Origin of the sequence: Glaciecola sp. MF2-115, from assembly GCF_047250385.1 — a bacterium.
In the GTDB taxonomy this organism is placed as follows: Bacteria; Pseudomonadota; Gammaproteobacteria; order Enterobacterales; family Alteromonadaceae; genus Glaciecola.
Genome location: NZ_JBLBVM010000055.1, coordinates 1 through 57,671, shown reverse-complemented (window position 1 = coordinate 57,671; position 57,671 = coordinate 1). Strand labels below are relative to the sequence as shown.

51 protein-coding genes, 1 tRNA gene and 1 CRISPR repeat array are annotated in these 57,671 nt (G+C 41.6%); of the genes, 10 read left to right on the top strand and 42 right to left on the bottom strand.

The window, feature by feature from the left end; all coding sequences use genetic code 11:
- Nucleotides 1-126 precede the first annotated feature (126 nt).
- From ACKLNX_RS13440 to ACKLNX_RS13320, 25 genes are all read right to left on the bottom strand, one after another.
- Complete coding sequence (locus ACKLNX_RS13440; RefSeq protein ID WP_411694191.1) at nt 127-927, bottom strand: flagellin; 801 nt, start codon at nt 925-927, stop codon at nt 127-129.
- Between the two features lie 283 nt (nt 928-1,210).
- On the bottom strand, nt 1,211-1,687 hold the full coding sequence (locus ACKLNX_RS13435) for a DUF5329 family protein (RefSeq protein WP_412972747.1): 477 nt from the start codon (nt 1,685-1,687) through the stop codon (nt 1,211-1,213).
- Between the two features lie 67 nt (nt 1,688-1,754).
- Nucleotides 1,755-2,915: a tetratricopeptide repeat protein gene (locus tag ACKLNX_RS13430; RefSeq protein WP_412972746.1), complete on the bottom strand. Its 1,161-nt coding sequence runs from the start codon at nt 2,913-2,915 to the stop codon at nt 1,755-1,757.
- Between the two features lie 515 nt (nt 2,916-3,430).
- A complete protein-coding gene (locus ACKLNX_RS13425) occupies nt 3,431-5,401 on the bottom strand; it encodes an alpha/beta hydrolase family protein (protein ID WP_412972745.1) in 1,971 nt (656 codons plus the stop codon).
- A gap of 410 nt (nt 5,402-5,811) precedes the next feature.
- On the bottom strand, nt 5,812-6,702 hold the full coding sequence (locus tag ACKLNX_RS13420; protein ID WP_412972744.1) for a LicD family protein: 891 nt from the start codon (nt 6,700-6,702) through the stop codon (nt 5,812-5,814).
- 95 nt (nt 6,703-6,797) lie between these two features.
- Nucleotides 6,798-8,102, bottom strand: coding sequence for an acyl-CoA reductase (locus tag ACKLNX_RS13415; protein ID WP_412972743.1), 1,305 nt, complete (start codon nt 8,100-8,102; stop codon nt 6,798-6,800).
- Entirely contained in the window at nt 8,089-10,701 is a 2,613-nt protein-coding gene (locus ACKLNX_RS13410; RefSeq protein ID WP_412972742.1) for an AMP-binding protein, read from the bottom strand. Before ACKLNX_RS13410 ends, ACKLNX_RS13415 begins: the two co-directional genes overlap by 14 nt.
- A 5-nt stretch (nt 10,702-10,706) precedes the next feature.
- On the bottom strand, nt 10,707-11,480 hold the full coding sequence (locus tag ACKLNX_RS13405; protein ID WP_412972741.1) for an SDR family NAD(P)-dependent oxidoreductase: 774 nt from the start codon (nt 11,478-11,480) through the stop codon (nt 10,707-10,709).
- Nucleotides 11,464-11,730 carry an acyl carrier protein gene (locus ACKLNX_RS13400; RefSeq protein ID WP_412972740.1) on the bottom strand — a complete coding sequence of 89 codons (267 nt, stop codon included), beginning with the start codon at nt 11,728-11,730 and terminating at the stop codon, nt 11,464-11,466. The genes ACKLNX_RS13405 and ACKLNX_RS13400 overlap by 17 nt, the downstream gene beginning before the upstream one ends.
- Before the next feature lie 39 nt (nt 11,731-11,769).
- Complete coding sequence (locus ACKLNX_RS13395) at nt 11,770-12,507, bottom strand: GNAT family N-acetyltransferase (protein ID WP_412972739.1); 738 nt, start codon at nt 12,505-12,507, stop codon at nt 11,770-11,772.
- Nucleotides 12,508-12,548: 41 nt separating this feature from the next.
- A complete protein-coding gene (gene pseG / locus ACKLNX_RS13390; protein ID WP_412972738.1) occupies nt 12,549-13,664 on the bottom strand; it encodes a UDP-2,4-diacetamido-2,4,6-trideoxy-beta-L-altropyranose hydrolase in 1,116 nt (371 codons plus the stop codon).
- An 8-nt stretch (nt 13,665-13,672) separates the two neighbouring features.
- A complete protein-coding gene (gene pseI / locus ACKLNX_RS13385; RefSeq protein WP_412972737.1) occupies nt 13,673-14,752 on the bottom strand; it encodes a pseudaminic acid synthase in 1,080 nt (359 codons plus the stop codon).
- Between the two features lie 116 nt (nt 14,753-14,868).
- On the bottom strand, nt 14,869-15,912 hold the full coding sequence (locus tag ACKLNX_RS13380) for a glycosyltransferase family 9 protein (protein WP_411694203.1): 1,044 nt from the start codon (nt 15,910-15,912) through the stop codon (nt 14,869-14,871).
- Nucleotides 15,899-16,624, bottom strand: a complete 726-nt coding sequence (gene pseF, locus ACKLNX_RS13375; protein ID WP_412972736.1) for a pseudaminic acid cytidylyltransferase — start codon at nt 16,622-16,624, stop codon at nt 15,899-15,901. The genes ACKLNX_RS13380 and pseF overlap by 14 nt, the downstream gene beginning before the upstream one ends.
- On the bottom strand, nt 16,621-17,781 hold the full coding sequence (gene pseC, locus ACKLNX_RS13370; RefSeq protein ID WP_412972970.1) for a UDP-4-amino-4,6-dideoxy-N-acetyl-beta-L-altrosamine transaminase: 1,161 nt from the start codon (nt 17,779-17,781) through the stop codon (nt 16,621-16,623). The genes pseF and pseC overlap by 4 nt, the downstream gene beginning before the upstream one ends.
- A gap of 15 nt (nt 17,782-17,796) precedes the next feature.
- A complete protein-coding gene (gene pseB, locus ACKLNX_RS13365) occupies nt 17,797-18,795 on the bottom strand; it encodes a UDP-N-acetylglucosamine 4,6-dehydratase (inverting) (RefSeq protein ID WP_411694205.1) in 999 nt (332 codons plus the stop codon).
- Nucleotides 18,788-22,639 carry a 6-hydroxymethylpterin diphosphokinase MptE-like protein gene (locus ACKLNX_RS13360; protein WP_412972735.1) on the bottom strand — a complete coding sequence of 1,284 codons (3,852 nt, stop codon included), beginning with the start codon at nt 22,637-22,639 and terminating at the stop codon, nt 18,788-18,790. Before ACKLNX_RS13360 ends, pseB begins: the two co-directional genes overlap by 8 nt.
- A 12-nt stretch (nt 22,640-22,651) precedes the next feature.
- Nucleotides 22,652-22,963, bottom strand: a complete 312-nt coding sequence (locus ACKLNX_RS13355; RefSeq protein WP_411694207.1) for a hypothetical protein — start codon at nt 22,961-22,963, stop codon at nt 22,652-22,654.
- Nucleotides 22,960-23,388 carry a flagellar export chaperone FliS gene (fliS, locus tag ACKLNX_RS13350; protein ID WP_412972734.1) on the bottom strand — a complete coding sequence of 143 codons (429 nt, stop codon included), beginning with the start codon at nt 23,386-23,388 and terminating at the stop codon, nt 22,960-22,962. Before fliS ends, ACKLNX_RS13355 begins: the two co-directional genes overlap by 4 nt.
- A gap of 134 nt (nt 23,389-23,522) precedes the next feature.
- Nucleotides 23,523-24,965 (bottom strand): flagellar filament capping protein FliD, encoded by a 1,443-nt coding sequence (fliD, locus tag ACKLNX_RS13345; protein WP_412972733.1) that lies wholly within the window; start codon nt 24,963-24,965, stop codon nt 23,523-23,525.
- Nucleotides 24,966-24,981: 16 nt separating this feature from the next.
- Nucleotides 24,982-25,443, bottom strand: coding sequence for a flagellar protein FlaG (locus ACKLNX_RS13340; RefSeq protein WP_412972732.1), 462 nt, complete (start codon nt 25,441-25,443; stop codon nt 24,982-24,984).
- Nucleotides 25,444-25,541: 98 nt separating this feature from the next.
- Entirely contained in the window at nt 25,542-26,381 is an 840-nt protein-coding gene (locus ACKLNX_RS13335) for a flagellin (RefSeq protein WP_411694211.1), read from the bottom strand.
- 1,522 nt (nt 26,382-27,903) lie between these two features.
- Nucleotides 27,904-28,731 (bottom strand): flagellin, encoded by an 828-nt coding sequence (locus ACKLNX_RS13330; RefSeq protein ID WP_412972731.1) that lies wholly within the window; start codon nt 28,729-28,731, stop codon nt 27,904-27,906.
- 374 nt (nt 28,732-29,105) lie between these two features.
- Entirely contained in the window at nt 29,106-29,933 is an 828-nt protein-coding gene (locus ACKLNX_RS13325) for a flagellin (RefSeq protein ID WP_411694214.1), read from the bottom strand.
- A 502-nt stretch (nt 29,934-30,435) separates the two neighbouring features.
- A complete protein-coding gene (locus ACKLNX_RS13320; RefSeq protein WP_412972730.1) occupies nt 30,436-31,275 on the bottom strand; it encodes a flagellin in 840 nt (279 codons plus the stop codon).
- Nucleotides 31,276-31,546: 271 nt separating this feature from the next.
- Between ACKLNX_RS13320 and ACKLNX_RS13315 the strand changes: the two genes are divergently transcribed.
- Together ACKLNX_RS13315 and ACKLNX_RS13310 are read left to right on the top strand one after the other, a co-directional pair.
- Nucleotides 31,547-32,575 (top strand): hypothetical protein, encoded by a 1,029-nt coding sequence (locus tag ACKLNX_RS13315; RefSeq protein WP_412972729.1) that lies wholly within the window; start codon nt 31,547-31,549, stop codon nt 32,573-32,575.
- A 28-nt stretch (nt 32,576-32,603) separates the two neighbouring features.
- Nucleotides 32,604-33,356 carry a class II aldolase/adducin family protein gene (locus tag ACKLNX_RS13310; RefSeq protein ID WP_412972728.1) on the top strand — a complete coding sequence of 251 codons (753 nt, stop codon included), beginning with the start codon at nt 32,604-32,606 and terminating at the stop codon, nt 33,354-33,356.
- Between the two features lie 87 nt (nt 33,357-33,443).
- Here the strand turns inward: ACKLNX_RS13310 and flgL are convergent, their stop codons facing one another.
- The 13 genes from flgL to ACKLNX_RS13245 form a co-directional block, all read right to left on the bottom strand.
- Nucleotides 33,444-34,673 (bottom strand): flagellar hook-associated protein FlgL, encoded by a 1,230-nt coding sequence (flgL, locus tag ACKLNX_RS13305; protein WP_412972727.1) that lies wholly within the window; start codon nt 34,671-34,673, stop codon nt 33,444-33,446.
- 6 nt (nt 34,674-34,679) lie between these two features.
- Nucleotides 34,680-36,830 carry a flagellar hook-associated protein FlgK gene (flgK, locus tag ACKLNX_RS13300; protein WP_412972726.1) on the bottom strand — a complete coding sequence of 717 codons (2,151 nt, stop codon included), beginning with the start codon at nt 36,828-36,830 and terminating at the stop codon, nt 34,680-34,682.
- A complete protein-coding gene (gene flgJ, locus ACKLNX_RS13295; RefSeq protein ID WP_412972725.1) occupies nt 36,827-37,780 on the bottom strand; it encodes a flagellar assembly peptidoglycan hydrolase FlgJ in 954 nt (317 codons plus the stop codon). Before flgJ ends, flgK begins: the two co-directional genes overlap by 4 nt.
- Nucleotides 37,780-38,892 carry a flagellar basal body P-ring protein FlgI gene (locus ACKLNX_RS13290; protein ID WP_412972969.1) on the bottom strand — a complete coding sequence of 371 codons (1,113 nt, stop codon included), beginning with the start codon at nt 38,890-38,892 and terminating at the stop codon, nt 37,780-37,782. Before ACKLNX_RS13290 ends, flgJ begins: the two co-directional genes overlap by 1 nt.
- A gap of 9 nt (nt 38,893-38,901) precedes the next feature.
- Nucleotides 38,902-39,606 (bottom strand): flagellar basal body L-ring protein FlgH, encoded by a 705-nt coding sequence (gene flgH, locus ACKLNX_RS13285; protein WP_412972724.1) that lies wholly within the window; start codon nt 39,604-39,606, stop codon nt 38,902-38,904.
- 10 nt (nt 39,607-39,616) lie between these two features.
- Nucleotides 39,617-40,405: a flagellar basal-body rod protein FlgG gene (flgG, locus tag ACKLNX_RS13280; RefSeq protein ID WP_411694222.1), complete on the bottom strand. Its 789-nt coding sequence runs from the start codon at nt 40,403-40,405 to the stop codon at nt 39,617-39,619.
- A 37-nt stretch (nt 40,406-40,442) separates the two neighbouring features.
- A complete protein-coding gene (gene flgF, locus ACKLNX_RS13275; RefSeq protein ID WP_411694223.1) occupies nt 40,443-41,186 on the bottom strand; it encodes a flagellar basal-body rod protein FlgF in 744 nt (247 codons plus the stop codon).
- A gap of 778 nt (nt 41,187-41,964) precedes the next feature.
- Nucleotides 41,965-43,350 carry a flagellar hook protein FlgE gene (gene flgE / locus ACKLNX_RS13270; RefSeq protein WP_412972723.1) on the bottom strand — a complete coding sequence of 462 codons (1,386 nt, stop codon included), beginning with the start codon at nt 43,348-43,350 and terminating at the stop codon, nt 41,965-41,967.
- A gap of 15 nt (nt 43,351-43,365) precedes the next feature.
- Nucleotides 43,366-44,058, bottom strand: coding sequence for a flagellar hook assembly protein FlgD (flgD, locus tag ACKLNX_RS13265; RefSeq protein ID WP_412972722.1), 693 nt, complete (start codon nt 44,056-44,058; stop codon nt 43,366-43,368).
- Nucleotides 44,059-44,097: 39 nt separating this feature from the next.
- A complete protein-coding gene (gene flgC, locus ACKLNX_RS13260) occupies nt 44,098-44,520 on the bottom strand; it encodes a flagellar basal body rod protein FlgC (protein WP_411694226.1) in 423 nt (140 codons plus the stop codon).
- A complete protein-coding gene (flgB, locus tag ACKLNX_RS13255) occupies nt 44,520-44,930 on the bottom strand; it encodes a flagellar basal body rod protein FlgB (RefSeq protein ID WP_412972721.1) in 411 nt (136 codons plus the stop codon). The genes flgC and flgB overlap by 1 nt, the downstream gene beginning before the upstream one ends.
- 97 nt (nt 44,931-45,027) lie before the next feature.
- Nucleotides 45,028-45,861 (bottom strand): CheR family methyltransferase, encoded by an 834-nt coding sequence (locus ACKLNX_RS13250; protein WP_412972720.1) that lies wholly within the window; start codon nt 45,859-45,861, stop codon nt 45,028-45,030.
- Between the two features lie 3 nt (nt 45,862-45,864).
- Nucleotides 45,865-46,800, bottom strand: a complete 936-nt coding sequence (locus ACKLNX_RS13245) for a chemotaxis protein CheV (protein ID WP_412972719.1) — start codon at nt 46,798-46,800, stop codon at nt 45,865-45,867.
- Between the two features lie 157 nt (nt 46,801-46,957).
- Here ACKLNX_RS13245 and flgA point away from each other — a divergent pair, with 157 nt between their 5' ends.
- The 3 genes from flgA (at nt 46,958) to ACKLNX_RS13230 (ending at nt 48,613) form a co-directional block, all read left to right on the top strand.
- Nucleotides 46,958-47,665 (top strand): flagellar basal body P-ring formation chaperone FlgA, encoded by a 708-nt coding sequence (gene flgA / locus ACKLNX_RS13240; RefSeq protein ID WP_412972718.1) that lies wholly within the window; start codon nt 46,958-46,960, stop codon nt 47,663-47,665.
- Nucleotides 47,666-47,841: 176 nt separating this feature from the next.
- On the top strand, nt 47,842-48,174 hold the full coding sequence (gene flgM, locus ACKLNX_RS13235) for a flagellar biosynthesis anti-sigma factor FlgM (RefSeq protein WP_412972717.1): 333 nt from the start codon (nt 47,842-47,844) through the stop codon (nt 48,172-48,174).
- A 7-nt stretch (nt 48,175-48,181) separates the two neighbouring features.
- Nucleotides 48,182-48,613: a flagella synthesis protein FlgN gene (locus ACKLNX_RS13230; RefSeq protein ID WP_412972716.1), complete on the top strand. Its 432-nt coding sequence runs from the start codon at nt 48,182-48,184 to the stop codon at nt 48,611-48,613.
- A gap of 77 nt (nt 48,614-48,690) precedes the next feature.
- Here ACKLNX_RS13230 and ACKLNX_RS13225 read toward each other — a convergent pair whose 3' ends face one another.
- Nucleotides 48,691-49,179: an LPP20 family lipoprotein gene (locus ACKLNX_RS13225; RefSeq protein ID WP_411694261.1), complete on the bottom strand. Its 489-nt coding sequence runs from the start codon at nt 49,177-49,179 to the stop codon at nt 48,691-48,693.
- 350 nt (nt 49,180-49,529) lie between these two features.
- Between ACKLNX_RS13225 and ACKLNX_RS13220 the strand changes: the two genes are divergently transcribed.
- Both ACKLNX_RS13220 and ACKLNX_RS13215 read left to right on the top strand, forming a co-directional pair.
- Nucleotides 49,530-50,723 carry a flagellar assembly protein FlgT gene (locus ACKLNX_RS13220; RefSeq protein ID WP_412972715.1) on the top strand — a complete coding sequence of 398 codons (1,194 nt, stop codon included), beginning with the start codon at nt 49,530-49,532 and terminating at the stop codon, nt 50,721-50,723.
- A 172-nt stretch (nt 50,724-50,895) separates the two neighbouring features.
- Nucleotides 50,896-50,971 (top strand) — tRNA-Arg (locus ACKLNX_RS13215).
- Nucleotides 50,972-51,282: 311 nt separating this feature from the next.
- A CRISPR array of direct repeats spans nt 51,283-51,608; the repeat unit is 28 nt; unit sequence GGTTCAGCCCCGTGGATACGGGGAACAC.
- Nucleotides 51,609-52,188: 580 nt separating this feature from the next.
- Here the strand turns inward: ACKLNX_RS13215 and ACKLNX_RS13210 are convergent.
- From ACKLNX_RS13210 to ACKLNX_RS13200, 3 genes are all read right to left on the bottom strand, one after another.
- Complete coding sequence (locus ACKLNX_RS13210; RefSeq protein ID WP_412972714.1) at nt 52,189-52,668, bottom strand: hypothetical protein; 480 nt, start codon at nt 52,666-52,668, stop codon at nt 52,189-52,191.
- 17 nt (nt 52,669-52,685) lie between these two features.
- Nucleotides 52,686-53,030 carry a hypothetical protein gene (locus ACKLNX_RS13205; RefSeq protein WP_412972713.1) on the bottom strand — a complete coding sequence of 115 codons (345 nt, stop codon included), beginning with the start codon at nt 53,028-53,030 and terminating at the stop codon, nt 52,686-52,688.
- A 392-nt stretch (nt 53,031-53,422) separates the two neighbouring features.
- Nucleotides 53,423-54,931: a transposase gene (locus ACKLNX_RS13200; RefSeq protein ID WP_412972712.1), complete on the bottom strand. Its 1,509-nt coding sequence runs from the start codon at nt 54,929-54,931 to the stop codon at nt 53,423-53,425.
- 146 nt (nt 54,932-55,077) lie between these two features.
- Here ACKLNX_RS13200 and ACKLNX_RS13195 point away from each other — a divergent pair, with 146 nt between their 5' ends.
- The 3 genes from ACKLNX_RS13195 to ACKLNX_RS13185 all read left to right on the top strand — a co-directional run bounded on the left by ACKLNX_RS13195 (nt 55,078) and on the right by ACKLNX_RS13185 (nt 57,158).
- The gene (locus tag ACKLNX_RS13195) at nt 55,078-56,061 is read left to right on the top strand and encodes an RHS repeat domain-containing protein (protein ID WP_412972711.1); all 984 of its coding nucleotides are present in this window, start codon (nt 55,078-55,080) and stop codon (nt 56,059-56,061) included.
- 67 nt (nt 56,062-56,128) lie between these two features.
- Nucleotides 56,129-56,365, top strand: coding sequence for a hypothetical protein (locus ACKLNX_RS13190; RefSeq protein ID WP_412972710.1), 237 nt, complete (start codon nt 56,129-56,131; stop codon nt 56,363-56,365).
- An 88-nt stretch (nt 56,366-56,453) separates the two neighbouring features.
- The gene (locus tag ACKLNX_RS13185; RefSeq protein WP_412972709.1) at nt 56,454-57,158 is read left to right on the top strand and encodes an AAA family ATPase; all 705 of its coding nucleotides are present in this window, start codon (nt 56,454-56,456) and stop codon (nt 57,156-57,158) included.
- The last annotated feature ends 513 nt before the right edge of the window (nt 57,159-57,671 follow it).

Below are 57,671 nucleotides of genomic sequence, written 5' to 3'. Positions count from 1 at the left end.
TGTAGAATGATAATAAATTTCTACTATTTTTTATACATGGTATCTGATAACTAAAGGAAAGCCATTAAAAAAAGCGGCTTAGCCGCTTTTTTGTGACAGAACAATAGTCAAATGACTAAAACCGACTTATCCGAGCAATGCTAGAACTTGTCCTTGTTGCTGATTCGCTTGGGCTTGCAATGTTAATGATGCTTGACCTTGCACTTGAGATGCTGCCAACTCGCTAGTCGCCTGAGCAAAATCAAGATCCTGAATTCGGCTTCTGGCCGATTGTGTATTGATATCAGATTCAGACAATACGCGTGCCGCTGAAGCAAATTGATTTTGAACCGCCCCTAAATCGCCGCGGTATCCACCAATCGTTTCAAGCGACGTATCCGCTATTTCTAGCGCTGCTTCTCTTGATTCTTCATTCGTAATATCAATGCTTAATAAATCGCTAATCGAGTCCGTGACATTATTATTTTCAACATCAATATTACTGCCCGATGAACTACCTACCAGAAAGCTGATATCCTGCCCGCCAGAAAGTAATGGCTTGCCCGCAAAGTTAGTTTGTTCAACCGTAAGACTAATATTCTCTTGTAAGGCACTAATCTCGCTTTGTAATGCCTGACGGTCTGCGTCATTAAGTGAACCATTACCGGCTTGCACCGTGAGTTCTCTAATACGATTGGCGTCATCAGTAATATTAGCCAAACCGGATTCTGCGACTTGAGCTAAAGAAATGCCATCGTAAGCATTTGAGATTGCTTGTCGACTACCTTCAGTTTGCGATGTTAATCGATCAATAATTAACTGAGCCGCAGGGCCATCGGCAGCACTATTGACTTCTTTACCTGAAGCTAACTTTTCCAACAAACTCGATTGTTTTTGTTGAATTTGTTGCAGTAAATTGCCCGTATTACCGCTTTCAAATTTAATCATCACTACCTCCTCTGGTGCTCATTAAGTGTACTTGGTTTTGTGAGAATTGCCTTTAAAAACAGGCTACAAAACTAAAATACAGCACTCCACATCAGGTTATCGGCCACTCATTAGCAATCTTTAGCTTTTTTTTAATTTATTTTTGGATAAAACAGAAAGCAAGTCTAAGCCATTGTTTAAATTAACTTTAAAATTTAATTAATTTAAGTTGTTTTGCTGTTTTTGACTTGGAATATTACATCTATGTTTGATTTAGTCAGCATTACGACTTATCAATGCGCGTTTAACCGTGTTTTTCACGAAAGTTTGCCAATTCACTTATTAACCATTCTTGACTATTAAGCACCGGTTTATCTGGGCAGTAAATTTTGTAAGCTTTGCCCGACATCGAACTTTTACTTGCCGATAATTCAATAAACTTCTCTGTTGAGTCTATATCATCTTGGTAATAATCGTATTTTTTCTTGATGTGTTTAGCCGCGTCCTTGCCATTATGCTTTTTGCCGTTCCGCTCATATTCACACTTTGTATTCTTCACAAAATTCAACAAATGAGCAATTTCGCTTTGCATGCTAACTTTGTTATGAAGAGCTTGATCATTGCCTTCTAACGGACGATCGAGATTCTGAGCATGTACTGAGAATAATATTTGCGTTGCAATGAAGCAAAATAGCACTAGCAGTCTTGGGAACTTAGCTCTTGATGGATGAGCAAAACCCTTAGTAAAATTGAATCTTTTAAAAACTGTAAAACCTGACACTTCGTTTCCTTCCCTCAAATCTATCACGTTGGTTCACACTAATTGCATCAGCATCATGCTCAAAAACCTATTGATTAAGACTGAATAATTTGGCTTGATAGCGTTTTTCATCATCCGGCATGTGCGCTAACTCTTTCGCTTTTATCAGAGCTGTTCGCGCTTTTTTGAAGCGATTTTGTTTTACATATAATCTCGCTAGATTATATAAAGGCTCATGCAAGTATGGACCATATGTGCTACTGCGAAGCAGAAAGCGTTCTGCCATATTGTATTCGCCATTTTCAAAGTGCTGTATGCCACGTGCTAACCAAGTGTAGGGATTGTCATCAATGATATGCTGAATTTTACTGCGCAATTCAGCTGCACGTTTAAAATCACCGGTTTCAAAAAGAAGCTTGGCAAAATTATCCATTGCAGAAAACGACACTATGCTATTTTTATCCATGAAGTCATAAACTTGGTAGGCTAAATCCACACGCTCTTTTCGTTTGTATAAAATAGCGAGTAAATTGAGTGTCTCTGGGTATAGAGGGTTTATATTATTTGCTTCTATCGTATACACAAAGGCCAAATCTAGGTCGTCAGCGATTATCGCTTCACTAGCAAGATTATTCCAATACATCACCTGTAACTCGTCTGGAGTTACTTCGTCTGAAATATAAGAATCTTTTGTTCGAAAATAATCGATGGTTATCGCCCCGCCGAGCACGTAATCACCCACCGTTTCGGTTTGCGCAAAAATAGTTAGATTGACGTGGGTCGAAACTAATTGAACATTACCGTACTCTTGATAGATAGGGGCGCTGTGCACTTTGTTGTACTGATATCCTAAGCCTGCTTCTTTCGCGAATGCCGTGGATAGAATAGCTAAAGAAAGACAGTTTCCGTTCTTATCTGAAAATGCAGTAACTGCATTAACCGTATCTCCTAGATAACTAAAACCATGGCTAAATTCTTCAATAAAATTTGCAACGCGCTTGTGAGGTCTAACATCGCTGTTTTCAATATTATTGTAATACGCTAAAAATTGCTCTCGCTGCTCAGGCTCTAAAGAAAAGATATCACTTTTCGGTAAACCTATCGGTTTGAATATGTCTTTTTCAATGAGAGGTGGTGTTGGTATTTTCGTAATCTCACCTTGAATTTCTCGTTCAATCGCGTGATGAAAATCATTGCTTACACAAGCGCTAGTTAAAAATGACACTGCAAGTATGATGCTTATTCTCATAGCTAAGCCTCTGTGGTTTTCATGATTTCTTATGACTCAAGAGTATGGAAGATGATGACCCGTGTAAAGAAGTTTAACATGGTAATAAACCAATCAGCGTCTTACTATCACGCCTTGAATCAAGTAGGTAGTAAGAAGAATCAAGTGGGGTTAATCACTTGGCATGAATCAAGCGAATGCGTATTAAGCCAGGTGTATGAATAATCAGTTGGCGTGAATCAAGCGGATGCATATCAAGCATATTGTAAGAGTAATGACTTGGAGTGAATCAAGCGGTTTTGTATCACGCAAATGGCACAAAGTAGAGGGCAATCTTTAAATGCAATTGCGCCTCTACGATGCCAATATCTGCTAAGTTACAAGCATTCGCCGAAAGCTTTTTTATCGAAAGCTTTTTTATCGATAGCTATTTGTCGACGCTATTTTTTGAAAGCTTGTATCGAAAGCACTCTGCTTTTAGCTTTTAGCTTTTAGCTTTTAGCTTTTTGCTAAAACTACTTGTTTTAAATTAGTAATTACTCGCCTATATTCTCTTCTAAATGCTTCAATAATGCAGCATAAAGCTCTAGGCGCCCCTCAGGATCTCTAACACCATGGCCACTCTTACTAAAGTTCAAATAAGGCACCTTGTGTCCGGCTTCTTCGAGTTTTTCGAGCATTTTTTCAGCGTTGATTACTGGTACTCTAGCGTCCTTTTCACCATGGATAAGCATTACTTTCGCTTTAATTTTATCTGCATGATTGACCGGTGAAAACTCATTCAAGATATCAGTATCTGTTCCCAGCACTCTCTCAAGGTAAGCTTGACCACCAAGTAATCGAGTTGTGTAACTTTCAGTATATGCGTAATTAAGGTCATAAATACCGACATAACCAATGGTGCATTTGTATAAATCAGGAGCACGAACAGTAGCCATCAGAGCAGCATATCCACCATAACTAGCGCCATAGGTACACATTCTCTCGCTATCGACATTGAAGTTAGCTGTGACGTGATGAGTTGCATCAATGATATCTTTTATCATTTTACCACCCCACTCTAAATAGCCGGCACGCCTGAATGCGGCGCCATAACCATCACTGCCTCGAAAGTTTACTTGCATAACAGCATAGCCACGATTTGCGAGTAACTGAACCTCACCATTGAATTGCAGAAAATCTCGTGCTTGAGGGCCACCGTGTATCATGACAACTAAAGGCGCTTTTTGGTCTTTTGCTAAGCCGACTGGCATTGTTACATAACCATTCAACTCAATATTATCTTCAGTTTCAAATTTAAACGGGGTGGCACTTGCCATTTGTCTTGGATCTAACCATGAGCGATTCGCCCACAAAAATTTGGCCTGCTTAGTATTTGCATCAAATAAGTAGTATTCACCAGGATTGATTTCACTATAGATACGCACTAAAATTTTCGAACCATCTTCACTGATGCTAGCAAAGTCAGTCACTTGACCACCAAATGAGCTAAGCAATGCTTTATGCAGATTCGCGGTTTTACTCGGTGTTTTTGTGTAGTGATAATCGGCTTGAGCCGGATGCGAGATACCAACAACAGGAGCGCCAGTTGCAGGGTCAAGAATAATGTCTTCGATATCCGTAGACATGCCCTCAAATAATTGCGTGTATGCTCCGGTTTTCAAGTCTAATTCAAACAAAGTATAAATTTCTTTATCGCCAACGGTGCCCCATGCGAAAGCTTTGTCACCTGCTTTATTGATATTAGTTATCACTAAATTTTGTCTACTTTGTTCAGAAAGTGGCAGTTCCTTCCATTCACTCTCTTCGTTTTCTCGGGAAGCTGAATGATAGAAATCATTATCATCTTTCCAAGTCATAAATTTAATTTCACCTTTTGGTGTTGCGAAGGCAGTGGCGCCAGCATGCGGCAAAGTCTCCACCTTAATCTTTTTACCTGAATAAACATTCAGTTTAGTGACTTGTGAGTCTTTCATTCGGTCATCAAAGTACGTGAAACCGTCTGTAGACCAGGGGTATTCCAATATAAGTATGTGTCTATCATCATCTTCTAGCACACTAATAATTTCAGGCGTAGCGTAAGTTCGTTTTCTTTTTAATAAACGAGTATTTAAGGTACTTTCCTCCGCTCTATAGCCATATAGAAACTTATTGCTGCTGCCATCGACATTGATCGCAAACAACTCGCCCGTTGCTCGTGGAGAATCGAAGTAAATGGTACTTTCTTGGAATTGATAAACGACACGCTCATTACTAATCCAAACAGCAGAATGAATTTCATCATTTTCATTTGGAGTCACACCACCGACAGGTTTCATGGTGCTGGTTTCTAAAAATATGAGATTGACTTTGCCATCAATCCTGACTCGAGCAGAAATATGCTTGCCATCAGGTGACAAAGTCATATCTAAATAGTCGCCCTCTTTGACGAAGTTGGCAATGGGGAGCTGCTGAGCAAAAGCTAGCGATGGCAGAATGAATAAAATAATACACAGAATTTTACGCACAAAACTTCCTTTAATTTAACTGCAATATATAAATTGCGTAATGCATTGTTCAATGAAAAGTTAGGAGGAATACCAAGTAAGATGAATGAGTGAATACTCGTTCAAAAAGTGGTTTAGCAACCGAAATTCCATTTTCGACGTCTTTATTGCTTTAATAAATTAAACAGGTCTTGGCTAACTGGCTAAGGTAAACAGATTAGTGTAAACATTCATTTGAAAACATTTTCTGTAAACACTCTTTTGCAATAGTTCTTTGGAATAGTTCTTTTCCAACCAAGGACTTAATTTAAACAACAGACAACTTATTTAGAATCATTTGGGTGGTGACTCTAAAAATCAAACGGCAGTTTACCACAATTGAAAAAAACATAAACTAAAGTCGCAAGAAAACGCGCTATAACCAAGCTTAGCTAAAACAATGTCGAATTATCGAGTTCGCTCAATGACCAGTCAGGTTTTGGCGTTTGCCAGTCACCATAGTGAGTCTGCAAATATGCTTTGTGGTCATAAGGCAGCTTTATAATTTGTTGCCTAAAAAGTAATTCGTCGTGTGAACTGAAATGGATTGCTGGCATGCGAATGCCCCGAGATGCTAAACAGTAATCCATGTTGTCGCCATCGATGTATTTAACAAAAACATCGATCATCGGCATGCCTGATGAAAGGTCGACAGGTAGCAACTTTAGACTTCTGACAGCACCTTCCGCTACTGCACCGAAAGCAGTGTTATTCATATGGGTGTTAACTGAGTATTGAACGCCTATTGCTTCTTGCATTGCCTCTAAAACATCAGGTAATTGGACTGCTAATTCAGCAAGATCATCAGCATGCAAAGCAATGTCGAGGTCATCATCCCAGGGAATAAGATCACCGTCTCTCACGATCCCCAAGAGTGTTCCTGCGTCGACATAATAACGGATATTGGTTTTGTTTAAGATGGCACACAGGGCGAGTAGTGCTTGTATTGCTTTTTCGCGCACTTCCGGTGCACTAAAATCAATCGCTTTTAAATAGCGTGAAGATAGGACTTCAATATCTTGTTCCAGCCCCATACTCTTTAATTGTGCTTCTATTTGTTCAGAATACTCGCTAGCAATGAGAATTTTATCTACCCCAATTGAACGGATATCTTCAGGGCCAATAATCTGTATACCTTGCAGTTCGCTTCCATGTTTCGCTGCATCATTATCAACGAATGCCCGAATATGAAATTGACCTTGGAGTAATTCATAGGCCGCGCAACCGGCCTCGCCTGCACCGAAAATGACAGCATTGAGTTTTGCTTCATTTTGCTCTCTCATTTATGCAGTCTCCTTTTGATGAAAGGTAGCTCATGATAAATGGCCCCTGTTTAAAAATAAATAATGTATGCGTTTGTTGTTCACAAGCAAGGTTACTAATGCGCATTTTTTTCTTCAACAATTGCAGTAGCGCGAGATAGCTCGTGCAACAAATCATAACCGTCCCAATGAAAGCTGAAATCCAAGGCCTGACCCAAAGGCACTATCCGGTCAATTCCTAGTATCGACTTGCCTTGTTTTTGCTTTAGCAGTTCATCAGGTGCTAGCTTGTAATAGCTTAATGTTTGTAACTTTGAATTGTTAAGTTTGGCAATATCGTCAAACACCATCTCTGCGCTGTCACATATCTTACAAATAAAGAAGCCATTGCCCGTGTGTAATTCAAGCATATCATCATGAACGTCGGCTACTAGGAGACCTGCAACGCTGGCATGGACTAACAATTCTGCTGAAGTTTGGCTATCGCATAGCTCTCTTGCTTCTCTCTCATCTCTTGCCATTATGTGTTGCGCTGTCACCAAATGTTCATTCGCTTGACTAACGCTATACCAGCCTGATTGGGTATTATTTTTAGCGTACTGGTTTAGCTTTAGGAGTAAGTTTTGTAATTGAGTTTTGTCTGCCTTACCCTCGAGTACGCAGTAAATTAAACGCGGAGAAGAGCAGGCTTGTTGCAAATAGGGTTGCGTATCTCGCCACATTAGTTGCGCAACTTCATCTATGTTGTCCTCCATATTAGCTAATATGGTGGCCGAAAATTTATCGGCAAAACAGAGATCGACACATGTTTCAGGTGCGCTATGTGACAAAATCGCAGCGACACTTGTATCGCCGCCCCAAATTAACCTTGCGTCAGCGTTCGCACAAAGGATTGATGTGCCTTCACCGTCTTTCGAGTAAGTAATAAAATAGTTTCTATTCGCGATATCTTGATGCTCTGCCTCACTAAACAGTTGAGTGATAATTTCCATAAGTAAACTTTGTTGTTCACTGTCTTTACTCGCCACTCGGACAATATTGCAATTTCCCAAAACCAGAGCTGTTACCCAGCTGTAGATAAACATGGTGTCTACATTCGCAGGCGTAAAGTGAACAGCTAAGCCCAATGGCTTGCGGGAACGTGCTTCTATATCATTGCTTGCAGAATCAAAGGCAGTGCCAAAGCCTTGTTGCAGCGTGAGTTTTTTCAAATTGCCTTTTCGCAGCCAAAAACCCAAAGCGATGAGTTCAGGATATTGTTTGCATCTGGCGTCTTTTAACAAGCTCTTAGATAAGTGCTCGATAAATGAGCGTGCTTGGGCTGAAAATACGGGTAGCAAACTGATGCCTTGCAAAGTCTCGATAAGCGATTCTAAGGGCAATTCATCGTTAGAGTGAGATAGATACTTAACTTGGTTCATGAGTATCACTGCATCCTCTTAATTCAACCTTAGGTAAGCGCCCGAGAACTTCGAAGTATTTCCCTTTGCGTCCACATGAACAATCATCTTCGCCCAAAATTCTGCCACGATCTTCTGTTAAAATTGAAAATCCAGGGTAACTTGTAGGGATCACCGAAATGACTTGAATCAATCCCTCATCACCCTGCTTTTGCACTGATAAATCGTATGGATTACGAATAACAATATCTGCCATGTTTGGTGCATGCAGATAACCACTCTCACATTCCACAAACACACTTCCCACTTGCTCCGCCATGCCATAAAAATTGTGGATCTTTATATTGCCTAGGTGTTCTCTGCAAACACGCTTAAAACTTGGGTTATCTACCTTCTGCGACTCTAGCTTTTTCCAGCCACCGCTATGCACCAATATTGCATTGTCAGCATTGTATGTTCGCCCGCTTTGGTTTAGCGCTTGAACAAAGTGTTGCCATACCATGAAGGTGAAGCCAAAAATCAGTATCGGTGTGTTCTGGTTTTGTTCAAAGAATGCATCTATTACTGGCCAATTCGGCTGCATATCTTCATGCAAAGCATAGGCTGGTTTGCGCCCAAAAAACGCCATACCTTGAATGCCCGCGGTACGAGCACTAAAACCTGAAGTTCCTTTGGCGACGCCTTCAGAATCTATCACCAACATCGCTAAGCGTTGTTTGCCGATAAAACTCTGCATTACATTCACCAGCGTCTTTGATTGTCTTGCGCTAGTCGCTTTATCTAAAAATATTCGAGCGGGACTTTGCCCTGTGGTTCCGGATGAATTTAATACACGAAATACTTCGTCATCTCTAATACTACTCAGCTTTAAGTGCTTGAAGAGTCTGACGGCAATAAATGGAAAAGAATCTATATTTGCAAACATATCAGCAGAGTGAGCGAATATTCGATGGTATTCGTTACATTTAGTCAAATGTATTTGATGTAAGGTATTCAGAATAGGGACAAGTTGCTTTTCTTTTTGTGCTTTATCTAGCCCGAATGGTTTAGCGTGCATTAATAAGTCGAATTGCTGCTGGTAGTCTTCAAAATTCGCTCCCATCAGCATTGCTTGTAGATTTCGGTAGTGAGTTTTACCATTTGGTAGCAAGGGCAAAGCCTCAATTTTGACAATCTTAAGCGCGCTTGGATGAATGCCTGTTTCACTTTGAATAGCCCTCTTCAAGATTTGTTGAAGTTCTGTAAAATCAACACTTTTAGCGGCACCACCGCTCATTTTAAGTGCAATATTGATGATTTTATCATCACCTACCGCTGCAACTTGCGCTTCGACTGACGGCATAAGGCCATTTCTAAGGCCAAGCAAATGTTGCTGAACTAGGTCTTCCAATTGATCAAGACTGACACGCTCACCAAATATTTTAACGATGCGCTTCAGCCTACCAGTAATGAAAAAGTCACCTTCTTCATCCATATAACCAAGATCACCCGTGTTCAATGCCAATACACGATTAAATGAATCGAGTTCAGAACGTTGCTTTGCGTAACCTAGCATCACGTTCTTGCCTTTGAAAACTAGCTGACCTTGCTGATGAGCTTGGTTTATCTCATTGCCCATTTCATCAACTAACATTAACTGAGTGTTTGGGATTGCCTTGCCAATAGTATTCGCTTTTCGTATGAGCGTGCTAGGGCTGACATAACTCATTCTAGCGGTTGCTTCGGTTTGCCCATACATCACATAAAAGGCTTTATCTTGTTTTGTCGCATACTCTGATAGAAGCGTTACTTTGTTTGCAGCTAACTTGCCACCGGCTTGTGTGAAATAACGAAGGTGAGGCAAATCTTTTTGCGTAAATTTGAGCCTGAGTAACATGTCGTAGCTATGCGGCACGCCGCCAAAGCTTGTCACTTTATACTCTTGAAAATAGTCCCAGAATTCACGCTGCATGAAACTAAGTTCAGTCAATATTATCGTAGCCCCAGTAGCAAGGTGAGTGTTGATAATAGACAAGCCGTAAGAGTATTGAAAAGGCAATGTCGTAATCGTCACATCCCTCGGCAACATTGGTAAGTAGGCGCAAATAGACTGACAGTTTGCCTGCAAATTTTCATAAGAAAGAACAACTTGCTTGCTTTCGCCCGTAGAGCCAGAAGTGCTTAACAGCAAAGCGACGTCTGGATGAATGCTGGTACTTTCTTCAGTATTAGCGTCAGTATTAGCGTCATCATTTACGGCATGATTGGGCGTGCTCAATTCATCATTGAACATTATAATATCGGGTTGGAAGGAGTGAATCACATTGGCTGAAGTTTCAGCTCTCGCTGTTTCAAGTTCAGCCTGTGTTAAAAATATAATCGCTTGTTTCAGTTGCAATACTGCTAAGTAATTGACCAGTGTGGCGATGGAATTGTTAGCAACAATAACAATGAGGTATTTATCACCTACTGCGCCTTGAGCATTTTGTTGATTCTCTGTGTTCTGCAGAAGGTGGCGATTCACTTCCTGCTTTTTATCATCTACTTTTGCTTGGAGCTGAGCATAAGTTAGTGTTGTATCGCCTTCAATGCAGGCAATATTGTGTCCAAAACGCGCTAGCTCTTCAAAAAATAAAGTCATTGCCGTCAGTTAAGCTTCATCATCCCGTCAATTTTAATAGTCTGCCCTGTGATATAGGCAGCTTCGCGACTTAACAAGTGCAAAACCAATGCCGAAACGTCTGCTGGCGTACCTTCTCTGCCAACGGCGATATTGGCCACGACATCCTTACGCTTTTGATCTTGGTAATCTGCCGTTAGTTTCGTATCAATAAAGCCAGGTGCAATCGCGTTTACCGATATACCCAAGGGCGCTAGCTCTTTGGCTGCCGACTTAGTCATACCCAACAGAGCTGCTTTGCTTGCACTATATGCGACCTGCCCTGCAGAACCTTCCATTGCTACAATCGAACTCACGTTAACGATGCTGCCACTCTTTTGGCGCGTCATCAGTCGTGAAGCTAGTTGAAGATGTTGAAAAGCAGCACTCACGTTTATTGTCATCTGCTGCGTAAAGTCATTCAAGCTGGTCATACCGATGGCTGCATCCATCATCACACCTGCATTGTTCACCAAGCCTAGAAGTTGCATGCCAGACTTTCTAATTTCGTTGAAGGCCGCTTTGACCTCTTCAGGCTCTGCGACATCATATATCAGTGCCTGACAATGTTTAGCGGCATCAGGCTGATGCGCTTCGAGTTCCGACAAAAGGTCTTTCCAACTCGCTTCGTTACGCACATTCGCGAAAACCTGCCAGCCGTGTTTGATACATTCAGATACCAATACACGTCCTATTCCACCAGCAGCCCCCGTAATCAAGACCGCCTTTGTTAGGCTTTCTGAACTAGAAGTTGAGGTCATATTTGCTCAAAATTTTCTTTGCTTGTGCAACGGAACTCATGTCAATAATGTCATCCGTATCTAGCATCACGTCAAACTGATCTTCTAACTCGGCGATAAGTATCATATGTGCAGTTGAATCCCATTCAGGGATTTCGTTATAGCTCAGGTCATCGGTGACCTGCTGACTATCAATATTGAGTGCATTAACGAAAGACTGTACGAGCTTTTCAGAATTATTCAATGTTCCTACCAACCTTATTTTTGACAAACTAAACCGTATTCCTTTGTATCGGCAAACAGTCTCGTTTTATTCGTTATTTCTATAATTTGTGTCTGTACTATTACTATCTCTGCTATCAGTGTCTCTACTATTATTTCTACTACTTTTTCTTCGAGACAGAAAGTCTTTGATTTGTTTCGTTGCTTCAACGTAGTCCTTTCGGTGCAAAGTCATAGCCACCCATTCTTGCTTATTTTGGGTGTTATCTTTGTTATTGCTAATAGCTGTGTCTGTTGAGCTTGTGCCTGTAAAAAGTTCAGCCTCACCTTCCTCGCTGCTTGCAGTGAAAAATCGAGACTCTTCGGTATAACCTAATTTTTGATTATATGACAAGGCTTGTTTGTTACTCGCATTCACTGTGGCTCTTAGCTTTTTAACCTGCAGTTCGTCGAAACAGTAATCACAAATGACTAAGCTTGGTGCAAAAGCTAAGATATTATTCCGGTAGTTTTCGTGACCAATATATAATCCGGGTTCAATCTCTTCTGCGTTTTCTAAATCATCTGTGAAACCAGAAACGAAACTCAGCCCTGTAAGTGTTGAACTGCCTATATCTTCGCCTTTGTAACTAATAACAAAATGACGAACATGAGTTGCATCTTCTAAGCTTTCAAACCAAGCTTGCTGCTGCTCTTCAGTAATGTAAGTTGTCGATTTCATCATGCTGCGTATATCTTCTCGATTACGCCATTCTCTTAATGTTTCAATATCGCTTTGGGCAACAGAACGTAGTTCAACTCCATATCCGGATAGTCTATGTTGCATCTAATAATCCAATTAAGCTTAACTTGTTGGTAAGCTTAAACTTATTCTGTCGAATGTGCCAATTCTGTAAGCACATTTAGCATATTTTCTGCGCCTTTAAAACTTAGTTTATCTAGTTCTTGCACGGCCCTTTGATATTTTGACTGAATAAGCGACTCATCTTGCCATAAAGCAAGGATCTGCTTTACCAAGGCATCAATGTCAACTTGGTCTTGCCACTCACAAATATCGCACCAGCCCTGACTTGCGGCATGCTGCGTTGCGGGCAATTGATTTTCTGCAACCACCACTAAAATACTTGGGGTTGCACATGCGAGCAATTCAAACTGCGTGCCGCCCGCAGCGCATACTGCTAAGCGACTATGCTGCATCAGCGAAGCCATTTCCTGCGCGTCATGGATATGCTGAACCGGCATAGTCGAAGCCTTTAAGTCATTCTGTAAACAATGCTCTAATGAATCGAGGTGCTTAAATGCCGCACCACTGACTACTCGCACAGGCGATGCAAAGCCAGCCTTATCAAGAGCCAGCAGTAATTGTGTTGAATAGTTATTTACATCCGCTCCGCCAAAATTAATTAACAAGGTATGTCTTTGCGACAATGGCGTTGGGCTTAGGTAGTGGAATTCTCGTCGTAATAATAAATAGTCATTGCCTATGCACAAGCTAGATTGTTGTGCATTTTTTTCGTAATGCAAAGAGTGAGCGGATTCTGCACCATTGATAATAATGTCGGCTTGATGTTGTAAAACATTGTTTTGATCATGCTGATAAAAAGCGTTTATATCGTCGAAGTAGGCGAATTTCACACCTAAGTTCTTTAGTGTGCTTTGATAAACGTAATCGAATTGATATCCATCTAAAAGTAAAACGGAATCTGTTTTGGCTAGTTCGGGAACTGAGTCAAGCAATGTGTTTGCATCGTGTTCAGATTGCTTATCATCGTTTGATGCATGAGAGTCACAATGGCTGGAATCAAGATTAATAACAGCACTGGTGAATCCATGGCGAGACTTTAAGAATTCGCTACTTTCTAGCGAACATAAAAAAGTGACTGGAATATCAAATGCCTGGCACGTTTCAGCGAATGCATAGCAGCGCATGATGTGCCCTAGTCCTATACTTGGATTACCCTCTGCTCGAATGAACAATTGCATATTGATGTTTAATCTTTAAGAACAAGTTTAGACCAATCTAAGGCAGTTCCTTTGGGCATGTCAATCTTCGCGCTCGAACCAATGACAGTTTCAAGGTGCTTTGGCGCTAAACCAAAGGCTGGCCTAACAACTTTAACGTGCTTTGCAGAAATAGTTTCACCCGCTTTGATATCTTTGCAAATATAGATTGAACGGCGATATTGTTTTGATTTTTCTTCCGCTGCACTACCGCCATATGTGACGTTTCCCATCGCCTGCCAAGCCCGTTTAGTTTCAGTAACTAAACTCGCTAGCTCATGTGGCTCTAATGAAAACGCGGCATCAACGCCACCGGCATCACGCGATAACACAAAATGCTTTTCAATGACGCTTGCTTTAAAAGCAACGCTGGCCACTGAAACCCCAACACCCGCAGTGTGATCTGACAAACCGACCTGGCACTGAAAAGCCTCACGCATATTGTTAATCGTGACGAGATTTGTATTTGATGGTTCAGCTGGATAAGTACTCGTGCACTTAAGCAAGATAATGTCGGAGCAGCCTGCATTTTTGGCAGTGTTAACAGCCTCTTCTATTTCAGAAATGGTCGCCATGCCTGTTGACATGATCATAGGTTTGTTTTGCTGGGCCACTTTTTTAATCAGCGGTAAATCGGTTAATTCAAAGGAGGCAATTTTGTAACAAGGCACATTAAGGCCAGCTAAAAAATCAACCGCATCTTCATCAAATGGCGAGCTAAAAGCTAACATGCCCAAACTATTAGCTAAAGAGAACAACTTACTATGCCATTCATAAGGTGTCGCGGCTTTTTGGTATAACTTAAATAGTTGTTCGCCGGCCCACAAACTATCGGCTTCATTGATAACAAAGTCGCCCGAATCAACATCTAAAGTCATACTGTCAGCAGTATAGGTTTGCAACTTAATAGCATGCGCGCCCGCTTGAGCGGCTTCACGTACCATTTTTTCTGCAAGTGCGTAATCTTGACTGTGGTTGCCACTTAATTCAGCAATGATAAAAGGGGGCGAGGATTCACCAATATCATAAAAGAGTTCCTCATTTCCAATCCTAATAGTGTTGTTATTCATATTGTTCCCGAATTAGGTGCGACCTTGCTTAAGAGTGCTACTGTGCTTGTTATTGCTTCTGTGATAGAGCGTGCTACATTGCTTAAAAGGATGCATTGTTTAATGCAGCGACCTTGCTAATAAGTGTTGCTTTCAGCTTCATCAGCAGATTCATCAGTACTTTTATCAGTACTGTCATCAGTACTGTCATCAAAAATTCCCACGACGCCCTCTACTAGGGATTCGACGCTCGCTGGAAGATTCGACATGTCTGTTGCGTAATCAGGCATGAGTGTACGTGGATCGACCATGCCACTAATAATCAAGCTTGGACAACCGACAGCTGTTGCCATCCACTGTGGCGCTGAGGGCACGCTGATAAGTAAATCACTGGCTTTCAACATACCCAGTGTCTCACGAATGGATTGGCTACCATCAAATTTGGACCACACTTCAAATCCTGCCGCTTGCAAAGCCGTTTTAAGTTCCTCGGCATAAGGGTAAGTTCGTTCTGCCGTTCTCGCATCAGTTGCTAGCGCGATCACTTTCTTGTTCTTTCTAATTTTTGCTAGTTTCGAGCTCTGTTTTACCTCTATGTGCATATCAAGCTCGGCGCTTTGCCAACCACAACATGTCCGAAGATAAAACTCAGGGTAACCACGCTCAGGCAGGTACTCAGATTCCCACCACGTTGTATGCCAACGCACCATCGAAAACCAAGTGCTTTGCATATAATGACTTGGGTCATTAACAAATGAAGGCTGCAAAGTTTGTTTTTGAAATTGATCGACTAAATCAGCGATCGACATACCTATGTAGTTACCTTCCACTTTCTCACCCGCATCTTTTAAAAAGCGTGTTAAGAAACAAGGCATAAACCACGTATCGAGATTAATTACTTTTGTGTAAGCTTCGCCAATAATGATTTCAGCTAAACCAAGAAAAGATTCCATCGCCGCAATAATATCTTCAGGCCACTCGCCTGACTTCAAACCGAAAGTTTTAATTTGAGGCTCGGCCAATGCCATGACTTCAAAACCTGCGGCATAAGTGAGAACGTGAATTTCCGCATTGGGATATTGCTTTTTCAAATGTCGAACGGCAGGCACACCTATACAGGTAACATCACCTAAGCCCAACATTCGAATGACGAGAATTTTTTCTTGTTCAGGCGACGTCATGCATCGCCACCGTCTTTGCTGTTTGGTCTAGTACATAAGCTTTATACATAAGCTCTGCCCTATCCCAATCTTCTTGGGTATCAATGTCTTGAACTAAATGACGTGGTAATACAATGGGAATACCGTGTTCTGAAAAGATCCGTTTAGAAGATAAGTAGTCATCGGTTCTTCCCCAATAAAACTGCCCGGCATCATGATAAGCCTCTTCCAAATCCTGCGAACGCTTCGTGATATCTTCAGGAAAAGACGGCGTCGCATAATTATCTTTCAAAAACAATGCACGTTGAATTGGAAATGGAAAACTCGTGACGGAATAGGCAAAGCCTTTATCCGAATTCAACCTTAGCTTCTGCAGACCTTGTTTTAAATACTCTGCTTGCAGGAAAGGTGCGGTTGCATATATACAGCAGCAAAACTCTGGTTTCTCAAAATGCTCGCTAACATAGCGAATCGCATGATTTGTGACAGGACGAGTGCCAATGACATCGTTAGACAATTCAGGAGGGCGAATAAAAGGCACTTCAGCACCGTACTCCAGTGCAATGTCCGCCACTTCTTGGTTGTCAGTGGTTACAACGATTTTATCAAACAGGCCTGAGGCCTTTGCAACTTCTATTGAATAAGCGACTAAGGGCTTACCTACAAAGTCTCTTATGTTCTTGTTTGGAATGCGTTTACTGCCACCGCGCGCAGGAATGATTGCTAACTTCATGCTAATACCTCTTTTAAAACCTCAACAACTCTGTATTGTTCATCGGCTGAAAGAGAAGGAAATAAAGGAATTGTGATAGCTTTTTCATAATATTTTTCAGAAACGGGGAAATCACCATATTTAAAGCCCATTTTCTGATAAAAAGGATGTACGTGGATCGGGATGTAATGAACGTTGACGCCGATGCCTTTTTCTTGCAGTTGCTGAAACACGCTTTGTCTATCGTGATGCAATAATTCAATCATGAACAAGTGCCAGCCACTCTGGTTTTCAGCGTCATTGATAGGCAATTTAAGCGCTAAGTCTTGTAGTTCATTAAAGTAAATATCGGCGCGCGCTTGTCGAGCGGCGATAAAGTCATCTAACTTACGCAGTTGTGAAATACCGAGAGCAGCTTGCATATCGCTTAAACGATAGTTAAAGCCTAAGCTCACTTGTTGGTAAAACCATCCGCCTTGCTGTTCAAGGTCAATGCCTTCACCTTGCATCAGTGCTCTATCGCGCGTGATGCCATGCTTGCCAAACAGTACTAATTGTTGAGCATAATCGGCAGAGTTAGTCATGACGGCACCACCTTCGGCGGTCGTTAATGACTTAACAGGATGAAAGCTAAGTACCGCCATATCTGAATATGCGCAGCTGCCAATTTTAGTGCCTGCGTACGTGCCGCCCAAACCATGAGCGGCATCTTCAATAAGGCAAATATCAGTGCCTTCCAATAAGCTGGCGATTGCTTTCATGTCGCAACTAAAACCGGCAAAATGCACGACCACAATAGCCTTCGGTAAACGATTTGCTTTTTTGGCCTCGCTCAATTTTTGCGCAAGCAATGCAATATCGATATTACGAGTTTGCGCATCGATATCGACAAAATCAATTTCAGCGCCACAGTAAATAGCACAATTTGCTGAGGCAACAAATGAATTGGGTGTTGTCCAAACCACATCACCTTCTCCAACGCCGGCTGCCAAACACGCAATATGAAGCCCAGAAGTTGCACTGTTGACCGCTGTGCAATGCTTTGCGCCTGTGTAGTCACATAAAGCTTGCTCAAATTCTGGCACCTTACTGCCTTGCGTTAGAAAATGATTTTCCAACACATCGACGACAGCGTCGATATCGGCTTGGTCTATGTGGTGTTTGCCATAAGGGATGATCATTTTGCGAATACCCTAAAGAGTGCTTTTATCTAAATCGCGTAACTCATCTATGCTGAGAAAGTGTGTATTAGTCCCAGAATGATATTCGAATTTATCGGCCACTTTAACGCCCTTTTCATCCAACTTATTAATCGCATAATTAATTGTTTTATCGAAGAATTTGATAGCCGGTTTAATTACGAAGTGATCATGGAATTCTAATGTGTGATGAGCTAATTCTTCTGGCACCATTACTTCATGTAATTTTTCGCCAGGACGAATGCCAATGAGTTCGTATTCTCTACCACCAGTCATGGCCTCAACTAAATCGACAATACCGATTGATGGAATTTTAGGGACAAATATCTCGCCGCCTTGCATGCGCTGAAAATTAGTCAGTACGAATTGTACGCCTTCATCTAAGGTAATCCAGAAACGTGTCATTTCATCATGAGTAACAGGCAGAACTTTACGGCCTTCACTCAGTAACTGACGATAAAACGGCACTACCGATCCTCGAGACCCTACAACATTACCATAGCGAACGACCGCGAATCGTGGCCCTGTTGCGCCTGCAATATTGTTTGCCGCGACGAATAATTTGTCGGACACCAATTTTGTAGCACCGTATAGGTTTACTGGGTTTGCAGCTTTATCTGTAGACAAAGCAATAACACGATGAACGTTAGCTTCGATAGCTGCATCGATTACGTTCTGAGCACCATTGATGTTAGTTTTGATGCATTCATTTGGGTTATATTCGGCAGCAGGAACTTGCTTCAAGGCTGCAGCATGAATGACATAATCAACGCCACGCATCGCTGACGACAAACGGTGAGCATCACGCACATCACCAATGAAATAACGCATACTTGGATGATCGTACTTTTGTTGCATTTCGAACTGTTTGAGTTCGTCTCGGCTGTATATGATTACTTTTTTAGGTTTATAATTGCTGAGTATGTGGGATACAAATCGTTTACCAAATGATCCCGTTCCACCCGTAATCAAAATACTCTTATTATCAAACATGCTTATCTGCCTTCATGTAAGCGTCGATACATTTTTGTACCGCCCGCATTTTTGCCCAGACTCGAAACACTTCTGATGCTTCAAATTGACGTTTTACAACAAGTCCTCGTGACCCAATTTGATCCAACACAGTGGCGCTGTCAAATTTTTGCTTGTCGTCGAGCTCTTGTTCGTGTGTCTGCTGTTTTTCTGACGCAGCGTGTTGCACTCTTGGCAACGCAAGATAGGTTTTAAAATTAACGAACAGGTCCTCATCAAAGCCACTAATAACCTGAGCTTCAATAAATTCTCCTGCTTTCGTATCAGAAATATCTAATATCGCATTTACCTTCTTGGCTTGAGCTTCATCACTTGAATGTTCAGCTAAACAATCCTTAGATGCATTTTTTGCGCCAAGCTCGGAGAAATAATGTTTTTCTATAAAAATTCGATACTTAGGCATGTCCCAGAAGTGACGTAAAGCGCAATCTATATGGAAGTGTAAAGGCCCATAAGGTATTTCACCTTTCTCAAATTCTTCTACCGAGTCGTGTTGCGATAAACACGGTAACAGCATGGCACTTAAACAGAGCTTGGTCTGGTCGAGCAGCTTGGTCTCGACTAACATCTCAGCAAATATTTTGTGATTAAATTTGGTGGTAACACACAGCATGATACGTACAGCCGATTCGTCAGTATTCGCGGTGTTTTGCCTAGAGTTTTGCGCAGATTTTTGCGTTGAGTCTGCATATAACGATGAGAGTTTATTGAGAGTCTCTTTAGCTTGCTCCCACTCACTTTCCTCGTTAATAAAAATTAATGCTAAACGCGATTGATCATTTGTAGCAGTTGGCACGCTTACATCTGTTGACACACTCGCATTTGTTGACACACTCGCATCTGTTGGCTTAACTAAATCTGATGTCCCATTCACAAACAATAGCTGCCCTTGTTCCGAATCTAAGCAGTATCCAGCTCTCTTCTCACTGCTGATATGTTGCAGAGCAGTTTCGCGTAGTTCATCGTTTTGAATGCTAACAAAGAGTGACGCCTGCTCATGCTTGCTAACAAAAAGCTTCTCTCTATCGACGATAAACGAGGCCGAACAATCGTAAAGTTCGACCTCATTTTCAAGTAAGGAATAAATATCCGCTAAAGTTGCTCCCCACAATTGAGCGGCTTGCTCAGCAATACTAATCGCCACCTCATCATTTTGATGCATGGCTGCTTTGCTCAGAACCGCGTTGATATAATTCATAGAACCATAGAGGTAATAGAAAAAGAGTGACTCTCCCTCACTATAAGAGCGAAATAGAAACTGTTTCTGAGCTTCAACTAAAGTAAAAATACTGTCTTTATTTGCTAAAGGCTTCTCTACAAATGTCATCAGTTGTTGAAGTTCAGTTAACAGTTTCTCTTTGTTGTACTGCTGTTCGTATTGAGTAACAAAATCATCACTAGCCACTTTTTCGAAGCTATCCTCGAGTGACAATAAACAATCTGCCTTTTGCTGAGGACTTGAAACCAGCAAAATGTTGTCAATATTTAATGCTTGAGTGCCTTCGATGCGCGCGCCGTCACTCGTGTTGTAGCAGTCGACTCGATGTTCAGCGAGTGATTGCTCCATGATCATTTTAGCTATTTTGAACTCATGCTTGGTATTAACAACGCTTCTAAAATTACCTGGTATAAGTAAACCTGTATTATTCTCTTGTGCGTAGTTATACAGCTCTTTTCCTTTCGCATCATAATAGCCTGACTGTGTGGAATGATGTTGTGTGGCATCAACAAAGCCAAGATCAACTCCCATTAAATAAAGCTGATTAAAGCCCAATTTCAAAAAGAAATTCAGAGCAAAATTTGTCACCGTAGGAAAGGCAAATGCCAAGGCCTCTGCTTTTTCTTCTCCTATTATTTTCAAGGTAGAAACTGTCGAGGATTCGCCCTCTTTAAAGGCAATTTTTACGTCTTTATACAAAGCGCACGTGTCTGGGTGGATCCCGTTACAACTGATTAGGGTTATTCGCTTCAGATAGTCGGTGTCATTGATTCGCACAGCCCAATCGTGTGTCGCCCTATTTTGCTCTATCTCAGCGTGGAAGTCAGGAACGATGCCGTTACGATGTAATACCTGCAATGAGGTACCACAAGAAACTAATATGGCTTGGTCAGCAATTTCTTTAATACTTTCCAAGCTGTAGTCAAGTGATGGCCCATTCCCGATAAAAATAACGGGGAGCTCCTTTTCAAATAAACTCAGTTTGTGTTTTGATGCTGCGCGCATGTATGGCACACCTTGACGAAGCATTTCCTTTGTATGAGAAATACCATAGCAAGCATGATCGAAGTACTCTCCCATCGAGATAACAATTTGTAATTGCTCACGTAATTGACCAATAGCAGCATTTAAAGGCGCGTTGTAGTAGCCCTGATAAAAGTAGGTCTGACTCAACACGTATGGGCCAATGTTGTAGAACTGCCCGAGAAGATCCCTAAACAAATGCGTGCCGTCATCGCCAATATTGATATATAAACGACCGTCTTGCTCATCTATAGTCGTTAAAATAGTGTGCCAATCGATGGCATACAAAGAAGCATAAAAGAAATCGCGATTAGGTTCACAAATGAAAAGCTTTTCAACTGTCTTATTCTCAAATAGTGATTGCAGTTGATAACCCGAGCCCAGACCGAACAAAATAAGAGACTTGATGGTATCCGGTAAAATCCCAACCTCATCTTCTGCAGCTTGCAACAAACGCTCAGTCTTTTTTACCAAACGATAATGTAAGTAATGCTTTAATTTTTCGCCATTGTAGCCCAGTATTAATCCATCTCTATTTGGATGCTTTGCGAAGTTCTCGAAATTATCTTGGCCATCTTGAATAGGCATGTCGCCATGCCAATAACCGCCATTATTGACATTCAGTAAGTTGATGTCGCCCTGAGTATTTTGCATTGGACGCCATAACTGTGGCTCATAATCCTTAAACTCGGCATGAATGTTCGGGTAATATTTTTCTAAGGCAGCGAGATTCTTTACAAATTTTTCATTTTGTTTAGAAACATCTTTTATGGAGCTATGTGCTACTGCGTCCATCCATGCAGGACAAAATTCATTGTCCAACTTACCCAGTTGAAAAGGCCTACATTTTGCTTGGACTTCGTTAAATGGCTCGTTGCGCATGTGCTTCATAACGCAATCGAACATAGGGTGATAATAATGTTGGAAAATCAGCACCTTATTAACTGGGAAATGCTGCTTCAATTCAGCTAAGTCTGTTATTAAGTCTCGGGCATCTTTATGCAGTTGAAAGTACAAACTAATATTTTTGCGAGCCGCAAGGTCGAATACAGATTTCCAGTCCATCACCATATTGCTGCATTTAAAGTACTGCCCTTCAGGCTCATAAATAATGATGTGTTTAGCGTTCGTACTTTCAAGCAAAGACGCGATATGGCCACCTAAGCCAATTCCCAAAATAACCAATACATCTTCGTTAAGGCTTTGCTTTACCCCATCCTCTAAAAGATGTATGGCTCCCGATGTATTTTGTGTAAAGTCGATAAAAGCAGAGTATTGCTCTTTTAAGGCGAGTTGTTGCAAAACTTCTTGCGCAGGTTGCTCACCATAGAAGGTGCGTCCAACACCAAAATCAACTAGATTATATTCTTCGTGTTGATTGCAAAAGATAGAGATATTTTGATTATTGATCGTGTCGAGTTCTTGCGCCAAATTAGGTACATTTCTCGTAAACGTGTTGCGATTATCTACAAACTGGTTTGAAATATGAACTGCAGAACGCTGTTCAATTGCTTCCTGCAATTGTTCATCTTGATGAATATGAACACGGATATCATTCAACATAATTAGGCGTTATCACTTATATTTTTTTACCGCTTTTAGACCACGCACAAGTCCACTCAATTCGGATAACGAATCAGTAAAAAGTGCTTTTACGGCAGCATGAAGTTTAGTATTGATGGGTAATTCGGATTTCGAAAATTGTTTTTTTTCAGCGTCAGATAGCGTGGCAAGATACGCCTGAATAAATTCATCACGTTGGGTCACGAGTCTGCGCAGCGCTTGGTCGTCAACTGAGTTGGCTTCAAGCACTTCGCATATTGATTGGTTAATGACGCTAAGATCCTTGGGAGTTAGCGCATGGGATAAATAGTCGTTTTTACTCACACTGATTGGCGTTTTTGACGCTGTGCTTCGTATGCCTCTTGTTTCGCATCTTCTGGAATACCTGCCCATGCCGTCTTTATTGGTAATAGCAGGTTAATCACTTCGTCCATTATCTGCAAGTTGTTTTGAACGTTAGCATCTAATAAGCGTTGCACCATAAATTCATAAAGGCCATAGAGATTTTCTGCAATCTCTCCGCCTACATCTAAATCGAGTGTGTCGCGTAAGTTAATTAAAATCGCATTGACTCTGGATAAATGTTCCGATTTACCGGCAAAATCTTTACGCTCCATGCAGCCTTTAGCATAAGCCATACGATCAAGTGCACCTTGCATTAACATCAAAGTTAAGCGATGCGGATCGGCGGTTGCTATATCTTGTTTCAGACTGCCTTTTTTGTATGCGTTTATACCTTTAAGCGCCATGCAGTTATTTCTCCGAATAATATAATTAAGCTGATTGTCTCTAAAAGACTAATGTTAAAATGACTGATTAAATATAGTCTCAATTATCAACGATAAACAATTTTAAGCGCTAAATGTTGCTTTTCATTTAGCGATTATAAAGTAGCGAGTAAAGCTGAGCTTGTTTGCTGTAATCTAGCGACTGTTTGGTCGAGATTCAGATAACGTCCGCGCAATGTCTGTTCAAAGCTCACTAATCGCAATTCAAAAGCGGCACGATCGTCCAGCAATTGGTCGCGTTGATCTTTCGCTGCAGTCTCTCTATCGGCTAAAACGCCACTAGATTTAGTGTATTGATCAATAAAATCGTAAAGCTTCGTTGCAATACCATCGTCGGCTGTAAATAGTTTAGACACTTCATCAAAGTTATCTTCTAAAGCATCACTTAACCTCGAGGCCCCGGTGCCTAGACCAAAATCAGTGCTACCAATTTCCAGTTTTCCATCGCTGGTTAATTCAATACCGACTTGAAACAGACCACCCAGTTCGGAACCGGTTACAGTGCTACTAAGAATATTGCCTAAACCCGCTTGAATACCTCGAATAGTAAAGTCGCCAGCCAGCGCGCCGTCGTCTTCGAGTTCGGACTCACCATATTTAGTAAGTGAACGGATTTCTGTGTTTAATGAATTATAGCTTTCAACAAATTCTCTAATTTTTTCGTCCAGCGCTTCTTTGTCAAAACCGATAACTAAGGTCGAAGATTGAAACTCATCGAGCGAGTTCTTTTCTGATACGGCTTTGGCAGTAAATGTCACATTTTGAATCGTATTTTCAAATTCATTGGTGTCACTTTGAACCGTGATACCGTCAATAACCGCTTGGGCATTTTGTGCCGTTTTAGTGGGCGTTAGATAGCTTGCAGTTTCACTTGAGTCTGTTGTTGAAATACGATTAAGGCCAGCGCGATCGTCATCATTAATAATGGACAGATCGTTGCCTTCACCGGTAATTTTGGAACTAATCACTAATTTAGCACCGCCGTCTGCCGTGCCTGTATTAATAATATTCGCGGTAATACCGAAGTTATCTTCAGAGTTATTAATTTGCTCTCTGAGTTCAGCAAGTGTTGCGCCTGCCGCTACATTGATAGAAAAGGTATCGCCAGTGCCGCCAATTTTGAAGGTTAGTGAACCGGCGGTATCGGTAACTTCATCACTCGAAGATGCGAATCCACCGTTTACTGCAGTATCTGATTCGATGCGACTTCCGCTAGCCAAACGCTCTACAGTTACGGCATATTCGCCGGTTAAAGCACTGTTTGAAGCTTCAGCAGTAAATGGTTCTGTTTCTTCAGATGGGTTGCGGATTGTTGGTTCACGACCGGTTAATGACTGATCTTTACGAAGCTCATCAACCGAGTCTTTGAACTCTGATAGTTTTGATTTGATTTGGCCGAGACTTGAAATCTCAGCTTCAATTCTTTCGTCTTGAGCATCTAAACGAGCTGCTTTCGGCGCGCGCTCCGCTTCTAGTAATTGTGATACTAGCCCTTCGAGGTCTAAACCTGAACCAACCCCTAATGATGAAATGCCCATACTGTTACCTCATTTGTTAAGCCTGCCCTCTCAGTAGAAGTCCTGCACTACTGCCAAATTCAGACTGCAATTCGTTAATTCGCTCTGCAATTTTTAGCACCTCCTCGGAAGGAATTTGCCGTATTACATCCCCTGAGTCTGCATCCGTGACAGTCACTACTTGTCTATCGGTTGCTTCATCTATTGAGAATGCAAGCTGTGTGCTTGTATTTTGCAGAAACTCGCTAATGTCACCAAGCGCCTGTTCAAGTTCAACAGTGCTTTCCTCTCGTTGTTCTGTATCGGCATCGCGAAAAAATGCTTGAGCATTTTGTGCTGCTTTTGCCGCTAAATTTTGTTCTGCTTTTGCACTGGAATTTTCTGACTTAGCATCGTCAGATACATCCACTTTTTCAATGCGCTCAAAAACCGGCAATTCATTCGGCTTTAAGTACTGGCTTGCAACATTACTGCCAGTTTGCGGGATTGTTGTGTCCATTTTCAATTCCTCCTAACAAATGAGAGAAGCGGTTGCACCAAAACCTTGGTGAACCGCTTGTTCAAAGCAACTTATAAGAAGCTAAAATAACCTTCCAACTAAGCCAATAAAGACAACGCAGCTTGCGGTCTTTGATTCGCCTGGCTCAATACTGATATTGAAGCCTGTTGAATAATTTGATTTCGAGTAAGCTCAGCAGTTTCTGATGCAAAATCAGTATCACGGATTTGACTTCTAGCACCTGCTAAGTTTTCTGAAATATTAGTTAAATTACGTATCGTTGATTGAAAGCGGTTTTGCAAGGCACCTAAATCAGCACGCACATTACCAACAGCAGAAATGGCGGTATCAATGCTAGCTAAAGCTGCCGAGGCATCGCCAAATGTAGCTACCGTTAAGTCGCCAATTCCTAGGCCAGTTGCACTGAAACCTGAGCCGCCAACGACTTTAGATGCCGATAAATTAACGCTGATAGTTTGACCGCTATTAGCGCCTACTAAGAAAGCCGCAGAATAAGAAGCATCAAGAATGTTAACTTTGTTAAACTGTGTATCAGTAGCAATTCTTGAAATCTCTGTTTTCAATGCTGATACTTCCTTCTGCAATGCCAAACGGTCAGCAGATGAATTAATACCATTTTGAGATTGTACAGCTAACTGACGAATACGCTGCAAAGACTGAGTTGTTTCTGCTAAGGCACCTTCCGCAGTTTGCGTTAATGAAATAGCATCGTTAGAGTTTCTGACGGCCTGATTCAAGCCCTCTAATTGTGTAGTAATTCGATCTGAAATTTGTAGGCCAGCTGCATCATCGGATGCACTGTTGATACGAAAGCCAGACGACAATCTTTCAAATGATTTATTAAGAGATTGACCCGATTCAGATAGTTGTCTTTGTGCATTTAGTGCTGACAAATTGGTGTTTACAAATAATGACATATATTATTACCTCCAATCAAAAAAGAGAGAGTGTAGGAATCTCTTTTTCGAACCTATTTTGATGCTAACTTGGTTCACTAGGCCAAATTAGCAACCTCATCGTTTAAGCGGTTCGACACGAAACCAAAAAAACGTTAAATTACCCCTCGACTAACTGTATCGGCAAAAACTATAGATCCTTTAGCCCATATTTAGAAAAAAATTAAATTAATTACTTAGATATTGAAAAATAAGTATTTTTTACTTAAAAAAATATTAATATTGATGTCATTTAGAGATTAAATAGGAAGATAAATTCGTTGGAATATTTTATTTCGGTCAGCGTAATAAGCTTTTTGGCTCTTTGTTTTTATTCATATAAAGTGTTGAATAGAGACTCAGTGGAAAGTCCAAGTGTGAATAAACAAAAGTACTTTCACATGGCGGTAACCTGGGGAGTTATATTGACAGCATTTGCTATTTTTAGTGGTATTTTTATATTAGTTGCACTCTTTAGCATTGTGACAAAAGAGTGGGAAAATGCTTTCCTACTAACAAAAACCCCCGTGTTTGTAGGAACGATTATCTCTTACATTATTTTTTCGAAATACAAAGCACGTTATAAGAGAAATAGTCAGTAGCTCTCCGCTAATTAACTTTAGAAAACGTTTTAAAAGGATAAATTCATTTATAAAATAGTTGGCACAGTACCTGCTTTATAATTTGTGTCGAGGTGAACACCAATATGTTTTTGCAAATACGTGTTGGGAAGGAAAAAAGGTCGAGCCATAAGGCGGCCCGACCAACTTGCTCACGTTAGGAGTTGGAGCAAAGCAGTTTCGTCGGCTTGCAGGATTGTAGAATAAGTTACTGGCCTCTCAACCTAAACTTCTATACTCTCAGTCTTGTAAGTCGGCATTTTATTTGGTTCATGTCGCGATAATAGATAGCTTCTACGGTCTATTATAGTCATTTTTCAATTATAAGTGCGTTTTTATTTCCTCTCTAGCTTGCCTTTCGGCTGCCATCCTTGGCAATAATAAGCCTCTCAACGCTTTCCAATTTACTTAATAATCTTGTGTTTCGTATACCAAACTTTTGAGTTACTACACGTCAATTATTTGCCGTTTTGGCGAATCTTTGCCGCATTTGTTTAATTGAACGTGTTACGTATACTACTTTTTATAAAGCTACTCTTTGTAAAGCTAGCTGTTGTAAGACTATTCACTTTGCAACTATTCACTTTGCAACTAGGCACTGTAAAACTCTTCACTCTAAACATAGCCACTCTAAATCTAGTCATTTTAATGTAAGTGCTTCAACTAGCATTAGGTCTATAGTGAGTCGTTCTATTATCTGGGCATCTAAAAGCAGTACAATTAATAACCCTACGTTAATTCAACAGTCAATTGTCTACAGCACTTTGAATTTCGGTGAAGCGCATTGCTAGCTTAGCTAACAAGCGACTCACCATTAGTAAACAGAGTAGTTCAAACACGATTATTATCTGCTCTTTGTTCATCCACTCTGTTTAAGTCAACGATTACTGAAGTAAGCTCAATGCCGCTTGAGGTCGTTGATTTGCCTGACCTAGAATAGTCGTGCTTGCCTGCTGTATGATCTGAGCACGCGTTAGTTCTGCCGTTTCCTTGGCAAAATCAGTGTCACGAATTTGCGAGCGGGCTGCCGACACGTTCTCAGAAATATTCGATAAGTTACGAATCGTAGACTGGAATCTGTTCTGAATAGCACCTAAGTCTGCACGTTTGTCATCAACTATTTCAATTGCACGGTCAATTTGTGCAAGAGCACGTGAAGCATCTGCAACTGTTGCCACGCTCAGTGTTGCGCTTCCAAATAAACCTAAAGCACCAAAGCCATTCGGACGCGAAACGTTCACGTTGATAGTCTGACCTGCATTTGCCCCCACTAAGAAAGCTGAAGAAAAACTGCCAGCTAAAACGTTGACACCTGCAAACTGGGTTGTTGCCGCCACACGGCTCATTTCTGATTTTAATGCAGATACTTCTTTTTGCAGTGCTAACCTGTCCGAAGCATCATTAATCCCGTTTTGAGATTGTATTGCCAAGACGCGAATACGTTGCAAGCCACTTGTTGTTTCTTGTAGCGCACCCTCAATGGTTTGCGCTAATGAAATGCCATCGTTAGCATTTCTTACGGCTTGATCTAAGCCTTGAATTTGTGACGTCATTCGGTCAACAATTTGTAGACCTGCTGCATCGTCTTTTGCACTGTTAATGCGGAAGCCTGAAGATAGTCTCTCAAACGAGGTGTTCAAACTTGATGATGTATTTAAAAGTTGTCTTTGTGCGTTTAGTGCAGACACATTAGTATTTACGAATAAGCTCATGATAATCTCCTAACGATTTTCAATTTATTTAATATTTAATATATTTGCGTTATTTATTATTTTTTTACGCATTTTTCATTTTTGGCACACTTGGTGCATTACTAAAGTCGAGTCATGGACTGACTTATTTCATCAAGCAGTCACTCGCTTGATGATGCAATTGCTGTAACAGAGCGAAAGCTCTTGCTGACGGACAGGTATGGTGGTCCAGACCTCTATACCTCTCACTACCTCCTGGCATCGTTCCTGTCAGTCAGCAGTTCCCAATTCTTGGGGGCATTCGGCGGTTTTCACCCACACTTATTCCTCACAAATGTGCCTATCAGTCTTTTATAAATTCTTTTCTTACTACTTCGCCTTAGTTATTGATACATTTATTGCAATAACTGTAAGGCTTGCTGTGGCCTTTGATTCGCTTGGCCTAGCACAGTCACACTGGCTTGCTGCGAAATTTGCCACCTAGCCAGTTCGGCTGTTTCATCTGCAAAATCTGTATCTCTTATACGAGACCTTGCTTGCGACGCATTCTCGACAACGTTCGCTAGATTGCGCACACTTGATTGAAAGCGATTTTGCAAGGCACCTAAGTTGGCGCGTTTAGCATCGATGATCGAAATTGCCGTATCCATTAAAGTAACCGTTGCTGAGGCTAAACCTGCATTTGATATTGAAGCTGTCTCGTTTCCGAAAAGTCCCTTAGTACCAAAGCCGCCTTGGCGTGACAAATTAATGGCAATGTATTGCCCTGAATTTGCGCCGATTAAAAATATGGACGAAAAATTGCCGCTAAGAATGTCTACACCAGCAAATTGAGTTGTCGACGAAATTCTATCGATCTCAGATTTCAGCGCTGACACTTCTTTTTGTAATGACGTTCTATCGCTGGAGGAGTTAATCCCATTTTGTGATTGGATCGCTAGCACTCGAATACGCTGTAATGCGTTGGTAATTTCTTGCATCGCCCCTTCTGCGGTTTGAGCAAGTGAAATACCGTCGTTTGAATTGCGTACAGCTTGATTCAATCCGTTCACTTGACTTGCAAAACGGTCACTAATTTGTTGACCAGCTGCATCATCTTTTGAACTATTGATTCTAAAACCAGAAGATAAACGTTCAAATGCCGTATCTAGGCGAGTTGAAGCTGTAAAAATCTGGCGCTGTGCTTGCAATGCAGACACATTCGTATTGACGAATAGACTCACGATTTTCTCCTAACGATTTTTCAATGTTGAATGGTTTAGCTCTTTGGCTTGTTACTCATTCAGCACTACGTTTTTAGCATCAATGATTATTATTATTTTTGTGTCTATGCACTTTCATCGATTCATGTGTTGTCGCTCTTAGTTGCTCTATGGCTTGGCGTTTAACATCATGTTGCTTTTGTAACTGTAAGCCAGAGTATTTTTTGTTTTTATCTCCGTGCTTGAAATACTTATCGTGCAGATACGCGAAAACCTTTAGTGATTAAACTAAAGAAATTAGAGAAGAAATTGTGAATGGGTATAACCTATTTAATTTTTCATAATAAATTCAAAGGTTTAAAATAAAAATAACACAATGAAAAAAATTAAAAAAATAAGCGGCCAGGCAATGCCTGGCCTATCGCTCTGGAGTGTCGAGAGTGAGCGGACTCTCTGCTGTTTGGCTTGTGATGCAAGATACTACCTCCTGGCTTCATTCCCCAAACAGTAGGGTCAGTTAGGCTTAACCTAGAAGCTGAAGAGCGGCCTGAGGACGCTGATTAGCCTGAGATAGTATGGTTGTACTAGCCTGCTGGATTATCTGATTACGTGTCAACTCTGCGGTCTCTGTCGCAAAATCTGTGTCACGAATCTGTGCTCTAGCACCTGATACGTTTTCAGAGATATTGGTCAAGTTACGAATGGTTGATTGGAAACGGTTAGTTAGTGCACCGAGGTCGGCTCTAACACCGCCTACAGCTGAAATCGCATTATCGATAGCAACTAGAGCAGCAGAAGCGCCACCGAAAGTAGCTACGCTCAAATCAGCGATATTCAAACCAGTTGCAGAGAATCCATCGATACCTTGAAGGTTTTTGCCTTCCAAGTTAACAGAAATTGTCTGACCACTGTTAGCACCCACTAAGAACGCAGCTGAGAAGTTGTTAGTCAACAAGTCAACTTTGTTAAATTGGGTATCTGTAGAAATTCTTGAAATTTCAGTTTTCAATGCTGAAACTTCTTTCTGAAGTGCAAGACGGTCAGCAGAAGAGTTAATACCGTTCTGTGATTGTACTGCTAGTTGGCGGATTCTTTGTAAAGAACTCGTTGTTTCAGATAAGGCACCTTCAGCGGTTTGCGTCAATGAAATCGCGTCATTCGCATTACGAACAGCTTGGTTTAAGCCATTAATTTGCGTTGTCATACGATCGGATATTTGCAAACCAGCAGCGTCATCTGAAGCACGGTTAATACGGAAACCCGAAGATAAACGTTCGAACGAAGTGTTCAACGCGTTTGATGAACTCATTAATTGGCGTTGAGCATTCAACGCAGATTGGTTTGTGTTTACGAACAAGGACATAAGTCTCTCCTACACTCTCAGTCCAGCGGCTTGCTGGTCGCCGGACGTGACTCCGGTGGTTTAATAACAACTTGTAGAACAATAACTATCCAAATGATAAGTTAATGTACTGGCTCTCTCGTAAATGTTTATCGACGCTGGTTTGATTCTCTTTAGTTAAAATGTGCTTTTTTTCTAAGTTAGCGGCAAATAGTTGCCGCCTTTAGGCAAGAAATGGCTACCTAAGGGCGTAATAAAACCATTTAAATACAAAAGTTTAAGTAATATTTTAATGAATATAAATTGGCTAAAAAAAATATCAAACAAAAATCAGCATGATGCCTTCACAGATTTAAATCGTTTAAAAAATCACCTGTATTTATGTTTTCGTCGTGCCACCGACCATCACAGTGCTGACGGCTTCATTGTAATCCAGCAGCTCAACCTGCTAGGTAAACTCATTAAACAGAGTGAATTAACTATATTAAACAGTGATTTACGCGATCCTAAACTTACAATTCTAAGGGATGAAAGTTTACTTTTGAGCGCTTATGTGCGAAAAGTAGAAATAAACGATAAGGGCGAGGAAATTAGAACGAGTCAAAATACCTATTGGCTTTCGCGCGATGGTATTAACTGGCAACACCAAGGGTATTTCGCAGCTCATTTTCATTGGTGTTGGCGATTGAGCTTAAAAGACAATCAAATTTTTGGGCTTGCTTATGAACGAAGAACTGAAAACCTTTATTTATACGAAGGATTTGGGCTCGACAGTTTTAAAGCCAAATCCAAACCCATCTTGTCCAAAGAAGAGCATGGTTTAGGATATCCCAATGAAAGTGACTTATGCTTTGTTTCGGAAACAGATGCCATTGCAATCGTTCGTCGAGATGCCGACACTTACTCAACTCAATTCGGAAAAAGCATAGCCCCATTTGACGATTGGCAATGGCAAGACTTACCTATTTACCTAGCGAGTCCGCGAGTACTTTCATTAAATGAGAAAGAAGTATTGATTGCTGCTAGGTATGAACATACACATCTGACCCAATTGAAAGATAAGCAAAAACCACTTATCCAATATTTTGGTAGTGGGAATGAAAAATTGCCCTATAGCGATGAAGAACTGAAAACCGGACTTTTCAAATTAAATTTGCGAAACAATGAATTGTCATTCTTACTTCCCTTACCTAGCGCCGATGACAATGGCTACCCCGGTTTAGTGTTGAATGATACGGGCTTTTGGTTAAGTTATTATTCCACCCCACAAGCTGGACAAACTCAAGTATATTTATGCTACGTTAGTGCCAAGCAATATTAATAATTTAAAAGTGACAAGGATTAGCGCAATGAACAAAATAAAAGACAATGTTAGTAAAGAGGAATGGCAGACTCGGGTTGATCTCGCCGCAGCTTATAGAATAGTCGCTCATTATGGTTGGGATGATTTGGTGTTCACCCATATTTCAGCTCGCGTTCCAGGCCCTGATCATCACTTCTTAATTAACCCATATGGCATGATGTTCGACGAAGTCACCGCTTCAAGCTTAGTGAAAGTTGATATCAACGGCAAAAAAGTGATGCAATCGGATTACGAGGTAAACCCTGCTGGTTTTATTATTCATAGCGCGGTGCATGAATCTCGTGAGGATGCACAATGTGTTATGCACTTGCATACCGTCGATGGTATTGCGGTGTCCACCTTGAAAGATGGCTTACAGGCTTATAGTCAACAATCCTTATTCCCTCTTTCGGCTTTGTCCTATCATGAATATGAGGGAGTTGCCTTGAACCCCGAAGAGAAAGCACGCTTGGTGGCTGATTTAGGTGATACTTCATTTATGATTTTAAGAAATCACGGTTTGCTGACCTGTGGGGAGAGTATTGCTGATACCTTTCTGTACATGTTTTTGCTGCAACGCGCGTGTGAAATTCAAATTAAAGCACAATCTACCGGCCAAGATATGATTAAAATTCCTGATCAAATTTTAGCGGGGATTCAAGCACAAGCAAAGCAAGTAACTCGTTCTGCGGGCGGAGCTTTAGCATGGCCCGGGATCCTGCGAAAGTTAGATCGCGTTAACCCCGGTTATGCTGAATAAGCGCTATATTAGCGCTTATTAACTGCTTTTATTGTGAGATTTTATTGTGAGATTTTATTGTGAAGTTTTATAAAGAGCCCTCGCTAATTAATTTATATAATTAAACAGTGATAAATTACTAACACGTGGGAAAGATTGAAAAGCGGCCTGAAGGGCCGTTTCTTGTTTAGCAAACTCCGTAGATGCTTTCGCATAGTCGACATCTTCAATGCTTGAGCGAGCGGCTTGCAAAGTCACTTCACTGTCTAAGTTTGATTCTCTAATTGATTGAGCGATATTCAAACGCGCTCCAATAGATGAACTTTCAAGGGACATCTTTTCTAATCCATTATCTAATCCCACTAGCGTATTATCGATTGCTTTAACAAAGTCTGCTTCAGATATTGACTCAGAAGTTAGCGCAACAAACATGTCATTTAAAGTTTCAGCTAAATTTTTCTTTTCAGGTCGGTTTAGATTTATTTCTAGCGAGTCACCAGGACTCGCCGTAAAATTAAACTCCATACCAGCAAATCTGAAGGGTTCGCCCGATTCGAAGTCCAGAGTAGATACGACACTACCCGTGCCAACGTTAGTCACGGAAACTTGATTTCCCGCAAGCACGTCAAAACGGTATTGATTATTAGTTGCATTGACTGGGTCAAAATTTTGCTTGTGAAAATTATCAAAACTGCCTTGCTGATCGATTCTTGCAGTGTCTAATTCAACACCCGGACTTTGCGCTGTGACATCAAAATTTAAACGTGCAAACACTTCTTGAAAAATAGATTTCCCAGATGAGGTGCTTTGAATTTTAACACTATCTGAAATTTGAATCTGATTCTCGCCATCATCGCCTACGAACTTGACTTTATCGCCCGTCGCACTGGGATTAAACTCAAATGCTTGGCTAGACGATTGATACCCAGCAAAAATATACTCGCCACTGGCATTGCGCGTATTCATTAAATCTAAGACTTGATTTCGAATTTGTTCAATTTCGGCACCAATCGCTTTTCTATCTTGCGTCGTCAAAATACCATTACCTGACTGAACCGTTAGAACTCGCGCTCTATTAACAACATCGTTGATACTTCTCAGTGCGGTTTCTTGCAATTCTAAGGAGTTAGTCGTTAAGTCATTGTTACGCTGATACTGCGTGATTTTGTCCAACTCTTCCGTTAAACGGATAACTTGCGCAGCGCCCACAGGATCATCACTAGGGCGTAGTAGTTTTTTACCCGTCGCCAATTGCTGCTGAATATCAACCAAGTTACCTTGGTTAGCATCAATATTTCGTAAGTTTTGATTGTAGATTAAGTTTGTAGTAACTCGCATAATTTATTACCTTGCTGCAGACAATATGGTGTTAAACAATTCTTGTGCTGTGGTCAAAATTCTCGCCGCAGCAGCATATGATTGTTGAAATTGTATGAGGTTAGCGGCCTCTTCATCTAAGCTCACGCCAGACGTCGACTCAAACCAATCCGCAGACTGTGTTTGCAGGACTTGTGACGCAGCTAATTCAATTTTTCCGTTTGCCGTTTGGGCACCGATGCTACCGACGATATTTGCGTAAGTTTCATTAAAGGTCGCTTTATTACCATTCGTGCCAATGCTTTGGCGCACAGTATCCTCTTGCTGCAAACCAGCTAGCTCAACTGCGTTACGGTTATCCGCTAAACCATCTGTATTAAAACTGATATCGAATGAATCCCCCGGCTTTGGGACACCTTCTAAACTAAAATCGTAACCAGGATAATCTTGAAGAGCGGCAAATTCAGTCGGCCATGGTGGAGATGCACCATTGTCTTTCGCCTGCTGCAACAAATTATTCATGTCTGTTACACCGCTCACGGTAGTGATGATGTTCGGTGGCACCGCGTTATCTAATACTTGGAATTCCGTTGCACTAGTAAACAAAACTGAGGCTGGAGCTCCTACAGATGCCGGCGTTTCTGATGCACTTTGAATGCCACCTGCACCATTAAAACCGGATGCTTGAATGTTAGCGAAGCTGTTATCAATTGTGGTGTTTCTCACTGTTACAGAGCGGATCGTTGCATCACCTAAATTCGCGGCATTAGTGTCGACGCGAAGTGGTTTTGCAAACGCGAGGTCTTCACCTCTTGTGGTTGCTAGTGATAAATCATTGGCGGCTTTGCGCAATGGTTGAAATAAAAATTGATCGCCCACGCCATAAGCTGCACCACTGGCAAATTCAATTTCAATTCCGCCCATCATAGCATTGTAAGTTCCCGCTTCTGCACTCACGTTTACTACTTGCGTGATCGGCGTACCCGATTCATCCAGTTGTTCGGTGCCGTCGGAATTCAAAGCCGATACTTGCACATCAAAAGTTGGAGGGGAACCAGTCGGGCTTGTTAATACTTCCAATCGATAGTCGGAATTAGTTATATCACCGCCTGCACCTTCGGTAAAACGTCCTTTAACGCCTAAACTTAAGTCAGAGTTGTCTGGATAATTAATGCCGCGAAATCCTGGCAACTCAAAAATATTACCACCAAGTTGCTGGTCAAGATCCATACCCTGGCGGTTTTGGCTGTTAAAAGCATCGGCTAAGGCCGTTGATAATTTTCCTAAATCACGCTGAGCTGGTTCCAAAATTTGTTCACGATATCGAAACAAACCACCTAGTGCGCCACCCATTTTTTGTTCTTGAACATTCAATGTTGTGTTTGCTTTTGGTGGTGCATAGTTTGTTGATAGGCGCAACTGAGCGCTTGTAAAGTCTGGCTCGCCATCAAGGGCTAATACGTTAAATGTACCGTCGGCCAACACTAATGACTCGCCAGACGTAAGATTAACGACCAAGCCTAAATCACTGTTCGGACTTGTGCGTGTTTCGATCGACATGAACTCTGCTAATTTACGAATAGCCAAATCTCGTTCGTTCATTAAAGCTGATGGCGTATCTACATTACTACTGTTGCCAATAACCTGTATGGCTTTATTCAAATTGCCGATTTGGCTTATAAGGGCGTTTGCGTTATTCACGCTGTCGTCTATTTGTTGCTCTACTTCACGCTCTTTTACCGTCATAAAATCGCCGAGTGTATTGATACGATTGACTAAGCCCTGAGCTTGGCCAAGAACTGAGTCACGTGACGTAATATTGGTAGCATCATCTGCCGCCGTTTGAACTGAAGCGAAAAAGCGTGTGATAGCGCCAGAAATCGAATTGGCTTCACTCGCAAGCACATTGTCTAAGCCTTCCGCTCTATCAAAGAATGCTTGCGCTTCGCCCACGCTAGTAATATCGCGGCGCAATTGATTCATTGCGAATTGATTTAAAACACGGTCGGTAAAACCAATGTTAACGCCACCGGTTAGTTCTGATTTAAATTCTGTGCGTTCGCGCACATAACCTTCGGTATTAATATTGGCAATATTGTTACTGGTCGTTGAGAGCAAGCGACCGCTAGCGTTAACGCCTGTTTTTGCAATAGAGAAAAGATCTGCCGTTTTAATCATGGTAGTAATTCACCCAATATCTTGCCATTGAATACCGACATCACTTTCTCTGCATATGCTGGGTCCGTTGCATAACCGGCTTCCTGCAATGCCTTGAAGTAGTCTTCAGGTTTCTCTGATTTTTGAATCGCTTCATCATAGCGAGGGTTCGACTTAATAAAGTCGACGTAATCTTCCATAGAGTGGGTAAACGAACCATAACTTCTAAACGAAGCTTGTTGTTTCTCGGGTACGTTGTTCACAAACTCTAATGTATCGACGGTGGCCTTCTCGCCATCCCATCGTTTATCAGCTTTAATACCGAATAAATTATGACTATTTTCACCGTCACTTTTGTGAATGAGGCTTTTTCCCCAACCTGTTTCGACGGCAGCTTGCGCAATCATGGCTTTCGGGTCTATATTTAGTGCTTTGGCAGCTTCAACAGCATGCGGATAAAGCGCTTTAACAAACTCACTTGGAGAGCTAAAGGCAGCTTCTTTGCTAGCCGACATTGTTGCATTATCGCTGCTACTTCCGAGCACTCTGTTCTGCGCATTTTGTACGGCGGCAACGTTGTGCCTGTTTAACACAGACAAATTGCCGTCGGTTCTTACAGCGCTTGCTGGAGTCACTCCGTTATCAGTGCCCATTTGCTGCATAATCACTTCTGCGAGCCCTATACTGCCATTAGCACTTAAATCGGTGGCGAGTTGCTTGTCGTGCATCTCGCGGTAGAATTTTACTTGTTCCGTGCTAAACGGACTGTCTTTATCTGCAAGCGCGTCTTGTGCTTTACGCATCGACTTCAGCATCATTTGTACAAATATCGCTTCAAACTGCTTAGCGGCTTCTTCTAAAGCACCTTTGTCACCCGACTGTGCGGCTTCTCGCAATTTATTGACACTACCCATATCATGGTAGTTGCGCGACATCTCTAGCTGAGATTTGTTTGCAGAATTTAAGTCCATTAGATAATCACCAACTCACCTTGTAGCGCGCCAGCTTGGCGAAGCGCTTCAAGGATGGCCATTAAGTCACCTGGAGCCGCTCCAATTTCATTCACTGCTCGAACTAACTGTTCTAAGCTAACGCCTGGGTCGAATAAAAACATGCGGCTATCATCCAAATTAACATCAACAATGGATTGTGGAGTGATAACAGTGCTGCCATTAGCAAGCGCATTTGGCTGATCAACTTGTACATTTTCGGAAATTGTCACCGTTAAACCACCGTGCGTTATCGCGGCGGGTAATAACTTAACATCCTGACCAATTACGATTGTGCCCGTACGGCTATTAATCACCACTCTTGCCGGTGCTGTAGCGGGTTGGAATTCAAAGTTTTCAATGGTTGCTAAGAAACCGACTCTTTGACCCTGCTCTCTAGGAGCCATCACTTTAACTGAAGCGGCATCCATAGGCATTGCAATAGCAGTCCCCATTGATGCATCCGCACCTAATCGCTGATTAATCACATCAGCCAATGCTTGCGCAGTACTGAAGTCAGGAGTGTTCAAATTCAAGGTCAAATAATCATTCTGCATAAGGCCAGAAGGCACGGCTCTTTCAACAACAGCGCCATTCGCAATTCGACCCACAGTGGGCGTATTTGACACAATTCTGGAACCATCATTACCTTCAGCACCAAAGCCGCTTACCACCAAGCTACCTTGTGCAACAGCATATATTTCGCCATCTAATCCACGCATGAATGTCTGCAATAAAGTACCGCCATTCAGGCTTGATGCCTCACCTACTGACGAAACTGTCACGTCAATGGTTTGACCTGGTTTGGAGAATGCAGGCAATGTTGCGTGAACGGCTACCGCAGCTACGTTTTTAATTTTGGGTTTAATATTAGCATCGAGTGAAATACCAAAATTTGCCAACATCGTTCTAAAACTTTGTTCCGTAAACGGGCTTGTCTCACCCGTTCCTGGCAAGCCGACAACTAAGCCATAACCTACCAATTGGTTGGCACGCACACCTTGAATGGTGGCTAAATCTTTTATACGTTGAGCTTGCAATTGAAACGGTGACAAAAGCAAACTGACGATTACGAACACAGATAATAACTTCATCATAAAATCCTAGAGTGGCCACCACGTTGAGGAGAAGAATTTCGTCAGCCAACCTTTTTCTTGAGCCTGTGCGAACGAACCTTTACCACTATACTGAATGCGCGCGTTGGCAATTTTGGTTGATTGAATTTCGTTGGTTGGCGAAATATCAGCAGAACGAATAACACCCGTTAAGCGAATGTACTCATCGCCATTATTTAAAGTCAGCCACTTCTCGCCGCGAATAATCAAGTTCTGATTAGGCAGCACTTCAACGACAGTGACCGAGATATTCCCAGTTAAACTATTGCTCTGGTTAGCTTGTGCATCGCCTGTAAAATCGTTACTTGAATCGACACCCAGTTGAATACTTTCTTTACCGATATTAATGACGTTCCCACCCAACCCAACGATCGGATTAAGGTCGACACTCGTTTCTTTGCTAGAAGTAGTGCCCGCCGACTTTGATGCATTCGTATTTTCACTTAAACGCACCGTGATAATGTCACCGACACGACGTGCTTTCACATCTGAATACAAGCTGTTTGCCATGGCTTTATTAAACAAGCTGCCATCTTCAACTATTTCATCTCTCGTCATGGTCGGCACCGCCGGCGCATAATAAGGGTCGTTCGCAGTGACCGGTTTGACCGCCGTAGACTTGCAGCCACTCAGGCTGCTGACAGCAATGATTGTTAATGCGATTAATGAAGTATTTGATGACAATAGTCTCATGAGCCTATTCCTAAAGTTGCTGTATTACTTGACCAAGCATCTGGTCAACAGACGAAATCACTTTCGAGTTCATTTCGTACAAGCGCTGGCTTTCAATAAGATTCACCAACTCTTCTGTTACATTCACGTTTGACGTTTCAAGGGTTCCTTGAGCAATCGTGCCTAAGCCTTCTAAACCAGGAACACCTTGAATAGGTGCGCCAGATACCGCTGTTTCAACATACAAGTTCTGACCAATTGGCTGGAGACCAACAGGGTTGATAAAGTCAGCTAAATTTAACTGGCCTAATACCTGTGGTTCAGCTTGCCCACGCAATTGCGCCGAAACTTCGCCATCTTGGGAAATCGTCACCTGCTGAGCGTCTTGCGGCAATGTAATCACTGGTTGTAATACAAAGCCAGCACCCGGCGTTACGATGTTACCTTGATCATTCAAAGTAAATTGTCCGTTACGTGTATAAGCCAAGCTGCCATCGGGTTGTTGAATTTCGAAAAACCCACGACCTTGAATCGACATATCAAGCGCATTCTCAGTCGTTAACAAGTTGCCTTGTGTATGCGACTTTTGAGTTGCGACGACTTTTGAACCGGCACCTAACATCAAACCAGAAGGAAGCTCGGTATCTGCCGAAGAACGTCCACCAGGTTGGTTAATATTTTGATAAAGCAAATCTTCGAATACGGCGCGATCTTTCTTGAAACCGACCGTACTGGCGTTTGCTAGGTTGTTCGATACAACGGAAACATCTGTTTGTGCTGCATCTAAACCTGTTTTTGCTATCCATAATGCTGGGTGCATAAAAACCTCCGCGAAAAATATTTCGCCTAGTTACTAATTAAATTATTCTGAGTAGCGTGTTTGAGCTAGTGACCATTTGATCGGCCTTCTTCATCAGCTTCACTTGCATTTCGTAATGACGCTGTAAACTGATCATACTGACCATCTCTTCTACAGCATTCACGTTTGAGCCTTCTAGCATGCCTGAGGCAACACCAACTCTAATATCTTGTGGCGCAACACCACCCTCTTTAAGATCGAACAAACCATCGGTACGACGCTTCATCGTATCAATAGGTGGATTAACCAACTTCAATCGACCTACTTCATCAACCTGGCTTTCTGGCGCTCCCTGCAGGCGCGCTGAAATACGACCATCATTACCTACCGTCACGTTGTTCACAGGAACAGGCAGAAACAAAGGGCCATTTTCACCTAAAACCAAGTTACCTTTTGAATCTTGCAACGCGCCATCAACAGTCATAGTTAAACTGCCGCTGCGCGTATAAGCTTCCTCACCTTGAGGAGTTTGCACTGAAAACCAACCATCCCCCTGAACAGCTACATCAAGAGGACGTCCAGTTGTTATCAATGGACCACTGTCATAGTTATTCGTAGGACTTTCAGTCATGCTAAATACACGAGTCGGCAAACCATCGCCGTATACCGGCATAGCTCGCGCTTGTTCTAATTGCGCCTTAAAACCGTTGGTTTGCGCATTAGCCAAATTGTTGGCGCGTATAGCGGTAGCATTGAAGTCTTGCTTAGCACCACTGGCCGCGATATACAGCATTTTATCCATAGTATTCGACTCTTTTTTGACGTAAATAGATCTGAATACTGTTGTGTTTGCAAGGACAATGCCAAGTCTTAGTTTGTCGTTTTACGTTGACGTTGTTTTATAGCTGTCAGTCATTACGCGATGTAAAATCAAGCTGGGCGGTTTACAGCGAGGTGGACCAGAGCGGCAAGCCTTCCCCATAAAAAAGCGCTGCAAGCACATCCCTGTGACGCTCTCACAAAACTCCTGTTTTGTGACGTTTTTTATGGGGAAGGCTTGCCGCTCTGGTCTTTGAGTTTCGCTGCCAATTCAGCATTGAGGTTGTTTCGTGTAAAAAGCATTTCGTGCCCCTTTCTGACATTCTCATAAAAAGCTGCTTTTCCAACAAGCAAACTCGAAGCCACCTATGATGTGAAGAGTATTGAGTCGAGTCCTGGCTTTAAAAAACGTCATAAAACAGGACGTTTTATGAGAGCGTCACAGGGATGTGCTCGAAGCGCTTTTTTAAAGGAGGAACCCAGCTCAGTGCTCTGGTTTCAAACCGATCAAGTCAGAACAAAGGAAAAACAAGCCTAAAACCACCGCCAAAGTGAAGAGTATTGAGGTGAGTCCTGCCTGCAAAAAACGTCATAAAACAGGAGTTTTATGAGAGCGTCACAGGGATGTGCTCGCAGCGCTTTTTTGCAGGCAGGACTCACCTCAATACTCTGGATTCAAAACACAGTTTCTACCCTCTGGTTTCATTCCTAAGAAACAAAAAAGCCGACACGAATGTCGGCTTAAATTATTTAGTTAACGATTATCGAATGTTCAATATCGTTTGGTTTAGCTGGTTGTTTACTTCCAGCGCTCTGGAGTTAGCTTGGAAGTTACGTTGAGCGATGATCATGTCAATTAGCTCAGTGGTTAGGTTAACGTTCGCTTGCTCAAGTGCCGACGAGTTAATATCACCGAAGGTACCCGTTGTTGCTTCACCCGCTAGCGCTTCGCCCGAAAGAATACTTTCTTTCCATTGCGTACCGCTTTGTTGCGTCAAGCCCTGTTCATTCGAGAAACGGACAAGTGCCACACGAACGATTGGTTCCGATGTACCGTTTGAGAATGTTGCTCTAACTAGGCCATCAGCACCGATATCTATGCCCGTTAATCGACCAACCGGCAAACCGTCTTGCTCAAGTGAGGTCACTTCAAATGCAGAAGCAAACTGAGTAGGCTCATTTGGCGTTGCGTTGTTTCTATCTAAGTTAAAATCTATTGTTATTTGCTGAAGTGGCGAAGAACCATTACTAAGAATGTTTGGACCTAGCGCTTCAGTTTGGAATTTAGAGTTGAGTTGTGGAAGACCATCGGCAGATTCAATTCCAATGAAATCACCACCCTCACTAAATGAGATTTTAGCAGTCGATACTGCATTACCGGTGTTGAGGCCGACAGCATTTGTCGCAGTTGTTGGATCAGAATCAGAACCGTCAGAGTTTGTTGCATCAACTAATTGATCGTCAACTGCTGTTGCTACATACCATTCGTTAACGACAGCTGGATCATTATCCTTGATGAAGTAATAAGTCATAACATGGCTATCACCTAGCGAGTCATAAATTGTTACCGAAGTAGCTGCGTTGTATGTCAATGGGTCACTTGGGTCAAAATCGGCGGCCACTTTGCCTTGGTCACCCGCTGGCAAGTTAAATCTAACATCAACTTCAGTCGTTTGTTGTGGCGAACCCGACGAGTCAGGAATTCGAACAGGCACTGTTGTACTAAGAGCTACAGAAGCAGAAGTACCGTCAGTATTCACTGGGAAACCCAATAAATTATCACCCGAAGAGTTCACAACGAAGTTGTTAGAGTCTAATTTGAATTGACCTGCACGCGTAAATGAAAAATCACGAGAAGACACTTCAGGAATAGTTGCGAAGAAACCATTACCGGTAATTGCTAAGTCTAATGAGTTATTAGTGAAGCTCAAACTCCCCTGCGAAAATTGCTGAGCAACTTCTTGGGTTAATGCACCATCACCCACTTTGGTTTTACCCGAGGCTAAAAGAGATGCAGCATAAACGTCGCCGAATTCTGCACGGGACTCCTTAAAACCAACCGTATTCACGTTAGCAATGTTATTTGCCGTTGTGTCTAAGTCTTTTTGTGAAGCCGAGACTCCGCTGAGTGCGATATTAAATGACATGGGGAAAAACTCCTATTAACTACCGATTTGGATAACGTCTTTTAGCTGTATGCTAACGTCACCATCTAAATTAAGAATGACACCTTGACTTGAGCCTGCGAGACTTACGCTGTCGACATGTCTATTAATGGCTGTAGGTAATGACGTTGGTTCGCCAAACACTTCGCCTTGAACTTGGACAGCGTAATCACCTGGCGGCAATGGATTGCCGTTTTGATCAGTACCATCCCAATTAAACTCTACGTTGCCTGCGGCAAGCGTGCCGATATCCATCGTACGCACTACTTCACCTTGGCTATTTTGAATTGCTATTTTGGTATTCTGAGAGGTTTGCTCATTGATGATCACGCCGTTAATGCCCTGACCTTCATTCGCTATATGACCAATATTGCCCGTCACCAGTACATTCTGGCCAATCAAGCTAGACGCTTGCAAGGCTTGGTTAGAAGTCATTGATGAGGCAAAGCTACCAAATTTCTCATTCAGCTGTGAGATACCTTCAGCTGTGGTGAATGAAGTCATCTGTGATACCAACTGGTCATTATCTACTGGCTTAGTTGGATCCTGATTTGCCAACTGCTCAGTGAGCAAAGCAAAGAAATCTTCTTGTTTCAGATTCTGCTCAGTACCGTCCGATACTTTAACCGCCTCAGGTTGCCAATAGAGGTCGGTATTTAAACCGGTTTGATTGCGTTCTAATGTATTCACTTTATTATCTCCGCTAATACTATCAAGCTTAGCTTAACTCTATTGACCTTGACCTAACTGCAATACACGTCTGAATATACGCTTAGTTGTATCTGCAATCTGCACGTTGGTTTCATAACCTTTTGAAGCTGAAAGCATGTCAGCCATTTCTTCCACAATATTGACGTTCGGCTTATAGATATAACCATTTTCATCCGCTAAAGGATTGCCTGGTGCATATTCCACTTGCAGCGGTTTATTACTTTCAACAACACCAAGTACTTTTACACCGGTACCTTTTGTCATGTCTGCATTCGCTTCTTGCAAGGCTGCTGCAAAAACTGGGTGGCGAGCTTTGTATGTATCTTCATAGCTGCTACTGACCGAATTAGCGTTAGCGATGTTACTCGCAGTACTGTTTAGGCGCACACTTTCAGCCCCCATTCCTGTACTCGCTATTTTCATAATATTAAATAAACTCATTAGCCTTGACCTCCGCCACTAATTGCTTTCTTCATGCCTTTAATTTTTCCGGTCAACATCATCACACCTGCTTGATAGCGCAAGCCGTTGTCGAGAAAATTGTTTCGTTCAACTTGTGAATCAACAGTATTACCATCACCTGTATCAGCTTGAGTTGGGATTCTAAATTCGATTTCCGCTTGCATTTGAGAACGCCCGGAAATGTGTTTGTCGTGAGTTTTAACTAAACTACCCTGATTGCCTTGATTGTATTGCGCGCTTTTCATTGCTTTATTAAAATCAATGTCTCTCGCCTTGTACCCAGGAGTATTTGCATTTGCTAAATTCCCTGAAATCACTTCCATTCTATTCGAGCGAACAGAGAGTGCCTTCTGATGAAATCCAACTAATTTATCTAAACTGATAGCCATGTGTTACTCACTTACAAACAAACTTACTTGCAAGTGTTCAGCAATTCATGTGCCAAAAAATTATTTTTTTTAAAAAGAAGTGTTTTTGAGATGGGGATTATTGTTTAAGCTTACGGTAATAAAGGCCTGAGGGCTGAGTAATCATTTCAAAGTGCTTAGTTGCACCACTGAGGGATTCGGACGCGCCTAACAACAAACTGCCCTCTGACTGCAGGCAAGCGGAAATATTTTGCAGTACCTTGGTTTTTAGATCCGAATCGAAGTAAATAAGCACATTGCGGCAAAAAACCACATCAAACTTGCCCAAAGCGGCAAAGTTTGAAGTTAAATTGAATTGTCGAAATGACACCCACTTTCTAATTTCAGGTTTTATCGTCATACGTTTATCTTCTTCGGATACAAAGTAGCGACGCTTAAACTCATCACTTAATCCTCGATTCAAAGACAATGAGTCGTAAGTGCCCACAGTAGCCGTTTTGACAACTTCAGTCGATAAGTCAGTGCCAATAATTTGAATACCATGACGAAAGGCCTCCTTATTTCCTCTTAAAAATTCTGCAACCGTCATGGCAATTGAATAAGCTTCCTGCCCAGTCGAACTGGCAGCACTCCAAATACGGACGATATTTTGCTTTGTTGCTAGCTCAGGTAAGATTTTATTTTGTAGAATATCAAAAGGATATTTATCACGAAACCAAAGTGTTTCATTTGTCGTCATTGCTTCTAATGCGGCTTGAGTTACAATCGCTTCGCGCTGCGAAACGACTCTTTCAATTAAAGTATCAACGTCTGGACAAGCAAATCGGTGTACTAGTGGCACTAACCTGCTCCTCACCAAGTACTGCTTAGTCTCATCCAGCAAGATGCCACTTTTTTCATGCAGAAAGGAACGAAACCTATCGTACGCAGCGAGTGAAAGCTCTTTTTTCAATTGCTACTTCGCTTTTAATTCAGTGCCTAGCCATTTACCAACAGCAGCGGCTAGTTCATCAGGATGAAATTTAGCAATAAAATCATCTGCACCTACCTTCTTCACCATTGCTTGGTTAAATACACCGCTTAACGAAGTGTGTAATACAACGTTTAATCTAGCTAACTCTGGATCGTTTCTTATTTCTGCGGTAAGGGTGTACCCGTCCATTTCTGGCATTTCAATATCAGAAACCAATACGCCTACTTTGTCAGTAATATCGCCTGTTTCGCTAGCTATTTCTTTGAGGCGTTTAAGAGCCTCCAAACCATTCTTAGCCATCTCGATTTCAAGACCCAAAGCTGTCAATGCCTTCTTCACCTGATTTCTGGCCACCGCTGAATCATCAGCAATGAATATCATTTTTCCTTTACTCAAGGTTACGTCTAAGGACTCAGTCACATCTTTACTTACATCGGTGTTTAGCGGCGATATTTCATTTAAGATTTTTTCAACATCAAGAATTTCAATCAGCTCACCTTCAACCTCGGTCACAGCAGTAAGATAACTTGCTTTGCCCGAACCTTGAGGTGGCGGCATGATTGCATCCCAATTGGTATTGATAATTCGTTCTACTGAACCGACTAAAAAGCCTTGAACGGAGCGATTGTATTCAGCAATGATAATGAAACCTGTTTCTAAGTTTTCGATACGCTTTCCGCCCGTCGCCATACTTAAATCAATGATTGAGATGGTTTGACCACGAACATGCGCGACACCGCGAATAAGTTTATTCAAGCGAGGAATTTGAGTTAATGGAGGACATTGTAAAACTTCGCGTACTTTAAAAACGTTAATACCAAAACGCTGTCTTCCATTGAGCCTAAACAACAAAAGCTCTAAGCGGTTTTGTCCTACAAGCTGTGTTCGTTGATTGACCGAATCCATAATACTGGACATTCATAACCTCCAATTTTGAGTTTAGGCATGATTGTTGCCTTATCTAATATACCGCATTAAAGAAGCACGTATAAGTGCTAATTGTGCCGAACTTTTGACACTCTATTTGGTATGACGCGTTGATCACGCCAACTAAAAGAAAACAGGTAAAAGACAAATGCAAATTAATATAAGTAATTCGTTATCGACAGCATTAGGCGTTGGCTTGACCTATTTTTTAGTGCTTTTCACTACCGCAGCCAATGCATCTATTCATTTGAGTATACAACATCAAGCTGAGTTGTATGTACAACAGCGTGCTTTTATTGATGAAGATGCTGACGTTAATATACAAGCTGCCGAAATTGACAGCCGAATACACATCCCAGTATGCAAATCACCCTTTGAATTTGAAGCTTCTGATTCAAGCTTAAAGCAAAGTAATGTGTCAGTGAAGGTCACTTGCCCAAACACTAATTGGTATCTTTTTACTTCAGTACAGGTCGAACAAACTAAACCTGTGGTAGTTACATCAGAAACAATGAGCCCTGGCTCACTTTTAACTGAAAAAAATCTGTATATTGCCGATATACCAATTAACAGGCTTCGAGGGTCGACATATAGCGACAAACAATATCTGCTTGGTGCGCGACTTAAACGGCGAGTTAGACCAGGCCAAATAATTAATAATGGTATGCTTTGCTTCGTTTGCAAAGGTGACAAAGTCACGATTATGGCGGTAGCCAGCGGCTTAAGTTTAAAAGTATCGGGTATCGCGCAACAGGATGGAAACTTAGGTGACACGATAAGAGTACAGAATACCGCCTCGAAGAAAATGGTATCTGCGACAGTCTCTAGTACGAGCGAAGTGAGTATCCAAATCTAACAAAAAGAGCTAATATTTTGACGCTTTTTTGTTATCAGTTTGAATAGTTAGAAGTATTTTTAATTTAAAATACAAAAAAAGAGCAGAAAATGTGATTTTAATTCACTTTCTTGCTAAAGTTAGAACATAAGAAGCCGATAACATTAACGAGATGTTATAGGTTCTGGAAAAAAATTATGACTATTAACAATGTAAACAATAATGTAAACAAGCCACAAATTGATGGGCAAAAGCTGTCACAACAGCAAACGCCAGGTCAATCTGCAAGTGCTAACACTGCTCAAGCCGCTGCTCAGTCTACTGCGCCGCGTCAAGATTCAGTGTCATTAACTTCATCTGCACAGCAACTTTCGCAGGTTCAAAAGAAGAGCACTGAGGCACCAGTTAATCAAGAGAAAGTTGATAAACTGAAAAAAGCTATCGCCGATGGCGAATATAAGATAAACCCTGAAGTATTGGCGCAAAAAATTGCCAAATTGGAATCTCAAATTTTCGGGAATGGAGCTTAGAATCTAAATGATCACAAGTTTATTGAGCGCGATTGATAAACAAGCAGAACAGTTAACTGCCCTTAAAGCACTATTGGAAACTGAACTGCACCTGATCAGCTCGAGAGAGCCAGAGACGCTAATGGGCTTGTTGAAAGAAAAGGAAGAGCTCCTTACTCATATCGAAGAGCAGGATAGTTCAATATCTTCGTTATTTGAGAAAGCGAAAGCGAATGGTGATAGCACCGAAGATGCTTTAGCAGCAATGAATGGTTGTAATGCCATTATTCATGAATGTAAATATTTGACACAAATTAATGCAAAGTCAGTTGAACAAGGCCAACTTCGCCTTACTCACTTGCGTAATCTGATGATGGAGCTTCGTGCTCGTGAATCAATGACTTATGATCGCAGCGGTAAAACGACTGGCGATGCTGGTTCGAAGGGCTTCACAGCCTGAAAGATCAGTTTAGAAACTAATACGAAAAAAAAGCCAGCTTTAAAGCTGGCTTTTTTTGCTTTGTTGAAACACTCACTTTAATAGTAAGTAACTTTTCGGATTTTCTTAGGTTTCGCTGTTGATAGATATATATCGTATACCCTCGACATATCAAGTTCTAACTCCGTAGCATAGGTGTCCTCTCCTACTGGGTAGGTTTTGACTACACGAGCTCCACGGATAACGCCTTCTACCGAACTTTTCAACTGGTTATTTGTGAGGACTAAATTTGCCAACTCTTGTTCGCCGTCAACTTTTTGTCCAAAAACTTGCTCAGCTAATTCACGATAAGCATCTAGCTTCGACGCTTTAATCGCCATTAAGGTTTTTGTAGATTCATCTCCACCTAGTTGAGCATCAATGGGTGCATAACCTACTGCATTTAAGACAGGGTATGTCCCTGGCTCTATTGTTTCCCACTCGACATGCTTTGTGAACATTGAGCTGCAACCTGATAGCCCCAAAAGTGTGATAAGTCCTACCGACGCAATTGCAGTGCGAACCTTAGTGACGCCTGACTTGTTCATATTTAGCATAAATTACCTATATGTATTCTTACTACTGTTTGTTATGACTGATTAGGACTCAAACAAAGCTGAAATATCTAGCTTGCGTAATCATAAATTAACCAACCATTCTCGATAGATTAAGCAATGCAAAATATGAACCATGATTCATCATGTCGGAGTGAAATGTGTGCAAAACAGGAAATACCCTGTGTAAAGAAGATGAAACTCATACTGTGGCACATAACTTGTATAGCATTACGTAGTAAAGCATTCAATGCGCTAATTATTAACAATGCGCAGAAATGAATATGCGCTGTAAAGAATAAGTGCAGTAATGAATAATATAAGCCATATAAGTGAATTGACCAATGAAATTACAATCTGTTATTAAGCAAAAGCTTTTCATAAACAGCCGCAAAACTCTGAGCTTTGCGGTTCTATTAGGCTCAATCCTACTAAGCTTTGCTACCAACGCAGCCTGGTTTTCAGCTACGGGACAAGCGGCAATTCTAAATGGCGATAAAACGGCGGCCCGGCACCAAGCGACAGAAGAAGCCATAAAGCAGGCTCTACTATTTGCCGGCGCCTCTGTTAGAAGCGTGCAACAAATGACGAATGGCCTATTAATGGATGACCATATTGAAATTCGATCCAGTGGCGAAGTGAACACACTTGAATTGATTGATGAAGTGTATTCGGATGGTTACGTCACAGTTTCGATTCGTGCTGATATTTTTTCACAAGAATCACAATGTTCAGCAGCTGATTATACTAAGCGTTTAGCCACAACATATTTCCCTATACGCTATGGCGCCCAGGCTGCAGATGGCCAAATTCATGATCTAGGTGCTGCAGCAGCACATAAGCTTCAAGAAACATTCTCACAAATTAGCACAGGCTTAAGCTTAAGCGAAGTTGAGCCCTATACTCTTAATTGGCACAGCACGAATCAAAATATTCAAGCCGCTCGCCTTGCACAAAAAACAGATGTGCAATATGTCTTAGCAATCACAATTGATGACATCAGTGTTGAGCGCCAACAAGCTAACGCCTTTAAATTTTGGGATGGCGGCAGTGCAGTGCGCAATTTTGCTTACACTCTAACCCTTCTCAACGGCGCTTCCGGCGAAGAGTTACTAAAAAAACAATATCGTGTTTCCGAGGCTTGGGAGTTTGATATGACGAAGCAAATCGATGTTAACTCAGACCAGTTTTGGCGTAGTCGATATGGAAGAGCTGTTTTAGAAAGCTTACAAAAAGCAACTATCGATTTAGAGGAATACGCTGTTTGCGAGCCCACAATGGGCAGAATATTGGCGGTCTCCAACAATCAATTGCAAATTAACTTAGGTAAAAACCAAAACGTAAAAGCGGGAGACCAACTTACTTTATTTAGTCTCAAGCAAATCAGGGACAATTTTGGTCAAGAATATAAACAGTTTATATTGCACCCGACTACACTCGTTGTTACTCAAGTTTTTGCAGAGACCGCGACGGTGACAAGTCGTGACCGAAGCCTTCTGGGTAATATTCAGCCAAACGACTATGTTGCTCGACAATAGACTTGTCTTTATCAAGCGTATTGTTGAATAATAGTGATTAGTCGTCCTCGTGGCACAGCTGGATAGCGCGATCCCCTCCTAAGGTTCCAGTCATAGGTACTTTTAGTCACAAAGGTTTCGATTCACAGTTGTTTTCAAATTCGTTTTGTCACAAAATACTACAGGTCAACTCCACCCCTTAGTTTAACTGGATAAAACGAGGACCTCCTAAGTCTTTGATAGTGGTTCAAGTCCACTAGGGGTGGCCAATTTTTGTTCGATTTTGACTGGTAATCTTTGTAACATATTTGCTTATATTTTAAAGCTTGTGACCATGGTGTGACTAAATATACAAAAAACTGTTCACATTCCTCTGCGATTTTTTATTGCGTACATTCCTTCTACGATATATTTTCACAGCCTGTATTTGGTTATTTTTTCACTTTTACTAGAAGGTAATTATCTAGTGCGGCGCGGCCAAGGTAATTGACATTCTATACTTTACTGCTAGTTCTAAGCCCCTTCAGCCCCGTGGATACGGGAACACAAGAAACTGATTAGCGCCGCGTGATTGACCGTCGGTTCAGCCCCGTGGATATGGGGAACACACAAGTTCTCTAAATATTTGGACTCTAAATTGCGGTTCAGCCCCGTGGATACGGGGAACACTTCTTTTCTCTCTTTTTCTTTTCTTTCTTCCCCTGGTTCAGCCCCGTGGATACGGGGAACACTGATGTTGTTGAGCCAGAACCAGAGCCGGTTCAGCCCCGTGGATACGGGGAACACCTTGTTTCAGTTGAAATAGAGAGATTCGGACGGTTCAGCCCCGTGGATACGGGGAACACATACTTTTGGATTGTTCGAGGGCTTTCTCCCTCGGTTCAGCCCCGTGGATACGGGGAACACATTATCATTCTTGATAAGCCTGCCTGACAAACCAAAAACCACTAAACAAGCCTGGCTAATGTCACTTGTGCAGAGAGTAGGTATCAAACGAGCATGCATTGCGATGGCAAATAAAACGGTGCGAACAGCGTGGGCTTTATTAGTCACCGAAAAACAATATCAAAAAACACTGCTACCTTGCTAGCGATATGCTTTTTAGCAACATATAACAAGGTATAACGAGAATCAGACAATTTTAAAAGCGTTCTACAACATGAAAGCGATAATACTTGGTTAAACCAAACTGTTGAAAACCTGTAATGTCCGGAAGCTGAAATAAGCTACAAAACCGAAGAGGACAGCAGTGGCGAACACATCGAAGGCTAGAGACATGCAATCTCAATAAGAAGCCGAATATACGCTCGCGACTTAACTCAAAAAATTATCAAAAATATGTTGTGAAACTGGTGGAGTCCATATACGGACATTTACTTCAATCAATGTAATTATAACGAACACTAAATTCTTAAATCTCGTCCTATTTGTTATCTTGGGTTTCGTCTGAGCTAAAAACACCAACTCGTGTTAACCTATAACGTGCCTAGTCCAAGGACGTTACTGATATATTATAAAAGGTAGTTTCTTTTACGACCAACCGCTTACTCCTAATCTCAAACAATGTGACTACTTTATTATGATATCTATTCACTGAGCCATCTGCCTCTCTAAAATCATAAGTACTCTCGTTTGACGAAGTGGCTTCCATAGCGTTGTCTTTTAATACGATACTCTTTTCAATAACCTCAATGTTGAGATACTCACCTTCACACTTATCCATAAGCTCCTTTACTACCGCCTTTGTCTCATCCCAATTATGTCGATATCGAAGGTTGCCGTCGTTTTCATAACCAACAACTTGTGAGTTGGATACATAAAATTGAGTTGATGTTTCAAAATCACATTCACGTGTATAAACATCCATAATATTCAAGGCTTCATTTACCATCTTTTCGGTCATTACGTTTACGGGTGTTGTTTGGTAAGTAACACTAACAAAAAGTGCGATAATAAAGGACGTCATGATGTTGTATACCTTTTTTATATATTAATCGTAAACCAAGAAAGACTGAAGCCAAAGCTTAGAAACAATAGTAAATAAAGCAGAACTACAAACTGATAAGGATGATTTTCCTTTGTAAATTCTTTTTCTGTCCACCCTGCGCTCACGAAATGTTCGCTTCCTTGGTCATAGCATTTTAAACAATAGAAGAGAAAGAAAATACCTAAAGCTCTCATTGAATATACAATACAATATGCTAATGCATTTCCATTGAAAAGTCCGTAAACAGTTGCGAGTAAGACCAAAGATAAACTAATTGCGATTCCAGCTTTATAGAGCTTTGGCACATTTAGTCTTTTCACAAAAGATTCAAATTTTGACATTCTAAGGACCTTAAAGTAATCTCAATCAATAAAGATGAAGCACTAGATTTATCTTTCAGTGCCCTATTTTTAAGAAAAGATCATCAACGATTCTATCAGCTTGTGTATCAATCGGCTCAGCTAATTCTTCCATGCCTTGTGACACTGTTTCGGCAGCAGCATTTATAAATAATTGAGTATAAGGAGAATTAAAGCTATTTACTACCCCCTGTGACAGCTGTCTTTTTGACTAGATTGGTTTGTTGAAATATCGAATTATGGAAGTGTTGTATGGCGTGTTAGTTTCCAACTTCATGCGTAGATAGGGCCTTGGTACAGGAAATGGATAATTAAAGCGCGAATGTCCCCACCATCTAATAGTGTGTTTCTTTCACTCTTGCAGTAAAGGTAATCTATGCCCCAAAGTTGAAGTCACGTTGAATAGTAAGATCGTTTCCGTATTGTTCATCAGGTGGCGCTCGCAAATGTGGCAACAGTTTTGTTTGTTTAGAAGTTGGGTACTTTTTATCGAAATGCTTCAGTATTTTATGTACGATGGCAGGCTCTATAATGCAGGCAATTATCGCCACATTGTGCTTTTGACATTTCTCACATTGAGCGATATCTATGTTGAATACTCGTTTTAGCCTTTGAGCCCACGTCATCCCTCTGGCATGGTATGGCTTAGCAGTTTGGCTATCTTCTTTATTCGTAAGTTTAGGACTATTTTTACCCCGCTGGGAAGCGGTGACTTGCGCACGAAGATTGCTGTTAGGCGCAAATACGCCAAAAAAACGGGTGAGGTTAAGTCTTGGTGGTGGAATAAGTGCGGCTAGTTTGCCAATAAAATCGATAGGCTCGAAGAAAACATGGGTAGTACCGTCTCGATAAGGTGTCTTCAATTCATAGCGCACTTTTCCATGGTCAGTCATGCTCAAACGTTGCTCGCTAATGGCAGGACGACTTATATATCGGCATAATCTTTCTAATTTCTCTGGCTCATCAGCATTAGCGAAGACCCCTGCGTGTAACGAAAAACCTGAGGTATTGGCTAACTGACCATATTCATCCTCGGTGCTCGCAGGTAAGGTTTGTAGCGTAAATACTTTTTGACCTTGTTGTGGTCCCATAGCAATGCGATAGCTTACGGAGGCCCCTTGCAACTGCAATAGACTATCTTCATCATCAATAGGTAAGTTAAGAAAACTGTTTTCTATGTCGCGCTCCACTAACCCCACTTTCTCCAAATAGTTGGCAATGCGACAGCTAATGGTGTGAACTAGCTCCACCATGTCGCTATGGGATGGCGCTTTGATGCGGGTAAAAGTCGTGCCACCCCATGGATTTTCGCTAATCGCGCCTTCTAAGAACAACATGTGGAAATGGATGTTCAGATTAAGGGCACTGCCGAACCGCTGAATAAGGGTAACTGCCCCAGTTTTCGCTTGTTTGTTGGTAAAACCTGCTTTGTTCACAATATGCGTGGAAATGGCGCGATGAATGATTTGCATCACTTTGCTCAATTCACTTGGGTTTCTTGCTAGCAACAGCCGAAGTGGAATGGGTAAGCTTAAGACCCACTGGCGAATTGGATAACCAAGTAATACATCATCTACAAGAAGCGCGGCACTTTCTGCCATTCTTCTGGCTCCGCAGCTAGGACAGAAACCTCTGCGTTTACAGCTAAAAGCAACTAACTTCTCATACTTGCAGTCGCCACATACCACGCGTAAAAAGCCGTGCTCTAGTCGACCACAACGCAAGAACTCATCGAACTCACGCTCAACATACTTGGGTAAATACTTGCCTTGGTCAGCTAAGTTTACGATAAAATCTGGATAGTAACGTTCAACTAATTGATAAAGTAGCGTTGTTTCTGGTCGATGGCGCTTGTATGTCTCATTTTGTTGTAATGCCAACACATTCCTTCATCCCTGAATTGTGTAACGACAAGTGTGGCAAAAAAAGGCCTAGCTTGCGACTGGCTGAGTGTCCGGTTATGGATGAGGCTGTGTAAAAACTCATTATCAATGACTTGTTCGGCAAGCATTGTTACACAAACAATCGATTGACGGCTGTTGCCAGCTCGGGCATCGAGCAAAAAGATTACAATTATTTTAACTACGACAGCCGTGGCAATGTCACTCACAACAGTCATCAAGCAATGGAATACAACCTAGCCAATCAGATGACCAGTGCAAAAGGTACAAACACCTACCTTTACGACGGATTCAACCGCCGCGTGAAACAAACAGATGCCAAGGGCACCAGTTACAGTGTTTACTCTCAATCAGGTACTTTGTTAATGAGGGAGACAAACCAAGGTAAGATAAACTATATTTACCTAGCGGGTAAACTCATCTCAAAAGTAGGTATAAGCGAAAGCCCCGATACTTCAAATCAACACTATGCACCATTTGGCAGTGTGATTGAGGGGGAAAAGGATGCTGTAGGCTATACAGGGCATAAGTTTGATACTGATATTGGGTTAAGCTATATGCAGGCGCGATACTATGATCCGGTTATAGGGCGTTTCTATTCGAATGATCCGGTGGGGGCGGCTTCTTTTTTGAGTGCTGGTAATATCCATGGCTTCAACAGATACACTTACGCAAACAACAACCCTTATAAATATATAGATCCAGATGGCAACAATCCAAGGAGGTGGCTGTTTAATCTTTTAAAAGACCCCAAAGTCACTATTGGTAATGGGGTTAGCCGAGTAAAAAAGACAGCGCGAGATATCGGGATTCTGCCACCAATAGTACAAAGTGCTCCGTGGCCGTCAGACGTCCCTCCACCTTGGGTTGGCACGCATCCCGACGAATGGAGCCAAGAAACATTTGCTGAAGTGGCAAAAGCTTGTAAGCAACAATGCATTGATGAAAATACCCCAGATGATAGTTATCCTCAAAAAGATGGTCCATTTATTGACAAAGTCCTTAAATGTACGAGGATATGCATCGAAGAGACAATGGAAGATAGTTCAGATGTTCCAAAGAGGGAACCGAGCGAAGAGGATATTGATATACCTAAAGAGGAACCGGAATGAGAGATTTAGAAGTTAAAAGTTTACCTATTTCGATATATATTAGAGAGACTTTTGAATGGAGTAAAAAATGAAACACTTACTATTTTCTGGCACAGAGGAGTCTGCGAAAGCAATACTAAAAGAGTTTGTAAAGCTTAAGGATTCGATGGCTGCTTTTGAAAATGTGGTTGGGACCCGTATTGATAATGACATTGAAAGGAATAAATTTCTGAAAGCTATAGGTTCAGGTTTTGGGGAAATTTACACAGTAGTTGTGCTCATTGAATTAACATTTCCTCATTTATCTTTGAATCACGAGCGTTAGCAAAATTAATCTGCAATACATATGTAGTATTGCTTTTTGAGTCGCATGTTAGCAACTAGAGAGGACAATCAATATTTTTATAAAATCTGTGAAATTGAAAAATAAGCCTAATCATATTGAATACCCGTTTAATATTTCGACAATTTCGAATCTAAAAGAGGTAGAGTTTTCAAAGTCGGTCACTTTTTTTGTGGGTGAAAACGGTTCTGGGAAGTCAACGTTGCTTGAGGCGATAGCACTGAAGTTAGGGCTCAACCCCGAGGGAGGAAGTCGTAATTTTACATTTTCGACAATGCCGACCCATTCAGATTTGTTTCAATTTTTAGGAATACGCAGAACGCCAAGGATGTGTGAAGATGCTTTTTTTTTGCGAGCTGAGAGTTTTTACAATCTTGCAACAGAAATAGACGAGCTTGACCAGGATCCAACGGCCGGGGCAAAAATTGTGGCGTCCTATGGTAATAAGTCTCTGCATCATCAATCACATGGTGAATCATTTCTCGCGTTGATGGTTGAAAGGTTTGGCGCAAATGGCCTTTATCTCTGTGATGAACCGGAGGCAGCACTCTCTCCTGCGAGGCAATTGGCGATGCTATCGCGTATACATCAGCTTGTAAATGAAGGTTCTCAATTGATAATCGCAACGCATTCACCGATATTGTTAGCGTATCAAGATGCAGATATTTATGAGTTTGATGGAGAAATAAAACGAGTAAAATATGAAGAAACAGATCATTACCAATTGACTAAATTGTTTCTTGATAACCCAAGTAGATTTTTGAATAACCTTTAGACGAGAGTGTAGACCACCACTTTATTGTAGTATAAATTCCCACGGTATTTATCATAACAGTTGGCTAGCCCATGCGAGTGATGAGCGTATGATGTTTTTTTAGCAGCTCAGTCTTATTTTTTTAGCCGCCGTTTTTTTATTTAGTTGCCATACTATTAACGCGGTAACCGTCCGCTAAACCCCGTCTAGGCTAATTACTTTGGCAGTAGCAAAATCGTGTTTTTAATCAAACGAGGGTTTTGTGATGATTGTAAGAAGTATCGAGCAATGGCAAGCATTGTTCAAGCAGCACGATGAAAGTGGCCTAAAGGCGAGTGAGTACCGCCGTTTAACAAAACTGGCATGTTGTTCAATGTCGAGAAGTGAGGAAAAGAGTATAAGACGGATTAACGATATATACTACTCCTTGTGACAGCTGTCTTTTTGACTAGATTGGTTTGTTGAAATGTCGAATTGTGTAAGTGTTGTATGGCGTGTTAGTTTCCAACTTCATGGGTAGATAGGGCCTTGGTA

Coding starts and splice junctions, on each gene's coding strand:
- ACKLNX_RS13440 (WP_411694191.1), bottom strand. CDS start 927: ATGATTAAATTTGAAAGCGGTAATACGGGCAATTTACTGCAACAAATT.
- ACKLNX_RS13430 (WP_412972746.1), bottom strand. CDS start 2,915: ATGAGAATAAGCATCATACTTGCAGTGTCATTTTTAACTAGCGCTTGT.
- ACKLNX_RS13420 (WP_412972744.1), bottom strand. CDS start 6,702: ATGAGAGAGCAAAATGAAGCAAAACTCAATGCTGTCATTTTCGGTGCA.
- ACKLNX_RS13415 (WP_412972743.1), bottom strand. CDS start 8,102: ATGAACCAAGTTAAGTATCTATCTCACTCTAACGATGAATTGCCCTTA.
- ACKLNX_RS13410 (WP_412972742.1), bottom strand. CDS start 10,701: ATGACTTTATTTTTTGAAGAGCTAGCGCGTTTTGGACACAATATTGCC.
- ACKLNX_RS13405 (WP_412972741.1), bottom strand. CDS start 11,480: ATGACCTCAACTTCTAGTTCAGAAAGCCTAACAAAGGCGGTCTTGATT.
- ACKLNX_RS13395 (WP_412972739.1), bottom strand. CDS start 12,507: ATGCAACATAGACTATCCGGATATGGAGTTGAACTACGTTCTGTTGCC.
- pseG (WP_412972738.1), bottom strand. CDS start 13,664: ATGCAATTGTTCATTCGAGCAGAGGGTAATCCAAGTATAGGACTAGGG.
- pseI (WP_412972737.1), bottom strand. CDS start 14,752: ATGAATAACAACACTATTAGGATTGGAAATGAGGAACTCTTTTATGAT.
- ACKLNX_RS13380 (WP_411694203.1), bottom strand. CDS start 15,912: ATGACGTCGCCTGAACAAGAAAAAATTCTCGTCATTCGAATGTTGGGC.
- pseF (WP_412972736.1), bottom strand. CDS start 16,624: ATGAAGTTAGCAATCATTCCTGCGCGCGGTGGCAGTAAACGCATTCCA.
- pseB (WP_411694205.1), bottom strand. CDS start 18,795: ATGTTTGATAATAAGAGTATTTTGATTACGGGTGGAACGGGATCATTT.
- ACKLNX_RS13360 (WP_412972735.1), bottom strand. CDS start 22,639: ATGTTGAATGATATCCGTGTTCATATTCATCAAGATGAACAATTGCAG.
- fliS (WP_412972734.1), bottom strand. CDS start 23,388: ATGGCGCTTAAAGGTATAAACGCATACAAAAAAGGCAGTCTGAAACAA.
- fliD (WP_412972733.1), bottom strand. CDS start 24,965: ATGGGCATTTCATCATTAGGGGTTGGTTCAGGTTTAGACCTCGAAGGG.
- ACKLNX_RS13340 (WP_412972732.1), bottom strand. CDS start 25,443: ATGGACACAACAATCCCGCAAACTGGCAGTAATGTTGCAAGCCAGTAC.
- ACKLNX_RS13335 (WP_411694211.1), bottom strand. CDS start 26,381: ATGTCATTATTTGTAAACACCAATTTGTCAGCACTAAATGCACAAAGA.
- ACKLNX_RS13330 (WP_412972731.1), bottom strand. CDS start 28,731: ATGAGCTTATTCGTAAATACTAATGTGTCTGCACTAAACGCACAAAGA.
- ACKLNX_RS13320 (WP_412972730.1), bottom strand. CDS start 31,275: ATGTCCTTGTTCGTAAACACAAACCAATCTGCGTTGAATGCTCAACGC.
- ACKLNX_RS13315 (WP_412972729.1), top strand. CDS start 31,547: ATGAATATAAATTGGCTAAAAAAAATATCAAACAAAAATCAGCATGAT.
- ACKLNX_RS13310 (WP_412972728.1), top strand. CDS start 32,604: ATGAACAAAATAAAAGACAATGTTAGTAAAGAGGAATGGCAGACTCGG.
- flgL (WP_412972727.1), bottom strand. CDS start 34,673: ATGCGAGTTACTACAAACTTAATCTACAATCAAAACTTACGAAATATT.
- flgK (WP_412972726.1), bottom strand. CDS start 36,830: ATGATTAAAACGGCAGATCTTTTCTCTATTGCAAAAACAGGCGTTAAC.
- flgJ (WP_412972725.1), bottom strand. CDS start 37,780: ATGGACTTAAATTCTGCAAACAAATCTCAGCTAGAGATGTCGCGCAAC.
- ACKLNX_RS13290 (WP_412972969.1), bottom strand. CDS start 38,892: ATGAAGTTATTATCTGTGTTCGTAATCGTCAGTTTGCTTTTGTCACCG.
- flgH (WP_412972724.1), bottom strand. CDS start 39,606: ATGAGACTATTGTCATCAAATACTTCATTAATCGCATTAACAATCATT.
- flgG (WP_411694222.1), bottom strand. CDS start 40,405: ATGCACCCAGCATTATGGATAGCAAAAACAGGTTTAGATGCAGCACAA.
- flgF (WP_411694223.1), bottom strand. CDS start 41,186: ATGGATAAAATGCTGTATATCGCGGCCAGTGGTGCTAAGCAAGACTTC.
- flgE (WP_412972723.1), bottom strand. CDS start 43,350: ATGTCATTTAATATCGCACTCAGCGGAGTCTCGGCTTCACAAAAAGAC.
- flgC (WP_411694226.1), bottom strand. CDS start 44,520: ATGAGTTTATTTAATATTATGAAAATAGCGAGTACAGGAATGGGGGCT.
- flgB (WP_412972721.1), bottom strand. CDS start 44,930: ATGGCTATCAGTTTAGATAAATTAGTTGGATTTCATCAGAAGGCACTC.
- ACKLNX_RS13245 (WP_412972719.1), bottom strand. CDS start 46,800: ATGTCCAGTATTATGGATTCGGTCAATCAACGAACACAGCTTGTAGGA.
- flgA (WP_412972718.1), top strand. CDS start 46,958: ATGCAAATTAATATAAGTAATTCGTTATCGACAGCATTAGGCGTTGGC.
- flgM (WP_412972717.1), top strand. CDS start 47,842: ATGACTATTAACAATGTAAACAATAATGTAAACAAGCCACAAATTGAT.
- ACKLNX_RS13230 (WP_412972716.1), top strand. CDS start 48,182: ATGATCACAAGTTTATTGAGCGCGATTGATAAACAAGCAGAACAGTTA.
- ACKLNX_RS13225 (WP_411694261.1), bottom strand. CDS start 49,179: ATGAACAAGTCAGGCGTCACTAAGGTTCGCACTGCAATTGCGTCGGTA.
- ACKLNX_RS13220 (WP_412972715.1), top strand. CDS start 49,530: ATGAAATTACAATCTGTTATTAAGCAAAAGCTTTTCATAAACAGCCGC.
- ACKLNX_RS13210 (WP_412972714.1), bottom strand. CDS start 52,668: ATGACGTCCTTTATTATCGCACTTTTTGTTAGTGTTACTTACCAAACA.
- ACKLNX_RS13205 (WP_412972713.1), bottom strand. CDS start 53,030: ATGTCAAAATTTGAATCTTTTGTGAAAAGACTAAATGTGCCAAAGCTC.
- ACKLNX_RS13190 (WP_412972710.1), top strand. CDS start 56,129: ATGAAACACTTACTATTTTCTGGCACAGAGGAGTCTGCGAAAGCAATA.